Origin of the sequence: Marinimicrobium sp. UBA4509 (assembly GCF_002388575.1) — a bacterium.
GTDB lineage: Bacteria > Pseudomonadota > Gammaproteobacteria > Pseudomonadales > Cellvibrionaceae > Marinimicrobium > Marinimicrobium koreense.
The window spans coordinates 135,499-177,199 of sequence record NZ_DGMV01000051.1; the positions used below are offsets into that span (position 1 = coordinate 135,499).

The following is a 41,701-nucleotide window of genomic DNA, read 5'->3' on the forward strand; positions in this document are numbered from 1 at the left end:
CGAGCCATTCCGGCGGCTGAATAGCCAGTCCCCGAAGGTTCACGCTGGGTAACGGCCGAACGCCATTATGCCCAAATAATCAATAATTCTGTTTTACGGCTTTCTTTCAGAATAAGCAAGCCCCAGCAAAAACGCCAGCGAAACCGGTTCGCTGGCGTTTTTGAAGACCCACAAGCCGCCAATGCCAGCGGCTCTTGAATCGATCGTCCTTTAAATCAGATTCTTACGCAGTACCGAGAGCATTTCCCGGGTCTTACGCGCCGACATCCGCTCCCCATAGGCGGTGCGCAATCGCACGTGATACAGGCCATCGGACTGCTCAGTAAAGATCAACAGGTGTCCCGGAGCCTTGGGAGCCCGCTCCCGGGCGGCTTCCGCCTGCGCGGGCATGGTCAACAGGTTGTCCGGCAAGACCTCCCGCAGATCGGCCAGGCTGTAAGGCGTTTCCGGCGGCTGGGGGTTCTCTTCCGCCCCGAACAGACGGGCCAACCAGCCCGGCGGGCTCTCCGGCGGTTCGCGATACCCCAGATAGAACACGCCCGAGGCCGGGTCACTGTCATAAATGGTAAAGCCTTCCTGTTCGGCCGAGTGGGTCAGGGTGGCCAACGCCCGGCTTCGGGCCAGCTCGAGCTCGAGCACCGGCTCGCTGTCAACGCTGGTGATGCGGGCTTTGACCGCACCACCGATATTCCGGGCAATCAGCGAGGTACCACCGGCCGCGCCGAGATCTTCGGCGGCCAGATTTGCGGCCAACTCATCAACCATCCAGGTTTCACGCTCCTTGCTGCTGGAGGCGGCCGGCCATTGGCTGAGCTGCGCCTGGGTGGCTTCATCGCGATCCAGGCTCATGTGCAGCACGTGAATCTCACTGGTGTCCGGCTGAACCCCGCGATCAATGCGGATACGATAGCGGTCGATACGATCCGGGTCATCTTTGAACGACAGCCAGCTGGTTTCCATCAACCCCAGGTCGGTATCCGTGGACGCCACCTGCAGGTTATTGTCGGCCAGGAAGGCCCGAATACGAGGCCAGAGTTCCGCCGGATCGACGTTGACCAGAATCCAGCGGTCGTCATCCAGCCGCTGGATTTTCACCCGCTCCACCAGCGCGGTGGCCGACAGGGCTTCCGGGCGCGGTGCCTCGAACGCTTCGGTGTCCTGAGCGTAGGCGACGTCTTCCTGGGTCAGCTCTGGCACTTCATACAGCTTCCCCACGGTCTCAGCGTTCAGATGATCGGGAACCTTCAGGGGATCCAGACTCGCGGCTTTAAGATAGTCATCCTCGCGGTTCCGGAAATAGCCCTCTTCTCCAAACAGGGCACTACAGCCGGACAGCGTGAAGCTGAGCCCGACCAACAACCAATACACAATGCGCATAAAATTCCAAACTCTCCAGTGAGTTGTGCGAACCTCTGTTATCTATTTCTGGCAACCACTCAGACCAGGCCCGCCTCCCGGAGCGCCTCGGTCACCTGCTCATGGAACCGCTCGGACAGTGGCGTCATGGGCAGACGGATGCCGGACTGAATCCGCCCCATCTGCATCAACGCCCACTTCACCGGAATCGGGTTGGCCTCCAGGAACATGGCCTGGTGCAGCGGCATCAGCCGTTCGTTCAGTGCCCGGGCTTCCTCCGCCCGGCCTTCAATCGCCAGCGCGCAGAGTTCCGCAATAGCCTGGGGTACGACATTCGCCGTAACGGAAATATCCCCTTTGCCACCCAAAATCATCAATTCCACGGCCGTCGCATCGTCCCCGGAGATGATAATGAAGTCCTCCGGCGACTGCTCTATCAGGGTTTTCGCCCGCACCATATCGCCCGTGGCTTCCTTGATGCCTTTGATATTGGAGATCGCGGCCAGTCGCAACACCGTCTCCGGCAACATGTCCACGCCGGTGCGGCCGGGCACATTGTAGAGGTACTGGGGAATATCCACCGCCTCGGCGATGGTTTTATGGAACAGGTACAGGCCTTCCTGGGTCGGCTTGTTGTAGTAGGGAGTCACCAGCAGGCAGGCATCGGCTCCGGCAGCTTTTGCGCCGTGGGTCAGCTCCAGCGCTTCTGTCAGGGAGTTGGCGCCAGTGCCGGCAATAACCGGAATACGCCCGGCCACCTGCTCCACCACGGCCTTGATGACCGCCAGGTGCTCGTCGATATCCAGCGTGGCCGACTCACCGGTGGTACCTACCGCCACCAGCGCATTGGTGCCCTGCTCCAAATGCCAGTCCACCAATTTGCGCAGGGCGGGCCAGTCCAGGGAATTGTCGGGGGTCATGGGAGTGACCAGGGCGACCATGCTGCCTTGTATCATGCGCGGGAGCTCCAATAGCTTGACTATAACGTGTAGGTTCTGACTTCATCGCCTGCCGAGGGTTCGCACGGCGCGCCGGTGACCGTGGCATGGGCGGGAAACACAAAGGCGCAATGGTACTGAGGGGCGCTCCACGACACAAGCGGCGCGCCCGGATTCCGGCCCTTTCCGGGGTTTATTTGCGGAAATCGAGCATCCGCTGGAGCGGAATCATGGCCTTGCGGGCCAATTCCGGGTCCACATGAATCTCGTTATCGTCCTGTTCGAAGACACTCGCCAGGTTTTCCAGCACGTTCATCGCCATCCAGGGGCAGTTCGCACAACTGCGACAGGTCGCGCCGCTGCCGGCAGTGGGCGCCACATGAAACGTCTTGTCCGGACACAGCTGCTGCATCTTGTAAAAAATGCCCTGGTCCGTCGCCACGATGAACTCCTGATTGGGCAGTTCCTGGGCAGCCTTGATCAGCTGCGAGGTGGAGCCCACCACATCGGCCAGCGCCACCACCGGCTCCGGCGACTCCGGGTGCACCAGCACCGCCGCCTCGGGATAGAGCGCCTTGAGGTCTTCCAGGCCACGGGCCTTGAACTCTTCATGCACAATGCAGGCACCGTCCCAGAGCAACACATCGGCCCCGGTCTCGCGCTGCACGTAATCGCCCAGATGCTTGTCCGGCGCCCAGAGAATCTTCTCGCCCTTCTGATCGAGATAGTCGACCACATCCTTCGCGATGCTGGAGGTCACCACCCAGTCAGCCCGGGCTTTTACCGCCGCAGAGGTATTGGCGTACACCACCACGGTGCGATCCGGGTGTTGATCACAGAATTCGGAAAACTGATCGGCGGGACAACCCAGATCCAGGGAGCAGGTGGCTTCCAGCGTGGGCATGAGCACACGCTTTTCCGGGGTGAGGATTTTGGCGGTCTCACCCATGAACTTCACTCCGGCCACAATCAGGGTCTGGGCGGGATGTTCTTTACCGAACCGGGCCATTTCCAGAGAATCCGCCACGCAGCCCCCGGTCTCTTCGGCGAGCGCCTGGATCATGGGGTCGGTGTAGTAGTGGGCCACCAGCACGGCGTTGTGTTTCTGTAACAACGCTTTAATACGCTCGCGGTATTCTGCTTCTTGTTCGGGGGTATACCGGGGGGCACTCCAGGCGCGGTCCAGGTGTTCCCGAACCAGTTCTTCCGGGGTTTTCCGGGCGGTTTCGGTCACGATTACATTGTCCGCGGTCATAGAATCACCTCACAAGTACCCCTGTAGCGGGTTGGGGCGACATAATACCACAGGGATGAAAAGTGCCCCAAAGCTACTTCTTTTGACACTCTTCCACTCTCTGCATTCCTTCTTGATCTGCTCTCACTTCGCATTAAAGTGCTACGGGTGTGTATACCATTGTGAGACACGCCGTAAACCCATCCCTGGGGGCTCATCACCCGCCGTCCAGGCGGGTGACGGTCTCACAATGGTATACACACCCTCCGCAGCAGTAAGCGGAACGCTGCTTGGAGATAGCACGCTCGCCTACATCTGATCTCGGAGAACACTGAAAAGGTGTTCATGCCTCGGAGGCCTGAGGTGAGGTATACCGTTTGTAGACTCTCGGAGGCATGGATGCCGACGAGAAGCCCCCATGGATGGGTTCACGGCGGGTCTACAAACGGTATACCTCACCTTAGGCCGGACGTAATACCGCCTATGCACTTGATCAAATATAGGTCTGGGAGAAAATGGTGGGTCGTGCTGGATTCGAACCAGCGACCAATTGGTTAAAAGCCAACTGCTCTACCAACTGAGCTAACGACCCAAAACTGGCGAGATGATGCCCGGCGGCATCCGGATTTTCGAAGATGGTGGGTCGTGCTGGATTCGAACCAGCGACCAATTGGTTAAAAGCCAACTGCTCTACCAACTGAGCTAACGACCCAAAGAGGCGCGTATGATAAAGATTCAGACAAAAAAAACAAGCGCTTTTGAAAGAAAAAGGCAAAAAAACGCCAAACAAACCAACAGCTTAACCCGGCCTCCCGGCTTAGCCTGCCCGGTAGCGGGTCGGATCCGGAACCCCGGCCTCTTCAAATCCGGCGCGCCGCAACCGGCAACTGTCGCAGCGGCCGCAGGCTTCGCCGGCCTCGTTGGCCTGATAACAGGACACCGTCAGCGCGTAATCCACGCCCAACGACTGGCCCTGGCGGATGATCTCGCCCTTTGACCAGCGCATCAACGGCGCCCGGATATGCAACTTCTGCCCTTCTACGCCGGACTTGGTAGCCAGGTTCGCCATGGTTTCGTAGGCCGCCACATACTCCGGTCGGCAGTCCGGGTAACCCGAATAATCCACCGCATTGACGCCAATAAAAATGTCATTGGCGCCCAGCACCTCGGCCCAGCCGAGCGCAATGGACAGGAAAATGGTGTTGCGTGCCGGCACGTAGGTGACCGGAATGCCCTCGCCTTCGGTTTCCGGTACTGCGATGGAGTCATCGGTCAGCGCGGAGCCACCGATGCTCTGCAGATCCAGTTTCACGACCTTATGCTCAATCGCGCCCCCGGCTCGCGCCGTGAGCTCAGCCGCGTGCAACTCGGCCCGGTGACGCTGGCCATAGTCGAAGCTGATGGTGTAACAGTCGTAGCCCTCGCTGCGGGCGATGGCCAGAGCCGTGGTGGAGTCGAGACCACCGGAGACCAGAATGACCGCTTTCGGGTTCGCCATGATGGCTGCTCCTCAATCAGTACCCCGGGGCGTCGCCCCAGAGCAGCTTGTGAATCTGGATCTGGAAGCGCACCGGCAGGTTGTCCTCGACAATCCAGTCGGCCAACTGGCGCGGTTCGAGCTGCCCGAAGCTCGGGGAGAACAGGACATCATCGACCCGCTCGGCCAGGCGGTACTCATCCAACTTGAACTTGGCCCATTCATAATCGCCCCGGCTGCACAGCACGAACTTCACCTGGTCGTGGGGCTGCAGCAGGGGGATGTTTTCCCAGCGGTTTTTGTCGAGTTCCCCGGAGTCCGGCGTTTTCAGGTCCATCACCCGACTGACCCGGGTGTCCACCTCATCCAGGGGCATGGCGCCACTGGTTTCCAGGGATACCGAGTAACCGGCATCACACAGCTGTGTGAGCAGCGGGAGGCAGTTCGGCTGGGCCAGAGGTTCGCCGCCGGTCACACAGATGTATTGGGGCTGATAGCCGGCCACCTGCTCCAGGATACTCGCCAGCGTCATACGCTCGCCGCCGTGAAAGGCGTACTCGGAATCGCAGTAATGACAGCGCAGGGGGCAACCGGTCAGGCGCACAAACACCGTCGGGCGCCCCAAGGTCCGGGCCTCGCCCTGCAGGGAGTAAAAGATTTCGGTAATACGGAGACTGTCGTCGGTCATGAACTTCCGGGCCGGTGGCGCTGACGGGGGCTTTAACAGCGGGCAGTTTACCCAAAGGCCGCAGCAGATGCGAGCCCGCCGGGTTTGCCGCCCCGGCGGCAGGCTGGTATTCTTGTTGATTGGCCCGATTTTCCTGCCGCGAGTGTTATGAAACCCACCAAGACCAAACGTGAAATCCGCGCCGAGCTCGACCAACAGCTGGAAGAGTATTTGCGCTCCGGCGGCAAGGTGAAGGAAGTACCCCGCGGCCTGAGTGGTCGCATCGACCCCAAGGGGCCTCTTACCCCCCTGTTCACGCCCCGCGCCAGCGAAACCCCCCTCGCCGGACGGACCCCCATGACCGAAGTGGTCGCCCGGGTGGAATCCCGCAAGCACCCCATCCCCGCGCCCAAGCGCCCCAAACCCAAGCGCCCCCGGAAGAAAATGATTCTGGATGATTTCGGGCAGCCGGTTCGCTGGGAATGGGTCGAAGAGTAGCCACTACCGCTACACGCCCCCAAAACAAGGCTGAAAGACAGTCGAATCAGCCGAGCGCCCGCACCAACATTGAGACCAGCTCAGTCTGCTTTCGATAGCCATTCTTGGCCAGCAGACTCTTGATATGCTGGCGGGCGGTATGAATGGATATATGTCGCTCCTCGGCAATATCGTTAGTGCTGAGCCCCCTCATCAAACCGCCGGCGACCGCAGCCTCTGCCGGTGAACATTGAAACAGAGACTGTAACTTGTCGAGGTCGGGGGACAGAGTGGTGTCGAAACTGAACAGCTCTGCCAGCACACCATTGTTTTCCGGGTGTTCGGTGACCAGAGGTGTCAGACAGACGGACACACGCGCTTGGCCGTTTTGGATAAACAGAGTCTGCGACTCCAGAACGCCTTTATGGGAGAGCACAATACATGTGGTTATGGCGTCATGCAGCTTACGGGTCATGCGTCTGTCACGACTATGCAGCCGCCGGTCCTCACCAACAAACAGATTACCTGTGCTGTCCAGCAAGGCTCTGGCGGCGTTGTTGGCTTCGGCCACATTACCCAAGGCATTGAATACCATCAGAGGCTTATGCACATGGTTGAGCGCCATGGCCAGGTTCTCGTTATCGCTGCTGGATTGATACAGTTTCAAGTGAAGGGCAACGGCATTTTCGATGTGCGGTGCCAACAGATTCATTTGCAACAGCTCACTGTCGGTGTAGGGACCGTGGTCTTGATGGCGGTTGGCCATGAACACCACATTGACGCCATCTTCCCGGGTCACCAACATACCCGTGCTATCACCCATGCCTACCGATTCGGCCCAGGCTCGGCTTTCCGGCCCCAGAATATCAAGGATGGTACGACTGACATCGCCCCTTAAAAATGAATCGAACTGGCGTGGCGGCAACTGAACATAGCGCGTCAGCGCTTCATCCCGCTCGGGCAGGTCACTGTTGATGTACCACTCCTCAAACCCATCCGGGTAACCAAAGGTCCAGCCGTACAAGATGCGTTGCGGGTTGGCAGTGACACCCAGAATGCCACCTTGCAGCGCCTTGAAATGCTTCTGGAAAGCATCAAAAAAATGCTGAAAACCGGCGTTATTGTGCAGGCTGCGATAGAGCGTGCTGACCAGCTCGTTATAAGCATGGAGCTCCTCGCCTTTCAAGGCAGGAAAGGGCAAGCTGGCCTGCTGATCAGTCTGAGGGTTTGCGGGAGAGAAGTGATCGTTCAAGGAAAAGGCTCCTTAACCGGCATGACACCGGGCACCAGGGACCGCCTGTTGCGATAACTTCCGGGCACGCAAAAACTGGCGAGATTATTATTGAACCCAAATCTGGGCTTTATTTTCCAATGAGGGAATAACCAAAATATAACCAAATCGTCTTAAAAAAGAAAGCTGAGTGCCAGCAGTCGCACCATATCTGCGGGAAATGCCTAAACCCTCGCGTCCCACTTCCCACCTTGCGGTTTTCAGGTCCCACTTTACGCCCATCTCTTGTCACTCTGACCATCTGCCATAACAATTGCCCGACGGAAACCGATCCGGTCATGCCATAACAAGAGAGATACCGAATGAATACAAAAATGCTTCTGCTGCTGAGCGGCCTTTTGGCGTTAAGCGCCTGCGGTCCAACCGACACGGCCGAGCAGCCATCCACCGACTCCCAGGCCGTTCCGGCGACCCTCAAGCAGGACGACAATGGCCACTACTCGATTTATCGGGAAGGCGATCCCTACTTCATCAGAGGCGCGGGCGGCACCAGTCGCCTGGAGCAACTGGCCGAGGCGGGCGCGAACTCGGTGCGCACCTGGGACACCGATAACGCCGAACGCATTCTCGACGAAGCCCAGGCGCACGGCCTGACGGTCATGCTGGGGCTGCGCATGGGCAAAGAGCGCCACGGCTTTGATTACAGTGACGAAGAGGCGGTAAAAGCACAGAAAGCGCAAATCCGGGAGCAGGTACTGCGCTACAAAGACCATCCCGCCCTGCTCACCTGGGGCATCGGCAACGAGCTGGACCTGTTCTACACCGACACCAACGTCTGGTACGCGGTGGAAGACATCGCCCGGATGATTCGGGAGCTTGACCCGCACCACCTGATCACCACCGTGACCGCCGGCATTGATCAGGAAAAGTCCGACCTGATCCAGGAGCGGGTGCCCAGCATTGATTACCTGAGCATAAACACCTACGGCGAACTCGACACCCTACCCCAGAAGGTGCGGGACGTCGGCTGGCCAGGCGCCTACGCCGTCACCGAATGGGGCCCAACCGGGCACTGGGAAATTGCCAACACCGCCTGGGGTGTCCCCATCGAGCAGACCAGCACCGAAAAAGCCGCCGCCTACCGACAGCGCTATGAATCCGCCATCCTCGCCGACGAGGAAAAAGGGCTGGGTTCCTACGCCTTCCTGTGGGGGCAAAAACAGGAAACCACACCCACCTGGTACGGCCTGTTCCTGGAATCCGGCCACGCCACCGAAGTGGTCGACACCATGCACCACCTGTGGAGCGGCGAATGGCCCGAACACCGCGCGCCGAGCATCCAATCCTTCCGGATCGACGATCAGACGGCCTATGACAGCATTTATCTTCAGCCGGGCGAAACCTACGAGGTCACCCTGAGCGTGACGCATCCGGACAACGAGCCTTTCAACATTCGTTGGGAGTTCCTGCCGGAGAGCACCGACATCAAATCCGGCGGCGACCGGGAGGACCGGCCGGAGAGCGTTCCGGGCCTGATCGTGGAAGACCAGGGCAACGGCACCATGCGCTTCACCGCTCCGGACGCAACTGGTCCCTACCGGCTGTTTGCCTATGTGACCACGGAGCACAACCGGGCCGCCGCCGCCAACGTGCCCTTCTTTGTCGGTAGCGCCGAAGACCACGAGTAACAGACGTTACAGAAGGGTCAATAGGCAGGTATCCGTCCCCGGGCCGGATACCTGCCTACCTTAACAGCGCCGCCAGCACCCGACTGATCAACTCTCCCTGTCGCGAACAACCCGTTTTCTGGAAAATATGCTTGAGATGAGAGCGCACGGTTTCAACACTGCGCCCAAGCTCATCGGCTATTGCCTGCACTTCACGCCCCGCCACCAACCTCTCGCAAACCTGAGCCTCCGCACTGCTCAGATCAAAGTAGCTGGCGATGTGTACCGCGCGGGGAAGAGGCCTGCTATCCGGCTCATAGACCGTTACCAGAGCCCCACCGGCCAATAGCTCGCCACTCTCAATGGGACGTATCACAAAAATCAAAGGGCTTCGCCCCGCCCGTTTGAGAAACAGCGTCTCACTACAATAGTCTTCCTTGCCCATGCTGGATCGGACGACCATCGCCGATGCCCGGAAGAAGGCTCGGTGTACATCCTGTTCGGCAAAGTTAAAACGTTGGTCGCGCACCACCAGGCACCGCTCGCGGTCTATCAGGTCTTTGGCCGCTTTATTGGAGTGCAGCACTGTCGCCAGGCTATCCAGCAAAAAGGTGGCATCCGGAAGAACGTCAATCACCGCGGCCAGAGTGGCATCATCCTGAGTGCGTGCTTCCAGTTGCCGATACAACTGAACCGCCTGCCGGATATGCGGCACCAACCGATCGAGTGAGTCGAGCTCAGACTGCTGATAAGGCCCTTGGGCCACGGTTCGTTGAATGGTCAGTACAATACTATGGGTAGGGGTAGTGTCGACCACCAGCCAGGCCGAGTCGAGCATATCCTGATCATTTTCCCACCGGGAATAATCCTGGTCGGGCCGGAAGTCCGGCAACAGGGGCAAAGCGGACTGAAATAGGCCCGGGGACTGTTTGACCGCCTGATTGGTCACCACATCCTGAGCAATCATGTTGTTTTCCAGATACCAGTCCAGAAACTCCCGGGTCAGGCCGTGATACCAAAGGTGCTCCATACGCAACGGCTGACGCTGAATCACCAGCAACTGCGCCGCACAACCGCCAATGGCGAGAGTCAGCTTTTCGAGAAAAGCATGAAAACCTTCCCGGTCAGTAAGAGAATGATAAAGCGCCTGCAACAGTTCAGGCTCATTTTGCAGCATCACTGCCATGTTATTTACCCTGAAATCACATTTTTATTATTGAACTTGATCCTGACAAACGCTCATCTTACCTTTTTTTCGTCGATCATTGGCTACCAGCTGTGCCACGCTTGCTGGCAATAAACAGCCCCACCCCGCCCAGGATGGCGATAGAGCACACGGCCAACCTCAGCGTCACCGGCTCCGATAAAACGATCACGCCGCCGACCGCCGCCAAAGCGGGGACACTCAACTGGATCGTGGCCGCCGTCGTGGCCCTTAGATGGGGCAGTGCCATATACCAGATCGCATACCCCAGGCCGGAGGCCAACGCGCCCGACGCCACCGCGTAAAGCGCCCCAAGGGGCGCGATCTCCACGCTTGAGTAAAACAACACACTCAATACCACGGCCATCGGCACCGCACGAATGAAGTTTCCCGCCGTTTCATGGGTGGGATCACCGAGGCCGCGCCCGCGCAGGGAGTACACACCCCAGGCAACACCAGCCCCGAGCATCAATAGCGCCCCAGACAGCGGCGGCGCTTCCACCCCCGGCAGCAACAGTGCCGCCAGACCAGCCACCGCCGCCAGAACACCGAGGATCTGACGGCCATTAAGGCGCTCGCCGGACCACACCCCGACACCAATCATGGTCGCCTGAACCGCACCGAACAACACTAACGCGCCCGTGGCGGCGGACAGATCAAGGTAGGCAAATGAAAAGCCCGCCGCATAGGCAAACAGCGCAAACGCCGACAGCCAGCTTCCCCCAACTGCACGTGGCTTACGCCGATAGCTCACCAGGGCAGCAAGGATGGCCGCCCCCGATACAAGGCGTATGGTTGTGAAACTGGCCGCATCGATTTCGCCAGCGGCCAGGGCAACCCGGCAGAGCAGCGAATTGCCCGCGAAGGCCACCATGGCGAGCAGGGAAATGAAGAAAAGTCGAGTGTTGGGCATAGAGCACGCTTACCGGCAGTCAATCTGTGTCGATCAAGGTTACCACCAAAACGTTGCAGCACCTCGCATAAGGGGCGGGCTTGGAGCGTCAACCGCCACCCCGTCTGGATTGACGCAACTGCCATGTGTACCTATACTAAAAAATATACACATTGTGGAGATTAAAATCATGCGAACCAATATTGAAATTGACGACAAACTGATGAGCGATGCGCTTAAAGTCACGGGCTTGAAAACCAAGAAAGAGGCCGTAGAGCAAGGACTTAAGGCCTTGATTAAACTGAAAAAACAGGAAGGCATCAAGCGCTTCAGAGGCAAGCTGGAATGGTCGGGCGATCTGGACGACATGAGGCACGCTTCGTGATCCTTGTGGATTCCAGCGTCTGGATTGACTACTTCATCGGTAACGACTCCGCAGAAGCCGATTTTCTCGACCGCACGTTGGGCAATCGTGCCGTTGCCATCGGCGACTTGATTCTCACGGAAATACTTCAAGGGTTTCGGCACGAAAAGGACTATAAGGTTGCCAAGAAGCTGTTGGAGGAACTTACGGTATTTGATCTTCTCGGAAAAAAGATGGCGATAAAGAGTGCGGATAATTTCCGAAAGCTCCGCAAGAAAGGTATAACGATACGGAAAACCGCGGACGTCATCATTGCGTCGTACTGTATTGAGCACAACCTCCCTTTATTGTTCTCAGATAAGGATTTCCTACCCTTCGTAGAGCACCTGGGATTGCGCAACGCGGCATACACATGACGATTGCAGCTTGCGCGCCCATGGAATTGGGGGGAGGAGCTCCCCGGCGGCCACCCGCCGCGTACTGAAGCGCTCGTTAAATGGCCCTCGGCACACGATCCGAATTAGCCACTGTTTGATTGAGTTTCCGGAGCTTGTTGAGAGAGACTTGAAACTGGCCATTACTCGGTAACCGTTTACCTTTGAACTGCTCCCAAACAAGGGCTCCTGGCCCGTTATAGATTTCTTCGAATGTACCGTCACGCAAGATCTTGATGATGATTGCATGCTGCGGCTGGCTCCGGAATGCAACAGTGTTAGATTGCGTAGCTTTAATCTCAACTTTCACGCCGGTATCGGTGACCGCGTCATAGCCTTCGTTGGACGCTGTCTTCAGCTCAAGATTGTATGCATCGGCCACGAGGCATTCACCCAAACTACCAACCATGTGACCATCGGGGGTAAAATGCCTACCCGGGAACATGGCCTCCAACTCATTAACCGTGGCGTAGAGCTGAGTGACCAAGCTCCGGAATTTATCGTGATCGATCATAGACATTTAACGTCTACCATAAACGGCCGAGTGAAACGAGGTCCGGCGACCGCAGGGAGCGGATTTAATGGCTTTTCTACACGTTGACTTTATACTTGAGGTCATTTGCCTCATCCCCTGTCATACCGCGAAATCCCCATTGATGGGGCTGCTGCTCCTTGATCGTAATTTCAACATCAACAGGCGCCAAGGATAGCTGTGATTCGAGCTCTAAAAACAGCGCCTTGATAAGAGCCTTTTGAGTTTCCGGTTTCCGGCCGGACATCATGTTGATTTCAATGACTGTATAGGCTTCGCTTCTGCCACCAGGGTAATAGAAATCCTCTCGTTCCAGGGGCACAAACCTATGCGCACGCTTATCTTCCGGCATACCCAGAACGGACTTCATGCAGCCATGAATGACATCCGACATCTTGGCCTTTATTGGGTTTAGCTGATCCTTGATACCATAAACAATAATCATGCTATCTCCTTAATACCTGCAACGCAGTTATAACCAGCGCAGTGGACCTGAACCAATTTCACATTCAAAGTGTCCGTCAAAGCGGTGCAGGTTCAGAGCGTCCCACCGTCGAAGGCGGTGATTGGTGCGCTTGGTTATACGCCTTCATTGAACTTCTTCACCAGTAGCTCTAGCGGCATATCGCCTAGCGCTGCAATCCTCTCGTCATACATATACCAAGTGGACAAGTCCTTCGCCGTAGAACCTCTGAACAGTACAACGGCTCCAGTACGGTCATCGTGTTGATGTCTCGGATAGTAATCTGCGCTAGGCCAGGAATCCCCACTTTCATAGTAAATCTCAACGTCAGGGGTTCTTTTGTGGATAGCCTCTACTATCGCGAGTCTTTGGCCTTCTTCTCCATCTGAGTACCTAATAACTGCAATTGCTGAGGCTTCTTGGATCTTTTCCTCGTCGCTTAACGAATTCCAATCACTATAGTCGTGAACGACTTTTGGGGCATCAGAACCATTCATCGATTTTAGGTAAACAGCCAGCGCTATCCCGAAGACGACCAAAGCGGTTGAAAGGCCGGCGCCAAACACTAGACCTCTAATAAACGTTTTTAGCAACTATGCACCTCCTCAAGTAAACGCGGAGCGCAGCGGCGACCCGCCAGAGACGTCCGGCGGCCTACGGTCGAAAACTGACGCGAATGGCTATGATGGCCAACGCAAACCGTGACGGCCAAATCCATTTTTAATTTTTTTGTATAATTGGAGCTCGCTCATGCTCCAGAGGCGCACAGCTTCAACATGCAACTGTTTCTTTGGCAGTGAATTTAATACCTGACACATCAGAATTATGATATTTCCCGAGTTCTGCTGAATCCAACTGACACTGTCCTTGTATCGATCCACTAGCGTTTGGATACTTCCGATATCATCTTGCTTCCCTACTTTCCAACCGCCTTCTCCTACCTGCGTAAGCCAATGTAGAGAGGGTTCTGCTGGGTGCACTACTTGGCACAATTCCGAGTATAGATCCCTAACTGGATAATTCGGGTGATCGATTGCTGCTACATATTTCGCTGCAGTTTCAGCCTTGTGAGCTGGAGGGACAGCCTCTTCTCTCCCAACCTTACGAGCGTGATGGAAATGGATGAGAGCGTTCTCCAGCTCAGTGCTTTGAAATAGCGAATTGTTGAGCTTCCCATTCAGCGCCTCAATGATGCTCGCTGCGGAATCAGCAATTGTTAGTGAAACAGGCTGAAGAGAATACTTGGTGTCTGCGGCAGACTCGAGAAAACCTCGCAAGGCTGCACAGAATGCTAGGTAATTTGGCTGCAACGTGGCATGGACAACGCACGCATCAAACCAGCGAAGATGACGGATTGAGTTAGCAACCGCAGCCCAATGAACCCGATATAGAACTTCTTCCCAATAGATCTTATTCCTCTGGCTTAGCGGGAGAGCCTTATACTGCTCTATATCCATAAAGAAGTATGAGACTCCAGCAGCTTCGCTGACAATATCCCTCAGAATTTTGGGATAAACATCACCTGCCTTTCCGAACAGGTGGGGAGTTACCGTCACAAACTAGCCCTCATAACGCCGCGCTCTGCAGAATTTTCTTCCAACAGCAGCGCTTTGTTAGCCTTCAACATCGGAAAATTCGAATCTACAAAGCCAATCGATACGGTCTTTGAGTCGGTCTAGGTTTACACCATGACCCACCCCTGCCGGCCTGTTAACAACATTTAAAACTGTCTCAGAGTATTGTCTTTCATTGTATCCCAGTTCGTCATTATGAAGTATTTCTTTGTGTCTCAGAATTATCGGCGATTCGGCATTTTTAAATTGATCGCTCTTAGCGGCTATTAGAAGACCTTCGACTAACGCGCATTCAAAACTCTCACCCCTATTTCTCTCTGGCACGACTTCATAAAGGTAATTGATTAGCTCCAACTCACCCCCCTCTCCTGAGACATATTGCTGATATGCGTCTGACTTGAAATGCTTTGAAATGAGCAAGAAAACCAACAATGCAGGGAAAAGATATTCGGTTTCCTTAGCGGTTCTAATTGCAATATTGATACTTGCAAGGAATTGTTCGATTTCTCTCAATGACAGTCGAAGGTTAGTTGCTAGCATTGAAAATACATTTTTTAGATGGTCTTCGTCGTGCCGTAGCTCCCCGTATTTCTTCCTTGGTTGAAAAAATTTGTCTAGTTGTAGCGCAGAAAACAGCGAATCAATATAGCTAGCCTTGTCAGGCTCTTTCAGTTGATACTCAAAATCAATGAAACGGCGAAGGTATCCAACTGAATCGATTCCGCTTCCATAGACGGCTTCAATCGAATGACCTAGCTGCTCTTTGTCGAGTGCTAACACAAAGATCAAACCTTCTGTGTTGAACAAATGCTTGATTCTTTCCAGCAACTCAATTGCATAGTTTGGCCTACATCGATCCAGTTCATCGACAAATATTACGAGCGGCTTACCATCGGATGATTTCTCAATAAAGTTAGTCAAGGCGGCATGGAACTCGTATATTGCTTGTTTTTGTTGTAGGTAGTTGTCGAGTGCATCACCAGCCAATGACCCGGCTGCTTTCATCATCTCATCTTCAATTAATTTATCAGCATCAACTATTCCCGCAGTGCCAATTCGAACCAATGCGGGAACTCCTCGTTTTGCAATTTGTTTTCCGGCAGCTTTGGTTTTCTCCCATGCCTCGTTTGCTTTTTCATTGGCACCAATGAGAGCCTTTAGCCCCTCATTCATCTCACCTAAGAAAGAGACCAGTGGATCATCCGAAAAATCGGTCTCCCAAGCATTGAAGTATAGAGAAGGACAAGTATCCTCCTTAAGGTGGTTCTCCCACAGTCGAATAAAAGTTGTCTTCCCCGTCCCCCATCGCGAATCAATTGCTATCACGGCTGGGGAGTTTACGTTTGATACTAGTAAGGACAGATTAACTATTTCTTCCTTTCTACCCAAAAGATCATATTTGAAAGGATCGCTTGGCTCAATTCGTATTGGGTTTAGTTTTAACTTCAAAACACTCATCCCTTTGTGAGGTTAACGCCGGTAACACCGGAGTATTTTTGAGAAGGCAGCGCCGGAACAAAAATACTTCCGGTGATTACCTTTGTTAGCGTTCGCCCGTTTCATTTACTGATTCTATAATCTCTTTGATACGCAAAGCGCGTTCGAAGTACGACTTGAAAGCCCGATGTAACCGTCCTGCCCACACCTCACTTTCCGCCATCTCTAAGAATGTCATGAGCTTTGGCCCCAGCGGATCATCTTGATAGTGAAAAATAGCGTTTCGAAATCGCCTCAACCCATTGACCATTTGATCATTAGAAAGAAGTTCATCTATCTGTGAATCTTCAATTTTCAACTCTCTGTAGCCCTCAACCACCACATAAAGCAAAGAGTACCAAGTGGCGATCCTTAGGAATGCTGAATGCATTTCGGCTTGAGCTACTAGCTCTTCCGGACAGCCATCTGGTAAGCCCGTAGCCACAGGAGGGCCAACGACCACTTTGACAGAATCGGCCGTACACCAATGTTTGTGAAGAGCAACAAGTTCTTTCATATTTCGCTAACATTTTAACATTGAGCCAGCACGCTTCCCGGTCAAAGCCGCTAACTCATTGATATTAGTGAATTGTCTGAAACTTTAGCACAGATCGGCCAGACGGAAAGCGTGCCGGCTCGGTTTTGTCCCCGGTGTCGCCTGTTATCTACCGACTTAATATCAGTAACTCATTGATTTAATTTGTTTTTTTTATTTTCGTCGGTGAGAAAGCGTGCACTGTAAAGACGTGGCGAACGCCAATTTTCAGAGTACTCGCCAATATACTGTATAAGTCGATCATTTTTTGATCAACAAATAGTCTTGGGAATTACTTCGAGTTTTCGGCTAGAGGGGCATCAGAAAACCCGGCGCCCGAAGGCGCCGGAAGACGATGGGGATCAGGTGAGTTCGTATCGGTCCATAATATCCCGGACCAGCCCGCTGCGCACAATGTCGGCTCGTTCGAATTGGTGGATATACACATTGGGTAGATCGCCGAGCCGGTTCACGGCATCCGCCAGGCCGTTGTGTCCGCGAATATCGCTTTGTTCGATATCCCCGTTGATGACCACTTTACAGCCTTCGCCGATGCGGGTCAGGAACATCTTCATCTGTGCGGGTGAGGTGTTCTGGGCTTCATCGAGAATGACGAAGGTCCGGTTGTTGAAGGTTTTACCGCGCATAAACGCCAGGGGCGCGGCGACGATTCGACCGTGGCGCAGGCAGTAGTCTACGGTACCGGCGCCGAGTCGTTCGGCGAGGATTTCACGAAACGCGTCGATGTAAACCGAGAACTTTTCATCCAGGGCGCCGGGCAGGAAGCCCAGTTGTTCCCCCGCTTCCACGGCGGGCCGCGTGAGGATGATCCGCTCAATTCGCCCGGACTCCAGCGCTTCGGCGGCAATGGCACCGGCGCAGTAGCTCTTGCCCGTACCGGCAGGGCCGATACCGAAGGTCAGATGGTAGCGCTGGATAGCGTCGATGTAGTCTTGCTGGGCGGTGGTGTAGGCGGTGAGGGGTTTGTTGGCGCGGGGTGGAGCGTAAGCGGTCTGCAGTTGTCGGGAGGCATTGATTTCGACGATGTTGCCGTTGGGGGGTGCCCGGTGTCGGCCGCGGTCGTCTTGGTGGAACCGCTCTTCAGCGGCGTGGTTCTGATGTCTTTTGCGCTTCGCGTGAGATCGTTTCGCCATGGATAAATCCCCATCAGGTTCCAGGTGAACAGGGACAACTCGGGCTGGCAACGCTACGGATGGCCAAGGCCCCGGCCCTGTAAGACTCAAAAGGTAACGCGATTTTCGGGGTGACAGAGGCGCCCCGACATGTTCTGTTGGCAGGCTCCTCCTCTTGGCAGGTGGGTGACAAACGCACTGGTGAATCAGCGCTTACCAAAAATAGTAGGTGCTTTTTATCGAAGGGTCAATGCTTTTGATGCAGCGAACCGGAAAAGACAAAGCGGGAGGGGGATTTTGCCGGGCGCGTCGGGCGCCCGGCAAAAGGGTTTTACATGGATGACACGATGGAGATCATAACGCCCGCGGCCACGGCGGAACCGATCACCCCGGCGACGTTCGGCCCCATGGCGTGCATGAGCAGGTAGTTGTGAGGATCGGACTCGAGCCCGATTTTGTTGGACACCCGCGCAGCCATGGGCACGGCGGATACACCGGCGGAACCGATCAGCGGGTTGATCTTGTGGCGGACAAACAGGTTCATGAACTTGGCCACCAGAACCCCCATTGCCGTACCAATGGCAAAGGCAACGATACCCAGCAGCAGGATGCCCAGCGTTTTGGTATCCAGGAAGGCGGAAGCGGCCAGTTTGGAGCCCACGGCCAGGCCCAGGAAAATGGTGGTGATGTTGATCAGGGCATTCTGGGCGGTATCGCTCAGACGCTCCACCACGCCACATTCGCGCATCAGGTTACCGAAGCAGAACATACCCAGCAGCGGTGCGGCCGAGGGCAGGAACAGCGCCACAAGAATCAGCAGAATCACCGGGAAGGCAATCTTTTCCAGGCGGCTGACCGGACGCAGTTGTTCCATTTTGATCTGCCGCTCGGACTCGGTGGTCAGCGCGCGCATGATCGGCGGCTGGATCAGGGGCACAAGCGCCATATAAGAGTAGGCCGCAACGGCGATGGCACCCAGCAGGTCTGGCGCCAGAATGCTGGACACGTAGATGGCGGTCGGACCGTCCGCACCACCGATGATCCCGATGGCAGCGGCATCGGCAATGGAGAAGTCCATCAGGCCTGTAACAGACAGGCCAACCGCCCCCATTACGGTCGCAAAAATACCGAACTGGGCGGCCGCGCCGAGAAACAGGGTTTTCGGATTGGCGAGCAACGGACCGAAATCGGTCATGGCACCCACACCCATGAAAATGACCAGCGGCGCAACGCCGGAACCGATAGCCACTTGATAGAAGTTGTAGATCATGCCATTGGTGTAGCCGTAGTCCAAGGCCACCTTGTGTGCGGCCGCCAGCTCAGAGGCCGAAGCGGTTTTGTACAGCGCCATCAGCTCTTCCGCCGAAGTGCTGGCGGCAACGCCGAAGACTTCGGCAAGATCCGCGAGCACTTTCACGCCGCCCACATCAATGGCCTGCTGGGTCGCGGACATGGCGAGCCCCGCACCGGGGATGTTGGCCATGATGCAGCCAAAGCCGATCGGCACCAGCAGCAGCGGCTCAAATCCTTTGCGGATGGCCAGGAACAGCAGCAAAAGCCCCACCAGAATCATGGTGAAGGTGCCCCACTCCATCTGGTTGATGCCCGATTCCTGCCACAATCGAATAAAATTCTGCATAAAACGTTCTCAACAGTGTTGCTGGAAGTAGTGGTCCAGGCGGTTCGCGATTACGCCAGATCCAGAAGCGGATCGCCGGATGTCACCGCGTCTCCGGCCTGCACATGCACGCTGGTCACGGTACCGGCACGGGGCGCGGCCACTTCGGATTCCATTTTCATGGCTTCCAGAATCAGCAGGGTATCGCCCTCTTCCACCTGGTCACCGGGCTTGACCATGAGTTTCACGATGTTGCCGCCCAGCGGAGCGGGAACCGGCTCACCTTCGCCGGCGGGTGCGGCTTCTGCACCACCGCTGGAGGCACTGCCGCCCACCGGGGCCAGGCCTGTCACATCACCACCGTCGCTGACGGTCACAGTGTATTTCTGGCCTTCCACGTCGACGGTGTACACCTCTTCACCACTGTCGGTGGTCACCGCACTGCCCTCTTTACCGGTCGGTGCCGGTTCAAAGGCGTCGGGTTTGCCACGGTTCTCCAGGAATTTCAGACCAACCTGAGGGAACAGGGCATAAGTGAGCACATCGTCAATGCGGCCTTCGCCCTCGGTGAGGCTGATGCCTTTTTCTTTGGCCACTTCTTCAAGCTCTTTGGCCAGGCGATCCATTTCCGGCTCCAGCTTATCCGCCGGGCGACAGGTGATCGGCTCACCACCGTCGAGGACGCGCTGTTGCAGCTCTTTGTTGACGTCCGCCGGCGTAGCGCCGTACTCGCCTTTGAGCACACCTTCGGTTTCTTTGGTGATGGTTTTGTAGCGCTCACCGGTGAGCACGTTCATCACCGCCTGGGTGCCGACAATCTGTGAGGTCGGGGTCACCAGCGGGATGTAGCCGAGGTCCTTGCGCACGCGGGGAATTTCTTCCAGCACCGCGTCGAATTTGTCTTCCGCGTTCTGCTCACGCAGCTGATTTTCCATGTTGGTCAGCATGCCGCCGGGCACCTGAGCAATCAGGATGCGCGAGTCGACGCCCTTGAGAGAGCCTTCGAACTTGGCGTATTTGCGGCGCACGTCGCGGAAGTAGGAGGCGATTTCTTCGAGCAGTTCCAGGTTCAGCCCGGTATCCCGATCGGTGCCTTCCAGGATCGACACCATGGTCTCGGTGGGGCTGTGACCGTAGGTCATGGACATGGAGGAAATGGCGGTATCGATATTGTCGATGCCCGCCTCCACGCACTTGAGGTTGGTGGCGTGGGCCAGGCCGGTGGTGGCGTGGCTCTGCATGTGAATCGGGATGGAACAGCTTTCTTTCAGGCGGGTCACCAGCTCGTACCCCACATAGGGCTTGAGCAGGCCGGCCATGTCTTTGATGGCAATGGAGTCAGCGCCCATGTCTTCAATGCGCTTGGCCAGATCCACCCACAACTCGATGTCGTGCACCGGGCTGATGGTGTAGGAGATGGTGCCCTGAGCGTGCTTGCCCTGCTTCTTGACCGCTTTCATGGCGGTTTCGATGTTGCGCATGTCGTTCATGGCATCGAACACGCGGAACACGTCCACGCCATTGGTGGCGGCGCGCTCGACAAACTTGTCCACTACGTCATCGGCGTAGTGGCGATAGCCGAGAATGTTCTGCCCGCGCAGCAACATCTGCATGCGGGTTTTGGGCATGGCCTTTTTGAGCTCGCGAATGCGCTCCCAGGGGTCTTCGCCCAGGTAGCGGATACAGGCGTCGAAAGTCGCTCCACCCCAGGTTTCCAGAGACCAGAAACCCACTTGATCCAGTTTCTCGGCAATGGGCAGCATGTCGTCGAGGCGCATCCGGGTGGCCAGCAGGGACTGATGGGCATCCCGCAGTACCAGCTCCGTAATGCCCAACGGCTTTTTAGCATCGCTCATGGCGTTGTACCTTTCTCACAGTTAGCGTTCGCGGAACCATCGGCTATCGGCGACGGGCGCGATGTTGCTCAATGGCGGCCTTGATTGCGGCCAGGGTTTTGTCATCGACCTTGCCCGCGGCGGGGCGGGCGGCGCTGGAGGGTTTGCGGCTGCGGGGCTCCAGAGGCGCTTGGGACTCGGGGAACCAACGGTTGATGCTGCCACTCATAAGCACCATGGCAATCACCAGCAGCGTCAAAAACACCACGACGGACCCCATGCCATACAGCATCAGGTCTACGCCTTGTTGCATCAGTGTGTCACTCATATCGGGCACCCTGTGTACGATAAGTCATTGGCTACAGCGGAACGTATCCGCGCGGGGCCACCTCGGTCCGGTGGAGCGAGGCGCGCCAATGTAGCTTGATTCCCAAAATGTGGCAACTGCGTCACATTTTTTGCCCTTGGTAGTGGCTCGAGGAGCTTTTGCCAAGCGCAAAACGGCCGGCCATTTTCTCTTATCTTTCATAAACTTACAACTTCTGGCTGCAATTGAGCCGGGATTGGGCCTGCAATGGCAACCAGATGCCGTTAAAATGGCCGCCTTTTCCACACCGGGAGTTCGGCCCAGTCATGCAATTGTTTCTCGCCCCGATGGAGGGCGTCGTCGATTATCAGGTTCGGGACCTGCTCAGCGCGCTGGGCGGGCTGGATGGCTGTGTCACCGAGTTTATCCGGGTGACCGACAGCAGCCTGCCCCGGCGGGTGTTCCTGCGCTACGCCCCGGAGATCGAGCAACACTGCCTGACCCCCAGCGGCACCCCGGTGAAGGTTCAGCTATTGGGCGGGCAGCCAGAGCCGGTGGCCCGCAATGCCCAGCGCGCGGTGGCCGCTGGCGCTACGGCCATTGATCTGAATTTCGGTTGCCCGGCCAAAACCGTGAACAAAAGTGACGGCGGAGCCTGCCTGCTGCGCGAACCGGAGCGGGTGCACGCCATTGTGGCCGCGGTGCGCAACGCGCTGCCCGACACCGTGCCGGTCAGCGCCAAAATCCGGCTCGGTTTTGACGATGCCAGCCGCTATCTCGATAACGCCCTGGCGGTTTACGAGGCGGGGGCCAACGAGCTGACCGTGCATGCGCGTACCAAGCGCGACGGCTACCGACCGCCGGCCTACTGGGAGTACATTGCGCGAATTCGGGAGGCGGTGGCAATGCCGGTGATCGCCAATGGGGAAATCTGGAACCCGGAGGATTTTGAGCGCTGCCGTGCGGTGACCGGCTGCGACCGGTTTATGCTCGGGCGGGGATTACTGGCGCGGCCGGACCTGGCGCGGGCCATCAAGGCGCAGGTGGCGGGGGAAGAGTACACCCCCATGCCCTGGCGCGAGGTCTGCCAGATGCTGCACCGGTATTACCGGATGAGCCAGCCTCACTGGGGTACCAAAAACGCCTCCAAGTACTGCGGCAATCGCATCAAGCAGTGGTTGATGTACTTGCAGCGCCAGTACCCGGAGGCGGCCACGTTTTTTGAACAGATCAAACGCGAGCGGGAGCCGGCGCGCTTTGAGGCCGCCTTTCGCCAGGCGGCCTGAGCCAGCGGCTTACTCGACTTTATTGCGCTCTTCCAGACGGGGCTCGGCCACGCTGATAAAGCGCCCCTGTTCATCCAGGCCAATGGCCTGGGTGGAGCCATAATCGCCCAGTCGACGCAATTCATGCCCTTTTTCTTCCAGCGCGGTGCGCAGCGGAGTAATCAGGGTTTTCTCCACGAACAACTGATTGGGCCGCCACTGGTGGTGGATGCGGTCCATCACCAGCGCATCCTCCAGCGGCATGCCCAGATCGATGTGATTCACCAGCGCCTGCACCACCTGGGTAATAATGGTGGGGCCACCCGCCGCTCCCAGTGTCAGTACCGGCTTGCCATCGCGGGTCACCACCGTGGGGCTCATGCTGGACAGCGGCCGCTTGCCCGGGGCAATACTGTTGGCTTCCGCCCCCAACAGACCATAGGCATTGGGTTCGCCGGGCTGGGCCGAGAAGTCATCCATCTGATTGTTCAGAATCACCCCGGTGCCCGGCACCACCACCTTGGAGCCGAAGTTGGTATTCACTGTGGCGGTAATGGCCACCCAGTTGCCATCCTGATCCGCCGTGGCGATATGGGTGGTGTGTTTGCCGAACAGCTCCTCCCGGGATTTGGGGGGCGTGCTGTGGCCCGTCACCTCGGCCACTGATTTCAATGACAGCCGCTCCCGCAGTTTGTCCGCATAGCGTTCACTGATCAGGCCTTTGGGCACAGACGCAAACGCCGGGTCGCCCAGCCAATAGGCGCGGTCGGCAAAGGCCAGGCGCATGACTTCCGCCAGCAGGTGGTAGCGGTCCGCTTCTGAGAGCGCATCGACATCAAACCCTTCGAGAATATTGAGCATCTGGGCCACATGCACACCGCCGGAACTGGGCGGCGGGAAGCCGTAAATCCGGTAACCGCGATAGTCGCTGACCACCGGCTTGCGGCGTAGCAGCTCGTAGTTCGCAAAGTCCTCCCGAGTCACGATGCCACCGTGCTCGGCCATCCAGTCGCCGACGGCTTTGGCAAAGCCACCGCCGTAAAAGTACTCGGGGCCCTCGCTGGCAATCGCACGATAGGTGCGGGCCAGATCGGGTTGGCGGATGCGGTGCCCCACCGGCCAGGGCTTACCTTCGGGGGTCAGGAAAATGGCGGCCGAGCCGGGGTACTCCAGAAGGTCCTCCGTGTGACGCGCCAGGCGGCGGGCAAAAATGCCATCGATGGCGAAACCCTCGTCAGCGAGGGTCGCGGCCGCCTCCAGGTGCGTGGCAAAGCGGGCCTTACCGCCTTTTTTCATCATGTAATCGTAAGCGGCCACGGCGCCGGGAATCCCCACCGCGAGAGGGCCTTTTTTGCTCAGCTCGGGCCGATAGTCGCCATCGCGCACGTACATAGTGCGATGGGCTTTACCCGGGGCCATTTCCCGGCCGTCGATGGCCTCCACCCGACCGTCGGCCCAGTGCACCACGGCAAAAATTCCTCCACCGATGCCGGAGTTGTGGCCGTCCACCACCCCCAGAGTCAAGGCGGCGGCCACGGCGGCGTCAATCGCGTTGCCGCCCTCGGCGTAGGCCTTCATGGCCGCCTCGGTGGCTCTCGGCTGAACGGTGGCGACGGCCCCGCGACCGTCGGGGGTCACCGCGGCATAATCATCGGCCCGGACCAGGGCTGCCAAGGCGCTGGTGAGCAGTACCGCACTGACCCACAAGCCCTTTTTCAGTGAGCGCTGAAACATAGTGAAAATCGAATCCTGTGTTATCCAAGAAGTGATAAAAGTAGTGCGAAGACTAGCATTGTGGGCCCGCAAAAACAGCAGACCCCGCGTTGTGCGGGGTTTGTGTTGTGAGGGAGCGGTCACTGTGTCAGAACCAGAAGCTGTCACTGCGCCGTCCTTCGATATTCATTCCACCGATCAATTTGCCTCGGGTAATGACCCGGTGTTGAACCCAGCAAAACTGCAATAAACGGCGCATAAACATCTCCGGTTACGTCTGTCGGTCAATCGCGCAGCCATAAAAAAACCCACCGCCCCCTGGGCGTGATAATCGCCTGGGGATCAAGGTGGGTTTTTATTCGAATGCGTTGTTGGGTGACATTATACGGAAAGCCCACAGGGCCTGCCACCCAACAAGCCGCTACTGGCGCTCACTCAACACCTCCAATGCGCCGGAAACATAGACCAGCGGTGCGTTCCAGTTGATGGTGATTTCGTTGGACGCATAGCTGCACCAGTGATCCAGATAGGATTTGGCGGGCTTGTCCGACGGATAAGCGACCGGACAGTCACCGGCGTCCTGCTGGCCGCTGTGAGGGCCACCGGCCAGGAAGCCCGGAACCGGCGCAACAACAGTATCGGCCTCGGAGGGACGATGATGAATGTGTAGCGGCGTGCGCGTACCAAAACCGGTCACGTAGGAATAGCCGGTGGGATTGCGCCCCAGAACATAATCCATCAGGGACTGCGCCACCTGCAGATTTTCGGGATTGTCGCTCAACTGGTGGGCAGTCAACATCATCATCGCCATATTCATGGCCACGCCGTTGCTGCCCCAGACGAAGTCCTGTGCGCGCATGGGAACCCCGGAGGCCGATGCCCGCCACTCATCGCGCAGGTGCTGCGCCAAACCCGCCACCTTGTCCTTTACCGGCGCCTGCAGCGCCTCGGGAACCTGTTCCAGGTGGTGCGCCATGGACATCCAGGGTTGACCGACGGCATCGGCCCAGTTCGGCACCTCAATGGCGGCCTCGGCCAATTCGACCTCGTCCCAGTAACGCTGATCACCGGTGGTCAGGGCCAGCTCTACCGCGGCCCAGACAAACTCGTCCGAGAATTCATCATCGCCGTACTCGCCGGTACGTACATCCTCCGGATTGCGATAGATGACATCGGGGTTGGCTTTGGCCCAATCCCAGGCGGCCTTCGCCGCCGAGAGTGCCTGCTCGGAGAAGCCCGGGTATTCGGCCTCGTAGTCGGCGTATACGCGGCTGGCCACCGCCATGGTGGCGGCAAAGTTGAGCGCCGCCGCCGTGCCTTTCTGAACCATATAGCGGGGCTCGGTGGCCTCGTGAGGCATTACTGCACCAGAGAAGTTCAGGGTGGTCAGCTTGTGGTACACACCGCCGTCGTGCGGATCCTGCATGGTGAGCATCCAGCTCAGGTTCCACATGGACTCATCCAGCAGATCGGGGACGGCGTTGCCACTTTCCGGGATATTCAGGTCACGATCGCGATAGAACGCCGGGAAGTGCTCATAGGCGGCCAACAGGGTATAGGTGCTGATGCCCGAGTTGACGATGTACTTGTTGTAGTCGCCCGCGTCGTACCAGCCTTTGGGGCTGCTCAGCTCGGTGCCTTCCGGGCGCGCTTCAGAGGCTGCCGAGCTGTGAATGGCGACACTGTCGTCGGGGTGGCCCATGGGGCGCGCATAGTCTCCGGCGTGCTCGGCGAGAAGCTCCGTGCTGGCACGGTTAAAGTAATAGGCTTTGATGACGGCATCATTCAGCTCGCCGTATACCGCATCGCGGATTTCCAGCGGGGCCGAATCGGCCAGGCCTTCGACCCGCACCACATAGCGGCCGGGCGCCTCAACGTCAGAGAAGTCGGCCAGCTGAACCGTCTCGCCGGAGACCGGCCAGACTTTCGCCTCCCCCAGCTCACTCTGGTAAACCACCTGCCCGTTGGCGGTATTCACCAGCGCAAAATCCACGGCAGCTCCGGCCGGTACGGCGGCCACTTTCGCGGCGCGCGGGTAGAAACCAAGCTGATTGACCTGAATGGCTGACGACGCGTCCGGCTCAGTTGGAGTATCTGTTTGTGCGGGATCTGACTGACAGGCGATCAAGGTACTGACCAGCGCCGATAGCGCCAGCATGCGATAGACAGTGTGGGACATGGAAACACCTCATGGGCTTTTATTGGTTATGGTTTTGGATATCGACCGATGCCACAGCCCCGGACAGACCGCTCAGCCTGTTATGGTTCCAAGGACTGTTAGCCCGGTAAGAATACCCTATTCCATTTCGCCCGTCAGGATCGACTCAGAGGTTTAACACTTTCTTTACGAAGGGGATGGTCAGTTTGCGCTGCTCGGCCAGCGAGGCATGATCCAGCCGCTGCAGGTAACAGAACAGCTCGTTCATGTCCCGGGGCACCCGCTGCAGAATATAGTGAGCCACGTCCTCGCTCAGCTCCAGCCCCCGGGCCCGGGCCCGATGGCGGAGGGCGTTCTGCTTGTCTTCATCGCTCAACGCCTGCACCTGGCAGGTAACGCCCCACTGCAGGCGCGAGCGCAGGTCCGGCAGCGCCACGGGGAGCTCCTGGGGCCCTTGCACGGCGGCCACCAGCAGATGCTTTTGGGCATCGCGTAGGCGGTTAAATAGATGAAACAGGGCCTCTTCCCAGTCGGGCTTGCCGGCAATCACTTCCAGCCCGTCGAGACAGACCAGATCCAGGTACTCCAGCCCTTCCAGCAACTCGTGGGGCGCAAAACCCACCAGCTCCCGTAGCGGGAGGTACTGAATGCTCAGGCCCGCGTCTTGCGCTTCGTGCCCCGCCGCCTGCAGCAGGTGGGTGAGCCCGACGCCCGGCTGCCCCCAGAGATAGATGAAAGGCTCCCCCTGGCCGCCTGCCTGCGCTTTCAGCAACGCCAGGGTGCGGGCGTTGGTCGCCCCTTCCGGGGCGTAGAAGTTATCAAAGGTGGCGTCGTCGTTAAGACTGACGCTCAGTGAAAGCTGTTGAGGCGTGGGCATGGCCTTGTTTGATTCTCTTTTGTTGGTGCCGGGACGGCGGTTATTGCCAGGTATAAACCAGCGGGTTGGCCTGGGTCCCCTCGGGCATGAAGCGGCTGCCGGTCAGGCTGACCCGATTGCTGTCGGCGGATGGCACAAGCCGGCCGTCGCGTTCCAGCGTGCCCAGCAGTCGCGCCTGTTCGCCCTCGGTCACCAACCGCAGGGTCAACACGCCCGGGCGAAGCGATACCAGCTCGGCACGACGCACCAACGCCAGGTCTTCCAGGTAGCGCTCGACCGCCTTGTAATCGCCAAAACCGTCGATGCCGCCGACTTCCATCAACACTGCATCCGGCCCCTCTTCCCGGGGTACAATGGCATAGAGCCCGGCAAAGTGATTGGCGGTTTCGTCAATCGCCTCCGCCAGCAGCCCGTTCACCGAGTCATTTCGAAGGTAGAAGGTGGGGTTGCCCAGGTCGTGATACAACTGCCAGTCGGAGCGCCACTGTCCGGCGGAGGTTTCGCTGTAGCGGCCCACCAGAATCGCCTCTGCGTCGTAACGCTGCGATGCTTTGCGAATGGTTTCCTCATCCAGAGACCAGAGTTCACGAGCGGACACCGCCAGACGGTCTTCCAGGTCATCCAGGGGCATGACCAGCGGCAAGCCTCGAGTTTCGGCGCGCGCCCTGAGCCAGTCGCGTTCTTCTGAGTCGGACACCCGTTGTAAGCCATCGCTGTCGCGACGCACCATCCAGACCAGCACGGCCGGCCGGTTGGCGGGCCAGAGGGACAGGCTCGCCGAGCGCAACAGCCGCTCCACTTCCGGCGCCGAGAATTTCATCATCAGGCGGCTGGCCGGACGCTCCTCGCCGTTGACTTCCAGAGTCTCATCGGTAGAAACGTAGTTGAACTCATAGATGAAGTCCTCGGCCCGGGACAGCGCCTCCCGCACGGCGGGATGATCACTGGCCCCGGGGTCACCGGAGACCCTCACCATCAGTTGCTCCAGCCCGTCCCGCGCCCCGCGGCGGCGCTCGGAGGCGGACTGGGAGGCCACCAACACATCCGCGCTGTACAGGTCCACAACCTGCTCCGCCTGGGTCGGAACTGCAAACCCGCCGAGCGTCAGGCCGATGACCAGTGCCCGGAGTCCTATCTGCCAAACTGCCAATAATCGCCTCAAGATTTCGCCTCTGTCTACTCGTTGTCGGGTTACAGCTGTCGCTCGGGTTGGCGGGTAAAAGCCCGCATTGTAGCAGGCTGTCAAAATGGCGAAAGGTTCCCGTGGGTTCGGAAACCGGCACTCGCTCGCATTTCGACCATAAACTGATAGAATACGCGCCCATCGATTCGGAAACTTCCCGTCCAGCGCGGCAGCACGCTGCCGTCGTCCCGACAGCACATCAAGAGCACAGCCCATTCATGACTGAAAAACACACGCAACCGTCACTGAGTTACAAAGATGCCGGCGTCGATATCGACGCGGGTGAAGCCCTGGTAGACCGCATTAAAGGTGTAGCCAAACGCACCAGCCGCCCCGAGGTCATGGGCGGGCTGGGTGGCTTTGGCGCCCTGTGCGAGCTGCCCAAAGGCTACCGCGAGCCGGTGCTGGTATCCGGAACCGACGGGGTGGGCACCAAGCTGCGCCTGGCCATGAACCTCCAGCGCCACGACACTATTGGCATCGATCTGGTCGCCATGTGTGTGAACGACCTGGTGGTGGCGGGGGCGGAACCGCTGTTTTTCCTGGACTACTACGCCACGGGCAAGCTGAACGTGGATGTGGCGGCGGATGTGGTCACCGGTATTGGTGCCGGCTGTGAACAGGCCGGCTGCGCTCTGGTCGGGGGCGAGACGGCGGAAATGCCGGGCATGTACGAAGGCGACGACTATGACCTGGCGGGCTTTTGCGTCGGCGTGGTGGAGAAGTCGGAAATCATCGATGGCTCCAAAGTGGCCGCCGGTGACACCCTGATTGGTCTGGCCTCCAGCGGACCGCACTCCAACGGCTACTCCCTGATTCGCAAAATCATTGAAGTGAGCGACGCCGACCTGACTCAGGACTGCGAAGGTCAGCCGCTCAGCGAAGCCCTGATGGCGCCCACCCGCATTTATGTCAAATCGCTGCTCAAACTGATCCGCGAACTGGATGTCCACGCCCTCTCCCACATTACCGGTGGCGGCCTGCTGGAGAACATCCCCCGGGTACTGCCCGCCAACAGCAAGGCGGTGATCGACACCCAGAGCTGGCAGTTGCCCGCGGTTTTCCGCTGGTTGCAGCAGGCCGGCGGCGTGGCGCCCCGGGAAATGTACCGCACCTTCAACTGCGGCGTGGGCATGGTGATTGCCCTGCCGAAGGCCCAGGAAGCCGACGCCCTGGCCTTGCTCAAAGCCGCCGGCGAAGACGCCTTTGTGGTCGGACAGATTGCCGAGGCGCAGGAGGGCGAAGCCCGCGTTGAGTTGACCTCGTTAGAGGGGAGCGACGCTTGAGTTCAGCCCAACCGACCCGGGTCGTGGTGCTGATCAGCGGCAGCGGCTCGAACCTGCAAGCCCTGATTGACGGCCAGCGGCGCGGCCAACTGCCGATCGATATTGTCGCGGTCATCAGCAACCGGCCCGCCGTGCGCGGGCTGCTGAGGGCCGAACATGCGGGCATTCCCGCCAAAGTACTTGATCATACCCGGTACGACTCCCGCGAAGCCTTTGACACCGCGTTACAGGAATGCATTGACCACTACCGACCGGAACTGGTGGTTCTGGCCGGCTTCATGCGTATTTTGACGCCCACCTTTACCCGCCACTATGAAGGTCGGATGCTCAACATCCACCCCTCACTGCTGCCCAAGTACCAGGGCCTGCACACCCACCAACGAGCGCTGGATGCCGGTGAGAGCGAACACGGGGTCACGGTGCACTTTGTGACCGCCGAGCTCGATGGCGGCCCACCCGCCGTCCAGGCGCGCGTGCCGGTGCTCCCGGGCGACGACGCCGAGTCACTCGCGGCGCGGGTTCAGAGCCAGGAACACGTCATTTACCCCCTGGCGGTGCAGTGGTTTGCCGAGGGGCGATTGCGCATGGAATCCGGCCGGGCGTTATTGAATAACGAACCTTTAGGGCCAAATGGGTATCTAATGGACACAACCCAGTCTTAAACAGGACGTACAGGAGCCTTTTATGCCCCTCAAGCACGTATTGCTGCGCACCCTAGCCACCGTCGGCTTGACCGCCCTGCTCGCCGCGAGCGTCAGTGCGGAAATGCCCAAAAGCTTTGAAAACGAGTACTCCACCCGTATTTTCGGCATCAAGGTCACCGTTACCCACAAGCTGACGGACCTCGAAGATGGCGGCCAGCAGCTGCGCTTCGAGGCGGACTCCTGGATCGGCAATATTGAGGAAATCTCCCAGTTTGACTGGGTAGACGGCGTGGTTCAGCCCCGCAAATACTTCTACAAGCGCCGCGGTCTGGGCCGCGACCGGGATGCCGAGCTGACCTTCAACTGGGACAAGGAGCGGGTGATCAATGATGTCCAGGGTAAAAGCTGGGCCATGGATATCCGCAAGCGTGTCCAGGACAAGCTGAGCTACCAGATTCAGCTCCAGAAAGACCTGATCGAGGGCCGAAACAACCTGAAGTACGCCATTGCCGATGGCGGCCAGATGAAGGAATACCGGTTTGAAATTGTCGCCGAAGAGCGACTGGATACCCCCATGGGTGAGGTGGATACCGTCAAAGTCATGCGCAGCCGCGACGATGACGATCGGGTCACCTACGCCTGGCTGGCGCCCAAATGGGACTATTTGCTGGTGCGTCTGGAGCAGCAGGAAGACGGTGATTCACACACGATTGACATCGATAAAGCCCGAGTTAACGGCAAAAACATCGAATCCTTCTGAATCTTCGAACATTTTTGGGCGTCCGGCGGTTGTATTCTGCCGCCACCGTCCCCATCAACGTTTAACGCGTTTTCATTCACCCGCAACCAATAGGTTAATTTATGAGCATTTCCAACAACAGCGTCGTCAGCTTTCACTACACCCTGACCGACAGTGAAGGCAAGCAGCTGGACCAGTCCAATGACGAGCGTGGTCCGCTGGTTTACCTGCACGGCGCTGGCAACATCATCCCCGGCCTGGAAAAGCAGCTGGAAGGCAAGAGCGTGGGTGACAAACTGACCGCCCAGGTACCGGCCGCCGAAGCTTACGGCGAGCGCAGCGACAACCTGATCCAGGAGCTGCCGGCCAACATGTTTACCGGCGTTGAGAAAGTGGAAGTGGGCATGGAGTTTCAGGCCCAGACCGAGCAGGGCACCCAGATCGTACGCGTAGCGGCCGTTGAAGGTGACACCGTCACTATCGATGCCAACCACCCGCTGGCCGGCGTTGACCTGAACTTTGACGTGGAAGTCACCGATGTGCGTGACGCCACCGAAGAAGAGATCTCCCACGGCCACGTGCACGGCCCGGAAGGTCACGAGCACTAAGCGCCCAGCGCTTGCTGCCGGGGTGCACACCGCGCACCCCACGAAAAAGCCCCTGACGCCAGGCGTTCAGGGGCTTTTTGCTGTCTGCAACGGCGTAAATGACGCCGTCACACCACCTTGATATGCCAGGGCTCGAAACGCACCCCGTAGTGGTTGTCCTTGGTGTAGCGGATCTGTACGTAGCCCAGGTCCTGCATCCGCTTGAATTCGTCGGTTTCGGCAAACTTGTCGGTAAAGTTGGAGTACCCCCAGCCCACGCGGCCCACATCGAAGTCACCGATCCCGTGGTAGCTGTGGCCCGGTGGCGCCAGTGAGCGCGAAGCCTTGGACAGGTTGTAATTGGACTCAAGGCACTTGGCCACAAACAGGTGCATCTGCTTGACGTTGCCACGAACCCCGGAAGTCAGGATGACACTGTCCCCGATATCCCGGCGCAGTTTGTCGTAATAGGCCGCCGAATCGCCCCGCAGCAGATAGTGGCCGGAATAAGGAATTTTGATGGTTTCACGCGGTGGAATCTTGGCGGTCAGCTCGGTAGTGACCTTTTCGCCATAGAACCCGTATTTTTTGGCCTCAGTGAAGAACAGCTTCTCGATCATCTGGAATTCGGCCGGGGTGAAGGCCCCCACTTCCGAAAACCGTTTGCCGTACTTGAACAGCTCATCGAAGCTCAGCAGGTTGTAGTTGCCGTGCCCCACCAGGCGCTCGGCCCGCTTCAGGCGCACAAACAGCGAGTGCAGTACCGGCTTTTCGGTTTCGGTCAGGAAGATATCGTCAATGAAATCGCCATTGAAGTTCCGGACCTTTTCCAGCACGCGGGCGTGCGCCTCACCTTCCGCGACCTGGCCCGAATGGTCGGCTGAGTGACTGTGACCACTGCAACAGCTCTCCCGGTCTGCCTGGGCCAGGTTCTGCTCGACCGCCTCCACCAGAGAACTGCTCTGGATCGAGCGCTCTTCGGTCAGGGCATCCAGCGACGGCAGGTCAACCGCATCGGCCACCGTCGCGCGAACCCGGGAGGCCGGAGGGGACACCGGCGCGCCGATCCCCTCTTCGCCGTCAGGAATGGCAAAGGGATCTCCGTCCAGGTCGTAGCCGTCTTCCGCCAACGTCTCACGAGCCTGGCTGCTATTCTCCGCCATTTGCCAGAGGTATGCGTTGCCGGCGGTAAAGCCAACCCCGGATACAAAGCCAACCAGTAGATCTCTGCGTTTCACCGTTCCTCTCTCGAACTTACTGCATTCTTTAATTGACGCGCCGCCAAACGCGGTTGGCGGGTACCGATAGTTCATTCTTGTTGAGCTCGACGCATCGGCGGATCGCCGGGAACACGAATCAGCGCTAAAAACAACCGCCTACGTCACACTCGTGGCCCAACTATAGCGTATTCCCAGCCATTTTTCAGCGGCCGCTTATATCAATTCGGCTGGTTATCACCGTTATCTATAAAGAACGTTCTTAACACAGGATTTGGCGGCCAGGGCCCTGAAAACTTTAGCCTTGCGCCGAGAAGGGCCCGGCTAGATGATCTTTTCATAACCACCGGCGGGCTAACAAAGCCACATCATAAAAACCGCAAAAATCGGGGGCTTTTATACGCTTACGATGTAAGCTCGCTAACCCCTTATACCCAATCATTCAAGCCCCCCAGTTGGCCCCCACGGCGCTGAAATAGCCCCCCAACGCCGCTGCTATACTTCATCTGAGGCCGTCAAGCTGTCAGCCCCGGAGCCAGTGCATCCACACCCAAACCATAGGTGACACGCATGAGACGCCATTTTTACTTGAGTGAGGACCTGGATGACCTTGAGCGCCTGGAGAGCGACCTGGAAGCTCGGGGCATTGCCCGCCCACAGATCCATATCCTGAGCAATAACGACGCTGGTCTGGAGTCCCATCACCTCCATCAGGTGGAATCGTTGTTGCGCAAGGATGTGATTCACTCGGGCAAAATCGGTTTCCTGGTTGGCCTGGTTGCCGCGGCCATTCCCCTGGTCGTCGCCTACATTGTCGGGCTGAGCGAAGGTTACCTGTGGATTCCGGTGATTTTCCTGTCGATCATCCTGCTGGGCTTCTGTACCTGGGAGGGCGGTCTGATCGGCATTCAGAGACCAAACCACCAGTACCTGAAATTTGAGCGCGCCATCAACTCCGGACGGCACCTGCTGATTGTGGATGTGGACCCGGGGCAGGAAAAGCGGCTGATGAAAATCATCGCCGATCACCCCAATGTCGAAGATATGGGTCTGGGCGAGTCGGTGCCGGGCTGGGTGGTCGGTGCCCAGAAACAGTGGCACAAGTTTATCCGCTGGGCGCCCTGACAGGCCGACTCTCTTCCTTCGGCGGTCCACGAAGGGGTCGCCACCGTCGGGCGACCCCCGGCCCCGGCCGGTCTGCCGCCCCAACCGATAACAAAGGCAGCGGAGCACCGCCATGGTTCTGGTAATCGTTCTGGTGTTACTGGTTGCAGGCACCCTGCTGTTTCATTTCGTCAGCCCCTGGTGGTTTACCGCCCTGGCGTCCAACTGGGGCAATATCGACAGCACCGTTGAAATCACCTTCTGGGTGACCGGTTTTGTGTTTATTGCGGTCAACCTGTTCATGGCCTATGCCATATTCCGCCATCGATTCCGCAGGGACCGCAAAGCGCACTACGAACCCGAGAACAAGCCACTGGAGCTGTGGCTGACCGTCATAACCAGCGTCGGCGTGGCAGCCATGCTGGCCCCGGGGCTGTTTGTCTGGGCCAAATTTGTGGACCCTCCCGAGGACGCCGCTCATTTTGAGGTGCTCGGCCAACAGTGGCATTGGACGTTCCGCTTCCCCGGTGAGGACGGCCAGTTGGGCCGCACCCATCCGCACTTCATGAGTGAGCAGAACCCTTTCGGTCTGGATCCGGGCGATCCCGCCGGCCAGGACGATCGGCTGGTGTTCAACAACGAACTGCACCTGCCGGTCAATCAGCCGGTCAAGGCCCTGCTGCGCTCCCGCGATGTGCTGCACAACTTCGGTGTCCCCCAATTCCGCGTCAAAATGGACATGGTGCCGGGTATGGTGAGTTATCTGTGGTTCGAGCCCTCGCGGGACGGGCGCTTCGACATTCTGTGCATGGAGCTGTGTGGCATGGCCCATCACACCATGCGCGGTCAGGTGGTCATCGAGCCACGCGAGGACTTTGACCGCTGGCTGGCCAGCCAGCCGACCTTTGCTGACACTCAGGACGACGATCACGCCGATCCGCAGCGGGGCGCCCAACTGTATGGCGTGTGTGCCAGCTGTCACGGTCCGGAGGGCGGCGGCAACGCGAACATGAACGCGCCACGGCTCAGCCACCTCGACCCCTGGTACCTCGAACGGCAATTGCACTTTTACAAAACCGGCGTGCGCGGCAGTCACGAAGCGGACCGTTTCGGTCAGCAGATGGCCGGCATGATGGCCACACTGCCGGATCGACAGGCAATGAGGGATGTAGCCGCGCATATCGATTCCCTGACCAGCGAGACTCCCGACACCAGCGTGACTGGCGATGCACAGCGGGGCGAGCGCCTGTATCGCAACTGCAGCAGCTGTCACGGCGATCGAGGCGAGGGAAACTACGCCACCAATGCGCCAGCACTGGCCGGTCAACACGACTGGTACTTACGCCGCCAACTCGAGCACTTCAAGCAGGGAGTACGAGGCAGCCACAAGGGCGACTACTACGGCACCCAGATGACATTGATGGCCAGAACCCTGCACGACAAGCAGGCCATTGATGACCTGTTGGCCTACATCAATCAATTGTAAACCGAGCACTGTCTGAGGATCGGGTATGAAATACACCGCTCTGGCCGATCAACCGGTGGCCACCCACGAGCCCACCGGATTTATCAGCAAGTACATCTGGAGTCAGGATCACAAGGTCATTGCCATTCAGTACGCATTGACCGCCGTGTTTGTCGGTCTGGTGGCTCTGACGCTATCGGCCCTGATGCGTTTGCAACTGGGTTTCCCGGACACCTTTGATTTCATCAACCCGAATTCCTACCTGCAGTTTGTCACCATGCACGGGATGATCATGGTGATCTATCTGCTGACGGCGATTTTATTGGGCGGCTTTGGCAATTATCTGATCCCGCTGATGATCGGCGCCCGGGATATGGTCTTTCCCTACCTCAATATGCTCAGCTACTGGACCTACCTGCTGGCAGTCATTGTGCTGATGGCGAGCTTTTTTGTGCCGGAGGGACCCACCGGGGCCGGCTGGACACTCTACCCGCCGCAGACCATTCTCAAAGGCACGCCGGGGTATGAGTGGGGCATCATCTGCATGCTCGCCTCACTGGCCATTTTCATCGTTGCCTTCACCATGGGCGGACTCAATTACGTCACCACCATTCTGCAGGCGCGCGCCGCCGGCATGACCCTGATGCGCATGCCGCTGACCCTGTGGGGCATTTTCATTGCCACCATCATGGGGCTGCTGGCCTTCCCCGCCCTGCTGGTCAGCGCCATCATGATGCTGCTGGACAAGACCGTAGGCACCAGCTTTTTCATGCCCGCCCTGGTATCCCTTGGGGAGTCCCTGGACTACTCCGACGGCAGCCCGCTGCTGTTCCAGCATCTGTTCTGGTTTTTCGGTCACCCGGAAGTGTACATCGTCGCCCTGCCCGCCTTCGGCATCGTGTCCGATATTCTCGCCACTCACGCGCGAAAAAACATTTTCGGTTACCGAATGATGGTGTGGGCCATTGTCATTATCGGACTGCTCAGCTTCGTCGTCTGGGCGCATCATATGTACGTCAGCGGCATGAACCCGACGTTCGGGTTTTTCTTTGCCACCACCACCCTGATCATCGCCGTACCCACCGCGATCAAGGTCTACAACTGGGTGCTGACGCTGTGGCGAGGCAACATCCATCTGACGGTGCCCATGTTGTTCGCCATTGGTTTTATTTTTACCTTCACTCATGGCGGTCTGAGCGGTCTCTTTCTTGGCAATGTGGTGGTGGATCTGCCGCTGTCCGATACGTACTTTGTGGTGGCGCACTTTCATATGGTCATGGGGGTTTCCCCCATCATGGTTCTGTTCGCCGCCATCTATCACTGGTACCCCCTGATCACCGGGCGCATTCTGCATCAGGGGCTGGGCAAACTGCACTTCTGGGTAACCTTTCTCGGTACCTACGCCATTTATCTTCCCATGCACTACCTGGGCTTTCTCGGCGTGCCCCGCCGCTATTACGCCATGGGGGAGACCGGTTTCGTGCCGGACTCCGCCCAGACCCTCAACGCGGGCATTACCGTTTCCGCACTGATCGTCGGTCTGGCCCAGCTTATCTTCATCATCAACCTGTTCTGGAGCCTGAAACGGGGCTCACCGTCCGAGCGCAATCCCTGGCACGCCACCACACTGGAGTGGCAGACCCCCGATATGCCACCCCGGCATGGTAACTGGGGGCCGGAGAGCCCGAAGGTCTACCGCTGGGCTTATGCCTACAGCGTTCCGGACTGCGAGGACGATTACCTTCCCCAGAACCTCCCCCCGGATCAGGTTCGCAAACATCCAACACAGGAGGCGTCGTCATGAAACTCTGGCACGCACTGACGGAAAAATCCTGGCTCGAAGAATCCGTGCCAGCCAACGCTCCGTTTGATTCACCGCAGCGGGAGTTTCAGAGTCGCCGGATCGCGTTGACGTTGTTTCTGGCGATCGCCACGGTACTGTTTTCCCTGTTTGCCGTGACCTTTCTGACCCACTCCCAATACCCCGGTTTTGAAGCCCTGGCCGGGGACGCCTGGCGCCCGCTGAGCAACACGACGCGGCTCTGGGTGAATACGGGGCTGCTGGTGTTCAGCAGTGTGCTGATGCAGGTTTCCCTGAACGCGGCCAGGGCCAGTCAGCCCGGCCTGAGTCTGGCGGCCTTACTCGGCGCCGGCTTTCTCGCACTGCAATTCCTGATTGCCCAGGTGTGGTTATGGCAGATCCTCAGCGACATGGGGTATGGGGTACGCAGCAACCCGGCGAGCAGTTATTTCTTCCTGTTCACCGGCGTTCACGGTATTCATCTGTTGATCGGGCTGGGTGTCCTGTATCGGCCGCTGCGACATATGTGGCGAGCCGAAGCGGCCCGGACCATCATCGACAGTCTGCGCCTGTGCGCGCTCTATTGGCACTATCTGCTCGCGGTCTGGGTGTTGCTGTTCTGGCTTCTGACCCGTTCGGCGGATACCTATCGAGCCCTGGCCATCCTGTGCGGACTGGAGGCCTAGTTCCATGAGCACCGATAAACCCGACACTCCTCTCAACCCCTCTGGCTGGGACAGTCTGGTCGTCGACTGGTCGGCCGACAAGCAGGCCTTCGATATGCCCTGGGGCAAACTGATGATGTGGGTGTTTCTCGTCGGTGACACCTTCATTTTCAGCCTGTTTCTGATCGGCTATATGTCGGTGCGCATGTCAGCCTCGGAGCCCTGGCCCCCGGCCAGCGAAATCTTCGCCATGGAATTGTTTGGCGCCCACCTTCCGCTGTTACTCATCGCCATCATGACGTTCATTCTGATTACCAGCAGCGGCACCATGGCCATGGCGGTGAACTGGGCGTATCGATGCGAGCGGCAGAAGACTTTTATATTCATGTTGCTGACCGCGCTTCTCGGGGCAAGCTTTGTCGGGCTTCAGGCGTTTGAGTGGACCAAGCTGATTGTCGAAGAGGGCATTCGCCCCTGGGGCAACCCGTTTGGCGCCGAGCAGTTCGGCGCGGTGTTTTTCATGATCACCGGCTTTCATGGCCTGCACGTTACCGGCGGCGTCATCTACCTGGCGATTGTGGCATTCAAGGTCCGCCGCGGGGACTACGAAAAAAAAGGCTACGAAATCGTCGAGATCGCAGGCCTTTACTGGCACTTTGTCGACCTGGTCTGGGTGTTTATTTTCGCCTTCTTCTATCTGTGGTGAGGTGAGTTATGAGTCATGTGGAAACCGTCGGCCAACAGCACCCGATCGGCCTTTACCTCAAGGTATGGCTACTGCTCTTTGTCCTGAGCCTGTTCTCCTACCTGGTGGACTATTTTCAATTGCAAGGGACGTTGCGCTGGTCCCTGATTCTGTTGTTCATGATGCTCAAGGCCGGCCTGATCGTGTCAATATTCATGCACTTTGCCTGGGAACGCTTCGCGCTCAAGTTCATCGTCATCGTGCCACTGTTTGCCATCCTGGTTTTCATTGCCCTGATGGCCATCGAAGCGAACTACATCGACTGGAGCCGCCTGACGTTCCTCAGTTTCCAGTGGAGCGGTGGGAGCCCCTGACCATGCGCCGCTGGATCCTGGTCGCCACAGGCCTGCTGTTGATTCTGTCCGGCGCCACGGGCTATCACATCCTGACCCATTATGCCCCGCCGCCAACCTTGCAGGGCGCGTACCTACAGCCCGCCCGAAAACTCGACGCGTTCACTTTGCTGGACCATCATGGTTCGCCCTTCGACCGCTCGGACCTCAAGGGGCAGTGGCACCTGATCTCTTACGGCTATACCCACTGCCCGGATATATGCCCCACCACGCTGGTCCAGGTAGCGGACATGATGGCGTTATTGGAGCAGACGGAAGACTATCAGGACCTGAGAGTATTGTTTTACAGCGTGGATGGGGACCGGGACCGGCCCGAGGTGCTCGCGCAGTATGTGCCCTACTTTCATCCACAGTTCATTGGTCTGACCCGCGCCGAGCAGAGCCGCCGACAGCATAAGAATTTTGAGCAGGGGTTGGGGATAATGGCTCGAGTGGGGCCGGAGGGTGTGGAGCACGGGCTGATGTTGTTTTTACTCAACCCGAGGGCGCAACTGCAGGCGGTATTCAAACCCCAGCGCAACGAGCGCGGTAATTATCAGTTCAGCGTGAGTCAGCTACTGAAAGATTACCGCGCTGTGCGGGACTATTACGCAACCCAGGCCGACGCGATCAGGTCTTGGGCAGAGTGACGCCGCGCTGGCCCTGGTATTTCCCACCCCGGTCCCGATAAGACGTCTCGCACACCTCATCTGACTCGAAGAACAGCATCTGGGCGACGCCTTCGTTCGCATAGATTTTCGCCGGCAGGGGCGTGGTGTTGGAGAACTCGAGGGTCACATGGCCCTCCCACTCGGGCTCGAGTGGAGTCACGTTGACTATTATGCCGCAGCGGGCGTAGGTCGATTTGCCCAGACACACCGTCAGAATGTTGCGCGGAATCCGGAAGTACTCCACGGTCCGGGCCAGGGCAAAGGAATTCGGCGGAATGATACACACATCACTCTTGACGTCGACAAAGCTGTTATCGTCGAAGTTCTTGGGGTCGACTACCGATGAGTAGACATTGGTAAAGATCTTGAACTCGTCGGCACAGCGCACATCGTAGCCATAGCTGGAGGTGCCGTAGGAAATCATCCGCTCGCCGTTTGCGTCATAGCGCACCTGCCCCGGCTCAAAGGGCTCAATCATGCCTTCCTGCTCCGCCATGCGGCGCATCCATTTGTCAGACTTGATACTCATCGGGTTCTCCCACAGAGGGCGATTCAGTTGAAAATGAAGGGAGCGCATCATAGCGGTTTTCACGCCCAAATCCCACCTTTGCAAGGCCCCGTTCGGCCGACGCAACACCCAATGCCCGAAAACACAGCCCTGGCGGGAATATGCGGTGTCCCACTTTACGCCGGGCCATGTCCCTCTTTGATTCACACGCCAAAGTGGGACGACCCACTACCGGCCGGGGCGTAAGTTGACACTGCGGTTTTTTGAGCAGGGCCGCACAACAACCGCGATACCATTTTTATATATAACAAAGGTAAAACGGCATGAGATATAACCATAAGACACCTGTCTCCGACGCCCAACGTCGCGACAACACGCCATCGGTCAAACGCTCCCTGGGGCTATCCGCTGCATTGGCGGGCATTCTGGCCTTTTCGGCCGGCACCGCCCAGGCCCAGCAGTGCCAGAACCTGGTCTGGAGTGACGAGTTCGACGGCTCCCAGTTAGACACCAGCGCCTGGGATATCCAGGAAGGTGACGGCTGCCAGTACGGTATCTGCGGCTGGGGCAACAATGAGCTGCAGTCCTACAGCGCCAACAACCTTGACGTCTCCAACGGCACTCTCAAGATCACCGCCCGCAAGGAACGGGTCAAGGCTCTGAACTATACCTCTGGACGCATTCGTACAGCGAATATGCCGGCCAGCGGCCAGTGGACCAATGGCCGTTTTGAGGCGCGCCTCAAGCTGCCGGAAGGTCAGGGCCTGTGGCCAGCGTTCTGGATGCTGCCCACCGACCCGGACGTGGGCTGGCCGATGAGCGGTGAAATCGATATTCTCGAGTCTACCGGCCAAGCGTCCATGCTCGCCCACGGCACCATTCATTACGGCGAACCCTGGCCCGACAACTCCTTTACCGGCGCCCATATCCTGAGCCAACCGGCAAAGTGGTCCGACGACTTCCATACCTACGCGGTGGAATGGACCCCCTTTGAAATGCGCTGGTACGTCGATGACATCCTCTACTCGACCATCTCCTCCTCTGACCTGGAAGACAGCAGCTGGTGGACCTTTGAAAACTACCAGTATCACTTCCTGCTTAACCTCGCTGTCGGCGGCACCTGGGGCGGCACGCCCGATGACAGCATCTTCCCGGTCACCATGGAGGTGGACTACGTTCGCGTCTATGACCAGGGCCAGCCGGCCATCGACGGACCGCACATTGTGGCGCCGAACGAGCAGGCCACTTACGAGCTGACAGGCGAAATCGGCACCGACAGCACCTATACCTGGAGCGTACCGGCAGGGGCGACCTTATCCGGCCAGGG

The 41,701-nt window shown here is 58.0% G+C and carries 41 protein-coding genes and 2 tRNA genes; 17 read left to right on the forward strand and 26 right to left on the reverse strand.

From position 1 onward, the window contains the following. Positions 1-210 precede the first annotated feature (210 nt). The 7 genes from bamC to queE all read right to left on the reverse strand — a co-directional run bounded on the left by bamC (position 211) and on the right by queE (position 5,693). Positions 211-1,377 (reverse strand): outer membrane protein assembly factor BamC, encoded by a 1,167-nt coding sequence (gene bamC / locus B3520_RS09580; protein WP_286804272.1) that lies wholly within the window; start codon positions 1,375-1,377, stop codon positions 211-213. Between the two features lie 59 nt (positions 1,378-1,436). Continuing rightward, on the reverse strand, positions 1,437-2,312 hold the full coding sequence (dapA, locus tag B3520_RS09585; protein ID WP_123636850.1) for a 4-hydroxy-tetrahydrodipicolinate synthase: 876 nt from the start codon (positions 2,310-2,312) through the stop codon (positions 1,437-1,439). Positions 2,313-2,487: 175 nt separating this feature from the next. Next, on the reverse strand, positions 2,488-3,549 hold the full coding sequence (gene nadA, locus B3520_RS09590; protein ID WP_123636849.1) for a quinolinate synthase NadA: 1,062 nt from the start codon (positions 3,547-3,549) through the stop codon (positions 2,488-2,490). A 495-nt stretch (positions 3,550-4,044) separates the two neighbouring features. Next, a tRNA-Lys gene (locus tag B3520_RS09595) sits at positions 4,045-4,120 on the reverse strand. 44 nt (positions 4,121-4,164) lie between these two features. Further along, positions 4,165-4,240, reverse strand: a tRNA-Lys gene (locus B3520_RS09600). 105 nt (positions 4,241-4,345) lie between these two features. Continuing rightward, entirely contained in the window at positions 4,346-5,026 is a 681-nt protein-coding gene (queC, locus tag B3520_RS09605) for a 7-cyano-7-deazaguanine synthase QueC (protein ID WP_286804271.1), read from the reverse strand. Between the two features lie 16 nt (positions 5,027-5,042). Continuing rightward, positions 5,043-5,693, reverse strand: a complete 651-nt coding sequence (queE, locus tag B3520_RS09610; protein WP_286804270.1) for a 7-carboxy-7-deazaguanine synthase QueE — start codon at positions 5,691-5,693, stop codon at positions 5,043-5,045. A gap of 147 nt (positions 5,694-5,840) precedes the next feature. On the opposite strand from queE, the gene B3520_RS09615 reads away from it, so the two are divergent. After that, on the forward strand, positions 5,841-6,170 hold the full coding sequence (locus B3520_RS09615) for a hypothetical protein (RefSeq protein ID WP_286804269.1): 330 nt from the start codon (positions 5,841-5,843) through the stop codon (positions 6,168-6,170). 46 nt (positions 6,171-6,216) lie between these two features. On the opposite strand, the gene B3520_RS09620 is transcribed toward B3520_RS09615, so the two are convergent. Continuing rightward, positions 6,217-7,401: a helix-turn-helix transcriptional regulator gene (locus tag B3520_RS09620; protein WP_286804268.1), complete on the reverse strand. Its 1,185-nt coding sequence runs from the start codon at positions 7,399-7,401 to the stop codon at positions 6,217-6,219. 341 nt (positions 7,402-7,742) lie between these two features. Between B3520_RS09620 and B3520_RS09625 the strand changes: the two genes are divergently transcribed. Further along, the gene (locus tag B3520_RS09625) at positions 7,743-9,068 is read left to right on the forward strand and encodes a glycoside hydrolase family 2 TIM barrel-domain containing protein (RefSeq protein WP_286875930.1); all 1,326 of its coding nucleotides are present in this window, start codon (positions 7,743-7,745) and stop codon (positions 9,066-9,068) included. A gap of 55 nt (positions 9,069-9,123) precedes the next feature. On the opposite strand, the gene B3520_RS09630 is transcribed toward B3520_RS09625, so the two are convergent. Next, a complete protein-coding gene (locus B3520_RS09630) occupies positions 9,124-10,233 on the reverse strand; it encodes a helix-turn-helix transcriptional regulator (RefSeq protein ID WP_286804265.1) in 1,110 nt (369 codons plus the stop codon). Positions 10,234-10,309: 76 nt separating this feature from the next. After that, positions 10,310-11,164: a DMT family transporter gene (locus B3520_RS09635; RefSeq protein ID WP_286875932.1), complete on the reverse strand. Its 855-nt coding sequence runs from the start codon at positions 11,162-11,164 to the stop codon at positions 10,310-10,312. 169 nt (positions 11,165-11,333) lie between these two features. Between B3520_RS09635 and B3520_RS09640 the strand changes: the two genes are divergently transcribed. Both B3520_RS09640 and vapC read left to right on the forward strand, forming a co-directional pair. Further along, positions 11,334-11,528 (forward strand): type II toxin-antitoxin system VapB family antitoxin, encoded by a 195-nt coding sequence (locus B3520_RS09640; RefSeq protein WP_265367421.1) that lies wholly within the window; start codon positions 11,334-11,336, stop codon positions 11,526-11,528. Continuing rightward, on the forward strand, positions 11,525-11,923 hold the full coding sequence (gene vapC / locus B3520_RS09645) for a type II toxin-antitoxin system VapC family toxin (protein WP_286804263.1): 399 nt from the start codon (positions 11,525-11,527) through the stop codon (positions 11,921-11,923). Before B3520_RS09640 ends, vapC begins: the two co-directional genes overlap by 4 nt. Positions 11,924-11,999: 76 nt before the next feature. Here vapC and B3520_RS09650 read toward each other — a convergent pair whose 3' ends face one another. The 10 genes from B3520_RS09650 to B3520_RS09695 all read right to left on the reverse strand — a co-directional run bounded on the left by B3520_RS09650 (position 12,000) and on the right by B3520_RS09695 (position 21,435). Continuing rightward, the gene (locus B3520_RS09650; protein ID WP_286804262.1) at positions 12,000-12,461 is read right to left on the reverse strand and encodes a DUF6998 domain-containing protein; all 462 of its coding nucleotides are present in this window, start codon (positions 12,459-12,461) and stop codon (positions 12,000-12,002) included. A gap of 70 nt (positions 12,462-12,531) precedes the next feature. Continuing rightward, entirely contained in the window at positions 12,532-12,918 is a 387-nt protein-coding gene (locus B3520_RS09655) for a tautomerase family protein (RefSeq protein WP_286804261.1), read from the reverse strand. A 134-nt stretch (positions 12,919-13,052) separates the two neighbouring features. Further along, positions 13,053-13,529: a hypothetical protein gene (locus tag B3520_RS09660; RefSeq protein WP_286804260.1), complete on the reverse strand. Its 477-nt coding sequence runs from the start codon at positions 13,527-13,529 to the stop codon at positions 13,053-13,055. A gap of 87 nt (positions 13,530-13,616) precedes the next feature. Next, the gene (locus B3520_RS09665; protein WP_286804259.1) at positions 13,617-14,492 is read right to left on the reverse strand and encodes a hypothetical protein; all 876 of its coding nucleotides are present in this window, start codon (positions 14,490-14,492) and stop codon (positions 13,617-13,619) included. A gap of 57 nt (positions 14,493-14,549) precedes the next feature. Continuing rightward, entirely contained in the window at positions 14,550-15,959 is a 1,410-nt protein-coding gene (locus B3520_RS09670) for a KAP family P-loop NTPase fold protein (RefSeq protein WP_286804258.1), read from the reverse strand. A 94-nt stretch (positions 15,960-16,053) separates the two neighbouring features. Beyond that, positions 16,054-16,503: a hypothetical protein gene (locus B3520_RS09675; protein ID WP_286804257.1), complete on the reverse strand. Its 450-nt coding sequence runs from the start codon at positions 16,501-16,503 to the stop codon at positions 16,054-16,056. Between the two features lie 380 nt (positions 16,504-16,883). Then, positions 16,884-17,675, reverse strand: coding sequence for a PhoH family protein (locus B3520_RS09680; protein WP_123636833.1), 792 nt, complete (start codon positions 17,673-17,675; stop codon positions 16,884-16,886). 310 nt (positions 17,676-17,985) lie between these two features. Further along, positions 17,986-19,293 carry a sodium ion-translocating decarboxylase subunit beta gene (locus B3520_RS09685; protein ID WP_286804256.1) on the reverse strand — a complete coding sequence of 436 codons (1,308 nt, stop codon included), beginning with the start codon at positions 19,291-19,293 and terminating at the stop codon, positions 17,986-17,988. 50 nt (positions 19,294-19,343) lie between these two features. Continuing rightward, on the reverse strand, positions 19,344-21,128 hold the full coding sequence (gene oadA, locus B3520_RS09690) for a sodium-extruding oxaloacetate decarboxylase subunit alpha (RefSeq protein ID WP_286804255.1): 1,785 nt from the start codon (positions 21,126-21,128) through the stop codon (positions 19,344-19,346). 43 nt (positions 21,129-21,171) lie between these two features. Further along, positions 21,172-21,435 (reverse strand): OadG family protein, encoded by a 264-nt coding sequence (locus B3520_RS09695; protein ID WP_286804254.1) that lies wholly within the window; start codon positions 21,433-21,435, stop codon positions 21,172-21,174. 305 nt (positions 21,436-21,740) lie between these two features. Between B3520_RS09695 and B3520_RS09700 the strand changes: the two genes are divergently transcribed. Next, a complete protein-coding gene (locus B3520_RS09700; RefSeq protein WP_286804253.1) occupies positions 21,741-22,700 on the forward strand; it encodes a tRNA dihydrouridine synthase in 960 nt (319 codons plus the stop codon). A gap of 9 nt (positions 22,701-22,709) precedes the next feature. Here the strand turns inward: B3520_RS09700 and ggt are convergent, their stop codons facing one another. From ggt to B3520_RS09720, 4 genes are all read right to left on the reverse strand, one after another. Continuing rightward, positions 22,710-24,413, reverse strand: coding sequence for a gamma-glutamyltransferase (ggt, locus tag B3520_RS09705; RefSeq protein ID WP_286804252.1), 1,704 nt, complete (start codon positions 24,411-24,413; stop codon positions 22,710-22,712). 400 nt (positions 24,414-24,813) lie between these two features. Beyond that, entirely contained in the window at positions 24,814-26,571 is a 1,758-nt protein-coding gene (locus B3520_RS09710) for a glycoside hydrolase family 9 protein (RefSeq protein WP_286804251.1), read from the reverse strand. 145 nt (positions 26,572-26,716) lie between these two features. Continuing rightward, entirely contained in the window at positions 26,717-27,427 is a 711-nt protein-coding gene (hda, locus tag B3520_RS09715; protein WP_024459508.1) for a DnaA regulatory inactivator Hda, read from the reverse strand. A 40-nt stretch (positions 27,428-27,467) separates the two neighbouring features. Beyond that, positions 27,468-28,577 (reverse strand): DUF2066 domain-containing protein, encoded by a 1,110-nt coding sequence (locus B3520_RS09720; protein ID WP_286804250.1) that lies wholly within the window; start codon positions 28,575-28,577, stop codon positions 27,468-27,470. Positions 28,578-28,828: 251 nt separating this feature from the next. On the opposite strand from B3520_RS09720, the gene purM reads away from it, so the two are divergent. From purM to B3520_RS09740, 4 genes are all read left to right on the forward strand, one after another. Further along, positions 28,829-29,896, forward strand: coding sequence for a phosphoribosylformylglycinamidine cyclo-ligase (gene purM, locus B3520_RS09725; RefSeq protein WP_286804249.1), 1,068 nt, complete (start codon positions 28,829-28,831; stop codon positions 29,894-29,896). Next, positions 29,893-30,558, forward strand: coding sequence for a phosphoribosylglycinamide formyltransferase (gene purN, locus B3520_RS09730; protein ID WP_286804248.1), 666 nt, complete (start codon positions 29,893-29,895; stop codon positions 30,556-30,558). The genes purM and purN overlap by 4 nt, the downstream gene beginning before the upstream one ends. Before the next feature lie 22 nt (positions 30,559-30,580). Beyond that, positions 30,581-31,300: a DUF3108 domain-containing protein gene (locus tag B3520_RS09735; RefSeq protein ID WP_286804247.1), complete on the forward strand. Its 720-nt coding sequence runs from the start codon at positions 30,581-30,583 to the stop codon at positions 31,298-31,300. 101 nt (positions 31,301-31,401) lie between these two features. Next, positions 31,402-31,887: an FKBP-type peptidyl-prolyl cis-trans isomerase gene (locus B3520_RS09740; RefSeq protein WP_024459503.1), complete on the forward strand. Its 486-nt coding sequence runs from the start codon at positions 31,402-31,404 to the stop codon at positions 31,885-31,887. A gap of 107 nt (positions 31,888-31,994) precedes the next feature. Here the strand turns inward: B3520_RS09740 and B3520_RS09745 are convergent, their stop codons facing one another. Continuing rightward, positions 31,995-33,104, reverse strand: a complete 1,110-nt coding sequence (locus tag B3520_RS09745; RefSeq protein WP_170162820.1) for a M15 family metallopeptidase — start codon at positions 33,102-33,104, stop codon at positions 31,995-31,997. Positions 33,105-33,653: 549 nt separating this feature from the next. On the opposite strand from B3520_RS09745, the gene B3520_RS09750 reads away from it, so the two are divergent. The 7 genes from B3520_RS09750 (at position 33,654) to B3520_RS09780 (ending at position 39,845) form a co-directional block, all read left to right on the forward strand. Continuing rightward, positions 33,654-34,208: an NAD/FAD-utilizing enzyme gene (locus tag B3520_RS09750; RefSeq protein WP_286804246.1), complete on the forward strand. Its 555-nt coding sequence runs from the start codon at positions 33,654-33,656 to the stop codon at positions 34,206-34,208. Positions 34,209-34,320: 112 nt separating this feature from the next. Beyond that, on the forward strand, positions 34,321-35,673 hold the full coding sequence (locus B3520_RS09755; RefSeq protein WP_286804245.1) for a c-type cytochrome: 1,353 nt from the start codon (positions 34,321-34,323) through the stop codon (positions 35,671-35,673). A gap of 25 nt (positions 35,674-35,698) precedes the next feature. Further along, positions 35,699-37,456 carry a cbb3-type cytochrome c oxidase subunit I gene (locus B3520_RS09760; RefSeq protein WP_286804244.1) on the forward strand — a complete coding sequence of 586 codons (1,758 nt, stop codon included), beginning with the start codon at positions 35,699-35,701 and terminating at the stop codon, positions 37,454-37,456. Next, the gene (locus B3520_RS09765; RefSeq protein WP_123636819.1) at positions 37,453-38,139 is read left to right on the forward strand and encodes a cytochrome c oxidase subunit 3; all 687 of its coding nucleotides are present in this window, start codon (positions 37,453-37,455) and stop codon (positions 38,137-38,139) included. Before B3520_RS09760 ends, B3520_RS09765 begins: the two co-directional genes overlap by 4 nt. A gap of 4 nt (positions 38,140-38,143) precedes the next feature. Further along, positions 38,144-38,824: a heme-copper oxidase subunit III family protein gene (locus B3520_RS09770; RefSeq protein ID WP_286804243.1), complete on the forward strand. Its 681-nt coding sequence runs from the start codon at positions 38,144-38,146 to the stop codon at positions 38,822-38,824. Between the two features lie 8 nt (positions 38,825-38,832). Next, positions 38,833-39,177: a cytochrome C oxidase subunit IV family protein gene (locus B3520_RS09775; protein ID WP_286804242.1), complete on the forward strand. Its 345-nt coding sequence runs from the start codon at positions 38,833-38,835 to the stop codon at positions 39,175-39,177. A 2-nt stretch (positions 39,178-39,179) separates the two neighbouring features. Next, a complete protein-coding gene (locus tag B3520_RS09780; protein ID WP_123636816.1) occupies positions 39,180-39,845 on the forward strand; it encodes an SCO family protein in 666 nt (221 codons plus the stop codon). On the opposite strand, the gene dcd is transcribed toward B3520_RS09780, so the two are convergent. Beyond that, a complete protein-coding gene (gene dcd / locus B3520_RS09785) occupies positions 39,826-40,395 on the reverse strand; it encodes a dCTP deaminase (protein WP_024459494.1) in 570 nt (189 codons plus the stop codon). The genes B3520_RS09780 and dcd overlap by 20 nt on opposite strands. A 302-nt stretch (positions 40,396-40,697) precedes the next feature. Here dcd and B3520_RS09790 point away from each other — a divergent pair. Next, positions 40,698-41,701 (forward strand): family 16 glycosylhydrolase (locus tag B3520_RS09790; RefSeq protein WP_286875935.1); only part of this gene is annotated, 1,004 nt, incomplete at its 3' end.

Excerpts from the sequence above, each read along its gene's own strand:
- B3520_RS09695 (WP_286804254.1), bottom strand. The coding sequence starts at position 21,435 with ATGAGTGACACACTGATGCAACAAGGCGTAGACCTGATGCTGTATGGC.
- B3520_RS09650 (WP_286804262.1), bottom strand. The coding sequence starts at position 12,461 with ATGTCTATGATCGATCACGATAAATTCCGGAGCTTGGTCACTCAGCTC.
- bamC (WP_286804272.1), bottom strand. The coding sequence starts at position 1,377 with ATGCGCATTGTGTATTGGTTGTTGGTCGGGCTCAGCTTCACGCTGTCC.
- B3520_RS09710 (WP_286804251.1), bottom strand. The coding sequence starts at position 26,571 with ATGTCCCACACTGTCTATCGCATGCTGGCGCTATCGGCGCTGGTCAGT.
- B3520_RS09675 (WP_286804257.1), bottom strand. The coding sequence starts at position 16,503 with ATGAAAGAACTTGTTGCTCTTCACAAACATTGGTGTACGGCCGATTCT.
- B3520_RS09625 (WP_286875930.1), top strand. The coding sequence starts at position 7,743 with ATGAATACAAAAATGCTTCTGCTGCTGAGCGGCCTTTTGGCGTTAAGC.
- B3520_RS09655 (WP_286804261.1), bottom strand. The coding sequence starts at position 12,918 with ATGATTATTGTTTATGGTATCAAGGATCAGCTAAACCCAATAAAGGCC.
- B3520_RS09635 (WP_286875932.1), bottom strand. The coding sequence starts at position 11,164 with ATGCCCAACACTCGACTTTTCTTCATTTCCCTGCTCGCCATGGTGGCC.
- B3520_RS09615 (WP_286804269.1), top strand. The coding sequence starts at position 5,841 with ATGAAACCCACCAAGACCAAACGTGAAATCCGCGCCGAGCTCGACCAA.
- oadA (WP_286804255.1), bottom strand. The coding sequence starts at position 21,128 with ATGAGCGATGCTAAAAAGCCGTTGGGCATTACGGAGCTGGTACTGCGG.
- B3520_RS09735 (WP_286804247.1), top strand. The coding sequence starts at position 30,581 with ATGCCCCTCAAGCACGTATTGCTGCGCACCCTAGCCACCGTCGGCTTG.
- B3520_RS09640 (WP_265367421.1), top strand. The coding sequence starts at position 11,334 with ATGCGAACCAATATTGAAATTGACGACAAACTGATGAGCGATGCGCTT.
- B3520_RS09760 (WP_286804244.1), top strand. The coding sequence starts at position 35,699 with ATGAAATACACCGCTCTGGCCGATCAACCGGTGGCCACCCACGAGCCC.
- hda (WP_024459508.1), bottom strand. The coding sequence starts at position 27,427 with ATGCCCACGCCTCAACAGCTTTCACTGAGCGTCAGTCTTAACGACGAC.
- queE (WP_286804270.1), bottom strand. The coding sequence starts at position 5,693 with ATGACCGACGACAGTCTCCGTATTACCGAAATCTTTTACTCCCTGCAG.
- queC (WP_286804271.1), bottom strand. The coding sequence starts at position 5,026 with ATGGCGAACCCGAAAGCGGTCATTCTGGTCTCCGGTGGTCTCGACTCC.
- B3520_RS09770 (WP_286804243.1), top strand. The coding sequence starts at position 38,144 with ATGAGCACCGATAAACCCGACACTCCTCTCAACCCCTCTGGCTGGGAC.
- B3520_RS09700 (WP_286804253.1), top strand. The coding sequence starts at position 21,741 with ATGCAATTGTTTCTCGCCCCGATGGAGGGCGTCGTCGATTATCAGGTT.
- ggt (WP_286804252.1), bottom strand. The coding sequence starts at position 24,413 with ATGTTTCAGCGCTCACTGAAAAAGGGCTTGTGGGTCAGTGCGGTACTG.
- B3520_RS09755 (WP_286804245.1), top strand. The coding sequence starts at position 34,321 with ATGGTTCTGGTAATCGTTCTGGTGTTACTGGTTGCAGGCACCCTGCTG.
- nadA (WP_123636849.1), bottom strand. The coding sequence starts at position 3,549 with ATGACCGCGGACAATGTAATCGTGACCGAAACCGCCCGGAAAACCCCG.
- B3520_RS09685 (WP_286804256.1), bottom strand. The coding sequence starts at position 19,293 with ATGCAGAATTTTATTCGATTGTGGCAGGAATCGGGCATCAACCAGATG.
- B3520_RS09780 (WP_123636816.1), top strand. The coding sequence starts at position 39,180 with ATGCGCCGCTGGATCCTGGTCGCCACAGGCCTGCTGTTGATTCTGTCC.
- B3520_RS09630 (WP_286804265.1), bottom strand. The coding sequence starts at position 10,233 with ATGGCAGTGATGCTGCAAAATGAGCCTGAACTGTTGCAGGCGCTTTAT.
- dapA (WP_123636850.1), bottom strand. The coding sequence starts at position 2,312 with ATGATACAAGGCAGCATGGTCGCCCTGGTCACTCCCATGACCCCCGAC.
- B3520_RS09750 (WP_286804246.1), top strand. The coding sequence starts at position 33,654 with ATGAGACGCCATTTTTACTTGAGTGAGGACCTGGATGACCTTGAGCGC.
- dcd (WP_024459494.1), bottom strand. The coding sequence starts at position 40,395 with ATGAGTATCAAGTCTGACAAATGGATGCGCCGCATGGCGGAGCAGGAA.
- B3520_RS09775 (WP_286804242.1), top strand. The coding sequence starts at position 38,833 with ATGAGTCATGTGGAAACCGTCGGCCAACAGCACCCGATCGGCCTTTAC.
- B3520_RS09740 (WP_024459503.1), top strand. The coding sequence starts at position 31,402 with ATGAGCATTTCCAACAACAGCGTCGTCAGCTTTCACTACACCCTGACC.
- B3520_RS09680 (WP_123636833.1), bottom strand. The coding sequence starts at position 17,675 with ATGGCGAAACGATCTCACGCGAAGCGCAAAAGACATCAGAACCACGCC.
- B3520_RS09765 (WP_123636819.1), top strand. The coding sequence starts at position 37,453 with ATGAAACTCTGGCACGCACTGACGGAAAAATCCTGGCTCGAAGAATCC.
- purM (WP_286804249.1), top strand. The coding sequence starts at position 28,829 with ATGACTGAAAAACACACGCAACCGTCACTGAGTTACAAAGATGCCGGC.